The organism is Fortiea sp. LEGE XX443, from assembly GCF_015206815.1.
Taxonomy (GTDB): Bacteria; Cyanobacteriota; Cyanobacteriia; order Cyanobacteriales; family Nostocaceae; genus Nostoc_B.
In genome coordinates, this window is sequence record NZ_JADEXZ010000021.1 from 1 (window position 1) to 57,545 (window position 57,545).

The following is a 57,545-nucleotide window of genomic DNA, read 5'->3' on the forward strand; positions in this document are numbered from 1 at the left end:
GAACGGGGCAGGGGGAAAGGTAAAAACCTTGATGCCACTTCACTCAAGTCGGGAAACCCGCCCACGTGAGTGGCTCCCCCTTGTGGGCAAAAGCCCCCTTGCTCCTTTTCTCCCTTGGTTGTTCGCGTAGCGTCCCGTAGGGAAGCCCCACCCCTTGTGGGTGGTTTTTCTCCCCTGCTAAGAGCTCCCTGCTCCCCTGCTTTTTTCATTCAAGAATTAGTACCAGAAAACAAATATTTTGTTTTGCGGATAAAAAACAATTGGAAACTAGAATTTGATGACTCAAGTGGGTTAGTCAAAGTTGGTGCATCTCAGGATGCTCAATCTTATAGAGTGATTAATTTTTGTGATTTAGAAACGAAAACTGAGTTTCGCTTAGTGACTAATTTACCATCTACGGGAGAGGCTGCCGTTAGTGATCATGAAATTAGGGATACTTATCGCTTACGCTGGGGGGGTGAATTGTTGTGGAAGTTTTTAAAAATGCACTTAAAACTAGACAAACTAATTACTAAGAACGTGAATGGCATCACCATACAAATTTTTGTTAGTTTAATCGCCTATCTAATTTTACAGTTATTATCTATTCCACAACAATGGGGACATACACTATTAGATAAATTCCGCTATTTACCATCTTGCATGTGTCAGAAAATCAGTTACGTTCATTGGTTTGAGGAGATGATGTCATGCTGACTATTTTAGGCTTAATAGAGTTAGTGTAACTATATATGTAAATTTTTGTATCAGCATTCAACATTTCTGTGTTTACATATATAATTCCCTAGTCAGCAAACTAATTAACAACCTGACATAAAAACGCAAAGACACAGCTTTTTTCCTCTTGTCTTTGCGTAACCCTCTTTCATCAGTATTTTGATAAATATTCAACATTTCAGCCAACAAAAAAAGAAGAATTCACCCTAGAGTGAAGGAAGAGGGATAGTTTAAGTCAGATTCAGCTAGGTTAAACTTTCAGGTTCTACACCTAAAGCTTTTAACCTTTCTGCCAGGAGTTGCGCTTTTTGTTCCGTTTCTATACGTAACTGTCGCTCAAAATTGAGATGTTCTTCCATTTCCTGAATACGTTCTTCTGGTGTGAGCAACTTTTGTCCTTCTTCGTCATACCAGTACAACCATTCTCGTGCAATACCTTGATAAATTCCTCGTTCTCTTCCAATTCCTAAACCAATTTCTGGTAACCAAATAGGATTTCCTGAGATGAGGAAATATTCACCATCTACTAACCGATAAACCTCCAGAGGTGGCTTTTTCCGTCGCAGGGGTTTGTAAATAATGTAGTACAAAACTCCTAATTCTTTGGCATAAAATTCTTTTTTGGTACTGTACTCCCCATGACTGATTTGAGAAACCACCTCTAGTGCTAAAAATGGGGGCTTTTTTTCTTCCCACAGCACATAACTAAAGCGCAAGTCGCCATCAGTAAAGCGTTTAACTCCTACGCTGAGAAATCCATCAGGGACGATCGCTGGTTTTTTTGGGTCATAATAGACACCCATGTTAACGCCAAAAAACCAATCCCAACGATCTGACCATACCATAGCCAGTGTTGCTTTCAACAAACTGGGAATTAAATCTTGTAGTTCATTATCCACGGGTATATCCTCTGAGTCTAGTAGCTCTTCGGAAGATGGCAAACAGTGTAACGGATTGTAGTTTAACATGAGTCGTATTGGTAGATGCTAAGTCTAGATAGATTTTAGGAAATAAAGTAATTTTGATTCATGTAGATATCACAAAGTTTTAATATTTAAAGCAACACAGCGGTTGATATTGCTGTTTTTATTTATCTGCGTCTATTTGCGTTTGATTTTTCTAGCTATACTTCATCCATCTGAAAAATGTAATGCTATAGATAGGAATTCTTAGAAGCTTTATAGAGTTTAATAATTAGCTAAAATAAGCATGTTCGATGAAAAATCAACCACAAAGATATATACACTAATCTTTCCTGTATACTAACTACATAATTATAAATAAACAACTTTATATAAATCTAGGGTATTACTTTGATAGAATTTCATTACCCAATGTAATTTAAGCGATCGCTGCAAATTTATAAAAAAAAGGCGAGTATATAACCCGCCCTAAAAATCTGAATTTAACTTACCAATCCCCGACTAATTACCAATTGTTGGCGCATTCAAAGAAACTTTTGGTGCTTCTTCTTTTTTCTGTGCCAATGTTGGTACAGAATCGCGCAATCTTGCTGTCAATTGTACGGTTGTAGCGTCGTAAATTTGAGTCAACAACTTTGGATAGAAACCAATACCAATAATTGGCACTAACAAACAAGCAATGATAAAGACTTCACGGGGTTCGGCATCGATAAGATTCTGATGAGAAACTAATTCTTCGTTTTCTTTACCGTAGAAAATTTCCCGCAACATTGATAGCAAATAAATTGGCGTTAAAATCACACCAACTGCCATCAAAAACACTACGATGACTTTGAAGGTAGAGCTATAAGCATCGCTAGTGGCAAAGCCAACAAACACCATTAATTCTGCTACAAAACCACTCATTCCTGGCAATGCCAAAGAAGCCATTGAACAAGTAGTAAACATAGCAAAAATCTTCTGCATCCGCTTACCAACACCACCCATTTCATCCAACATCAGGGTATGTGTCCGGTCATAAGTTGCACCGACTAGGAAGAACAAACTCGCCCCGATTAAACCATGCGACACCATTTGTAACATTGCGCCACTCAATCCCAAATCGGTGAAGGAGGCGATACCGATGGTTACAAAACCCATGTGGGAAATTGAGGAGTAGGCAATTTTGCGCTTGAGGTTGCGCTGGGCAAAGGATGTCAGGGCAGCATAGATGATATTAACTACCCCCAAAACCACTAATACCGGTGCAAAATAAGCGTGGGCATCGGGGAGCATTTGGGCATTCATCCGAATTAAGGCATAGCCGCCCATTTTCAGCAAAATCCCTGCCAGCAACATATGTACAGGGGCTGTAGCTTCACCGTGGGCATCGGGGAGCCAGGTATGCAAAGGAATGATGGGTAACTTGACGGCGTAGGCAATCAGGAAGCCAGCATATAGCGCCAGTTGGAAATTTAGGGTGAAATCCTTGAGGGCGAGCGATCGCATATCAAATGTTACCGTATCGCCATAAAATCCCATTGTCAGAGCAGACAGCAAAATAAACAGCGATCCACCTGCTGTGTACAAAATGAATTTTGTCGCTGCATATTGCCGTTTTTTACCTCCCCAAATCGATAGTAGGAAATATATCGGTACTAGTTCCAGTTCCCACACCAAGAAAAATAACAGCATATCCTGGACAGCGAACACGGCAATCTGACCGCCATACATCGCCAAAATCAAGAAGTAAAATAGCTTTGGCTTGAATGTCACAGGCCAAGCCGCTAAAATCGCCAGCGTAGTGATGAATCCAGTCAAAATAATTAGGGGCATAGACAAGCCATCTGCCCCTACTGACCAATTCAAATCTAGCTGCGGTACCCAGGGGTAACTCTCTACCAGCTGCAAATCAGGATTGGAAAAATCATACCCAGTGTAGAAGGCATAAACAATCAGTGCAAAATCTATAAGCCCTACGATTAGGGAATACCAGCGCACTGTTTTACCGTCTTTATCGGGAATGAGCGGAATTAACAACGACGCTGCTATTGGTAACAGAATAATCGTCGTCAGCCACGGGAAATTAGCTGTATTCATCACAATTCGTCTGCAATCAAGATCATGTTTACCAAGGAAGCCCTAGCTATTAAGTAGCAGTTTTTTGAGGCTTTCGCATTCCTTGTTATGTTGATTTAATTAAATTGGCAATGCCCCACTTTTTCTTTTGGCAGTATCTTTTGACTGGAAGAGGTATTCAAGATTCAGTTAGGATACTCCCTGTCAAGTCAAAATTTTACCCTAAAAAAGCCGTTAAACTAGAATTTTAGGGATGCGATCGCCTCACTGACCTCACGGATCACAAAAAACACACAATACTGCTTGGTGGTTGTTGCAAAAAGCGTTAAAGGAGAAATAAGCCTATGATCATCGCGCAAATTGATAGTCAGATTCGTTATGTCACCAACGCAGATGGAGAAACAACAGATGTACTAGTCCCTGTAGAACTTTGGCAACAGCTTATCAGTTCCATAAATTCTGATAACCTCAGTGGTTTAGCTTGGATTGATGAACAGGAGCCAAAAGCACAAATATTAGCCGACCTGCAAGAATCTGTGCGACAAGCAGCTGTAGGACAAACTTTCCCAGTTTCAGAGCTTTGGGACGATATCGAAGCCTAAATCTATGGCAGAAGTTCGTTTTACTCCTCCCTTCAAACGCCGGCTCAAAACTCTGACTAAACGCTATCGTCAAATTCAAATTGATATTCAACCCATTATTGATCAGCTACAGGCTGGGAATTTTATTGGCGATCAAATTTCTGGGATAGACTTGACCGTTTTTAAAGTTAGAGCAAAAAACAGTGATATCCCTACGGGTAAAAGTGGTGGATATCGGGTTATCTATCAAGTTGTCTCACCTGAATGTATTTTACTTCTACTCATTTATGCAAAATCGGATCAGGCAGATGTGAGCTTAGAAGAGATTGAAGATGCAATTAACAAGACATAGCCAAAAGATGATATTAAATTTTGCAAGTGCAGAAACAGTGTATAAAATTGCATAATATCTGCCCAGTTTTTATAGATACATGGATTACCCATTTCACAATTTAGACCCAGAAAAGTTTCAGCAGTTCTGCCAAGCACTATTGATAAAAGAACATCCAAACGTCCAATGTTTTCCGGTTGCACAACCCGATGGGGGACGAGATGCTGTAGCCTATTTAGGAATAGATTCTGACCGCAGTTTTATCGTGTACCAAATCAAATTGGTAAAACGACCGTTTGCCTTACCTGATCCTCATAAATGGCTGGTAAGAATTTTAGAAGAGGAAGCACCAAAACTTAAGAAGCAAATTCCCAAGGGAGCAACTCAGTTTGTTTTGATTACTAATGTTCCTGGAACTGCACATCCTGACTCAGGCTCTATAGATAAAGCGAATCAACTACTTAGTCAGCTTGGTGTTCCATCCATGTGCTGGTGGCTTGATGATTTAAACCGCCGACTGGATAGCTCTTGGGATCTAAAGTGGGTATATCCTGAGTTGATGACAGGCCCAGATTTAATTCGATCAGTTATAGAGTCTAGGCTTTCAGAAAATAGCGAGCGCAGGTCTGATACAATTCGTTCTTTTGTTAAACATCAATTTTGTCAAGAGCAAGAAGTCAAATTCAGGCAGGTAGAACTCCAAAATAGGCTGTTAGATTTATTTATAGATGTTCCAATTTCTCCCCCACAAAGAGATACAACTGGCAAGAAAGAAATAAAGTTATACAGAATATATCATGATATTGCTTCAAATCTTGAAAGAGATAGAAATAATCAAATACATACTACTTTCAGCGATGTGAATTTGTACTCTAATATTAGGGGGGAAGAACGGGAAATAGTAGGTGCAGCAACATTTCTACTTCATATCTTGGTTCAAAAAGATATCCCTCTAATAGTTATCGAAGGTGCGCCTGGACAAGGTAAATCGACAATAACTCAATATGTATGCCAAGTACATCGGATGCGAGTATTGGGCAATGATGAAGTATTACGTTCTTTATCGACAGATCATAAAGATGAAACGTTAGAAAAATTGCCTCCAATACATAGATACTCTCCAGTTCGTCTACCATTCAAAATTGATTTGAGAGATTTGGCAACTTGGCTCGACAAAAAAAATCCTTTTTCTGTTGATGAAGAAGATGAACTTCCTTCTAATTGGCAAAAATCTTTAGAATCATTCCTTGCTGCTTTGGTACGGCATGATTCAGGCGGTGGTGAATTTGATGTCATTGATCTGCGTGCTGTCATGAAACTCAGTCCAGTACTGCTTGTTTTTGACGGGCTTGATGAAGTTGCTGATATCTTAAAAAGGCAAGAAGTTGTTAATGAAATTATTAATGGTGTAAATCGTCTTGAAACAATAGCTGAATCACTTCAAGTTGTTGTGACAAGTCGCCCAGCAGCATTTGCTAATTCCCCCGGTCTTCCACAGGATAAGTTTCCACACTATCAGCTTGATTCACTAACTCGTATTCTGATTGACGAATATACAACCAATTGGATTAAGGCACGAAAGCTTGATAATAAAGAAGCTGCGGAAATTAGAAAGGTTATAAAAGAAAAGCTAAATCAACCACATCTGCGCGATTTATCTAAAAATCCAATGCAGTTGACAATATTACTAAGCCTTATTCGTAGTCAAGGTTTATCGCTTCCAGAAAAAAGAACGGCTCTTTACGATGATTACATAAAGCATTTTCTAGATCGTGAAGCCGCAAAGACTCCTATAGTTCGTGACCATCGAGAGCTTTTAATAAATGTTCAAAGATATTTTGCTTGGATACTTCATACAGAAGCAGAACAGGGCGGTAATGGTAGCATCTCTAAAGATAAACTTTATGAACTTCTTTCAAAATATCTTGATGATGAAGGTCATTCTAAATCATTGTTAGACGAATTATTTAGAGGCATGGTAGAACGCATAATGGCGCTGGTACAACGTGTTGAAGGTATGTATGAATTTGAAGTTCAACCACTGCGAGAGTACTTCACAGCGCGATACCTTTATGATACTGCTCCTTATTCTCCAACTGGAAATGAAAAAACGGGGACATTGCCTGATCGTTTTGATGCCATAGCACGTAATTTTTACTGGTTCAATGTTACGAGATTTTATGCTGGCTGCTATACAAAAGGAGAACTTCCTTCACTCATTGACAGGTTGCAAGATTTAATTGAACAAGAAGGATATCGACTAATTAGTCATCCACGTATATTAGCAGCTACTCTACTGTCTGACTGGGTATTTAAGCAACATCCTAAGTCTGTCAAAGCTGTTGTTGAACTTATACTTGATGGGATTGGATTGCGATATGTATTACCTTCTAATAGCCGCCGCCTTGGTTTAGGAAACCCTCTCGTACTTCCAAAAGATTGTGGACAAGAAGAATTAATCAATCATTGCTTTAAGAGCCTAGAGAAAATACCTCCTAAAGACTATGCTTTAGAAATAATAGATTTAATTAGAATAAATGCTACACAAGATGAAATTTTAGCTTTATGGAAGAGTTTTTTTTGCACTCAAAGTATTATTCAACAAGGTCAATGGCTTGAGTACGGTTATTATTTAGGAATTTTAAATAAAATAAGTTTAGATGATTTAAAAAATACTTTATCAGGTGAGTTTAATCTTTCAAAATGCGTGTCTCTTATTTTTAAAATTCGGCGGTTTGATTATTGTGAAATGACTGAAGAAAATTTTATTTTAACTATACAAGAAATTTTAAAAAGAAATATTATAATTGATAATCGCCGTAATATTCAGATCACTAGTATTATAGAGTTGTTTTGTCACTCTATTGACGTAAGCAGGTATGCTTTAGCTTTTAAAGCAAGAAATCTTAATATTCAATTGTGCCAGTTTTGGGAACATGATATTCACATAGTTAATCGAGGAAGGGTTTTCTTTCATCCACTACTAGCTAAAAAGCATATTAAACCTATAGTAAGTTGTAGAGAGGTTGCTAAGTGTCTTGATATCTTAGAAACAGTTGAACAAGAATCACAGCGTAGTGTACAAGAATGGGCAACTGATATTAATCCTTGGAATAATATTGTTGAAAAGTGCCGCCTACTTTGGGGTGATAATTGGTCTTTTTTCCATCTTGCCAACTTAGGTAGTGGAATTAAATCTAAAAGTGAAACATGCAAAGACTATCCTGAACTTCTTGATCACTCAAAATCCTTGTGCCGACGAACACGTTATGCAAGGTTGCAAGCTGGAAGACCAAATTGGTGGGAGCAACAATTAGTTCAAGTTAGGGATGAAATGGATGCTATGTTCATTATATTAGTACTAGTAACATGGGCTAGTTCACTCACCTTAGTAACTCTGGCTAATTCTATTAATGATTACATTGGAACATTATCCTCTGATAATTGGCAGAGGTTATATGATTCTGTAGAAAACGCTGTTACTCTAACAGAAGACTTAGGTAATAGAATGATCCACTATAATGTGGATTTAATGTCAAAAAATTTAGATGCAAGAACAGTCACTTTACTGGCTCTACGAGCAAAAGAGCAAAGCAAAAAAAAGCTCTACAGTTCTTATCTTAGTACTTATGATAAATCTGATCCATTAGTATTAAAATTCTGCCAAGAGTTAGCACTTGATCTTCTTCAAGAAAATCAAACTAATTGGCATCCGGTTTTGGAAGTAATTGCTCAAAGTTATGCTAAAGGACAAATATCAGAAGGTTATGCTTCTTATGGGTTTGTTCGTCGCATAGCTAGAAGAACAGAAACAAATTCTTTGCCTACTGAGCTTGCTGAGGAGATTGCCGAACACCCTAATCGCTATCCTGGATTTTTAGTTGCAGCAGCAGAAGCTATATGTAAAGATATTGTGGCATCTAAAACAATTCCTGTAGGGGAAATAGCACGTAGGGATAAATGGTTTACAATATAACTACAATGCTTAAGTAACCCGTATTTATATGCTGAATAAAGAGTAGTATTTATACGATTATCGACTATCTTGATTATTTTTTAAAGCCATAAATTAAATATAGATTATTTCGTAATACTGGTATCTGGCAACCAAACTAGGAAATAAAAAATAATGTAGGGGCGGACATCTGCCCACCCCTATAAACATTAGGTGATACCAAAAACGATCACCAAGCCTAAAACTGCGCCAAAGACAATCAAGGCATAGAATTGAACGCGACCGTTTTCTAGATATTTCAGCCCTTCACCACTGACGAGGGTGAAAAAGCCTGTGAGGTTAACAGCACCATCAACCACGCGGAAGTCAACTTCCAAGACTTGTCTAGCTATACGACGCAAGCCCAGGACGAAGACGCGATGGTAAATGTCGTCAAAATACCACTTGTTGAGGGATAGTTCGTACAGGGGTTTGATTTTTGATGCGATCGCGGCTGGGTCAATCTTACCGCGTAAGTACATCAAGGAAGCCAAGGTGATCCCAATTAAGGAAATCCCCACTGAAGCCCCCGCCATAATATAAAATTCCGTCGGGTTGAACTCAGCGGCTTTTTCTAGAACTTCGGTAAGGGTTTCGTTGGGCGAGTAAATAAACTCCTCGAAATAGTTGACGAAGGGAGTTCCTACCAAACCAATCAAAATCGAAGGTACAGCCAAAACGACCAAGGGCAAAGTCATTGTCAACGGTGATTCATGGGGAGAATCGCTGTGATGTCCGTGGGAACCATGATGATCACCAGTTGCAGCTAGTTCACCGTGTTTCATTGCCCCAGGGCCAAAAGTCGGGGCTGGTTCTTCGGCTTGTAATTCCAGGATGATTGTAGCTGCTTTCTTGAGTTTGTCCTTGATTTTGTCGTCATTACCTCGGAATTTGCCTTCAAATGTCATGAAATACATTCTGAACATATAAAAAGCCGTAATTCCAGCAGTTAGCCAGCCAATTATCCACAGAAATGGATTTGCCTCGAATGCCTTGCCGAGAATTTCATCTTTTGACCAGAAGCCAGCAAAAGGAGGCATACCGGAAATTGCCAAGCAGCCAATCAAGAAGGTAGTGGCTGTGATTGGCATATATTTCCGTAGTTTCCCCATCAACCGCATATCCTGGGCTAAAGCGGGGTCATGACCGACGACTCCTTCCATGCCGTGAATCACGGAACCGGAACCCAAGAACAGCATCGCCTTGAAATAGGCGTGGGTCATCAGGTGAAACAAACCTGCACTGTAAGCCCCTACTCCCATTGCCATCACCATGTAACCCAATTGGGAGATGGTGGAGTAAGCCAAGCCCTTTTTGATGTCATTTTGCGTAATCGCAATGCTTGCCCCCAAAAATGCCGTAAATGCCCCAGTAAAGGCAATCACGTTCATAGCGGCTGGGACGTGTTCAAACACCGGGTACATGCGGGCAATTAGGAACACACCGGCAGCCACCATTGTTGCAGCGTGGATTAAGGCAGAAATTGGGGTGGGGCCTTCCATCGCGTCTGGTAGCCAGACGTGCAGAGGGAATTGGGCTGATTTGGCAACTGGGCCGAGGAAAACTAAAATTGCAAACAAGACGGCAAGGAAATTGCTCACTGTCCCTGATTGCACCAGTTGAGCGAGGCGATCGCCCATCACACCAAAATCAAAGCTGCCTGTTGCCCAGTACAGCCCCAAAATGCCCAGTAACAAGCCAAAGTCACCGACGCGGTTGGTCACAAATGCTTTTTGACAGGCATCTGCTGCCGACTTGCGATCGTACCAAAACCCGACCAGCAAGTAGGAACACATCCCGACCAATTCCCAGAATATATAAATCTGCACTAAGTTGGGGCTAATTACCAGACCCAACATTGAAGAGCCGAACAAGCTGAGATAAGCGTAAAATCTGACATATCCTGGATCATGAGCCATGTAGCCATCAGTGTAAACCATGACTAAAAAGGCTACAGTTGTCACAATTACCAGCATTAAGGCTGTCAGATGGTCAATAGTGTAGCCCATGCTCAGGTGGAAATTTCCTGCTGCTGCCCATTCCAACGTACGGAGATAGGTTGGGTGTCCTTGAATTTGACTCCACAGCAAAGCCAACGACAAGCCCATCGCTGCTCCCATCAAGGAGATAATCAGCACAGCGTTCAGCTGTCGCAGGCGGTTAGTCACCTGATTTATCGAGATTAATCCCAAACCGACCAGCATTGCCCCTAAAAGAGGGAAAACCGGGATCAGCCAGGCATATTCATAGATTGCTTCCATCACTGACGCGTAATTTTAGAATTCTTGACTAGCTTAGGACAGTTTTGCGGCGGCTGTCCTCCGCAAGCAACTGTCCAGGTCGGAACTGTTAATAATTGTGACACACACCCTTGATGATAAAATACCCCACCCAAAGATGATTAGGTAGGGTAATTAAGCATGGTTTTAGATTTGCCCTTAGTCAAGAGTCCATAATTCACAAAAATAATTCTCAACTATTGACAAATGACTTTTATCATGCTGATTGACATTCTAAATCTGCTGTTTGTACGTGATTGTATGTTTTAGAACAATTGGTGTAGGTGAGCTTGATTTCTTCTAACGCCAGACGTAAATCGTCTCTGCCACGAAAACCTTCTAGGCGATGTCGGATAATCCCGTTTTCTACTAAAAGTAAAGTGGGTAGAGACTTTAGACGATAAGTGTTAGATAGTTTGAAGTTCTCATCAGCATTAACTCCAACTAATTTAATTTGCTCTCCGCATTGAGATTTAAATTGCAATAATAAAGGGTGAATAATGCGGCACAAGCCACACCAAGGTGCTTCAAAATTAACTAAAACAGGTACTGGAGATTCTAAAACTTCTTGAGTAAATGTCCGCTCACTAACCAACAACACCATGATGCCTCAAAAATTATAGGGTTTTATTATCAAACTAGCTATCAGCAGGGAGAATTGGCAAACCAGTCAGTACAGATAGAAGTATTCACGATCAAGATGATTACACAACTACTTCCGCTTTGATTTTAACTCTGACAAAAAAGCCAGCGCGACCATCATGGTGGCTTTTTAATTTTTTAACTCCAGATTGCCGCTGCTATGGAGAGCGTTGAGAATGCTGTGCCATAAAATCCCCAACCAAGGCATTTGACCAGCCACTTACCACTATAAATATTAGACTGGCGGAGCTTACCCCCACTGACAACTACTTGAATTGATCCTACATTGATTCGGTAGCACTTGATAAGTAGAAATTTTCATTTATTCGGATTTTTTGTTGATAGTGGGGATCAGCAAAACTCACCATCCCATATTACTAGTTGCTGCCATTAACAAGGGATGTGACCACCACAGCAGCGCCACAAAAATTGCTACTCCTAAATAAGCAGGACGGAAAAATTCCTGCCATTTGATAGATTGACGACCATCAATAATTGCTTTAAAGGGAATGATAGAAGTTCTTTGTTTCACGAGTTCAAAGGCTTCTCCATAGCGTTGTGCCAAACGGCGATCGCCATGCCAAACTCCAAATAAGTGGTGTAAAACCAATCCCAGGGAAGTTACCAAGGTAAAGCTAGTACCTAACCAGAGACTATGGGCTATACACCAAATAATTTGACCTACCATTTGGGGATGACGGGTAATCCGCATAATCCCCGTTTCGTACAGATGGACTTGGGGCTTTTGAATAGCAGCAATTTCTAGTAGATTGAAGGTGGCAGGATACAAAAACACAAATGAAATTGCTGACAACACCCAAACTATAGCCTTGACCCCTGGCAAACTCTGTACCTGCCAAATTTGCCAGCCATCATAGCGGTGGTTAAAAAAGTAAATAATTAGGATGACAGCCAAAGGTAAACTAACTAATGCAAACAAAATGCGATAAAGCCTCGCGCCTATGTGCTTTTCAGCCAATGGACGTAGAGCAGCCCCGCCACTGTGGGCGATCGCAAAAGCAATTTGTAACCCCAACATGACAAAATGACTGGGAGTAAACCAAGGATTTGGCATTGTAGACATGGGTGAAGTTATTTAAACAAAAGTTAATCCAGTACAACCAATAACACAAAGTATTCAACAGGGGACTTGAGTAAAGATGCTGTAGTACTTTCTTTTTTGAGTCAAGTCTCCAAGTTTTAAGATGCAATAAATCATTTCTTACTTCCATCCAAGTAGTGAAATCTGATTTATTGCTAAAACTGCTCCTTTCAAAGTTTGTGGGTTGAGCCTTATGTCTGACCTTCCTTTCACTTTAGATCAGTTACGTATTCTGAAAGCGATCGCTGTAGAAGGGAGCTTCAAGCGCGCTGCTGATAGTCTCTACGTCTCCCAACCTGCCGTTAGTTTACAAGTCCAAAACCTCGAACGGCAGCTGGATGTCCCCCTATTCGACCGTGGTGGACGTCGCGCACAATTAACTGAAGCAGGGCATCTACTTTTAAGTTACGGTGAAAAAATTCTTAGTCTGTGTCAAGAAACCTGTCGAGCCATTGAGGATCTACAAAATCTCCAAGGCGGTACTTTGATCGTCGGTGCTTCTCAAACTACTGGTACTTATCTATTGCCGAGAATGATTGGCATATTCCGGCAAAAATATCCAGATGTCGCGGTTCAACTGCACGTTCACTCGACTCGCCGGACTGCTTGGAGTGTAGCTAACGGACAAGTCGATTTGGCAATCATCGGTGGTGAAATTCCCGGAGAATTAGCAGAATCTTTGGAAATTATTCCTTACGCTGAAGATGAACTGGCGCTGATTCTACCAGTGTTTCATCCCTTTGCTAAACTTGAAACAATTCAAAAAGAAGACCTATATAAATTACAATTCATTGCTTTAGATTCTCAATCAACTATTCGCAAAGTCATCGATCAAGTATTAGCACGCTGCGAGATTGATACTAGGCGTTTTAAGGTGGAAATGGAACTAAATTCGATAGAGGCTATCAAAAATGCTGTGCAATCAGGTTTAGGCGCTGCCTTTGTTTCAACCTCGGCGATCGCTAAAGAATTACAAATGGGTGTACTCCACTGTTCCCCCATTGAAGGCGTGATCGTCAAACGAACACTATGGCTGATTTTTAATCCCAATCGCTATAGATCCAAAGCAGCAGAAGCATTTAGCCAGGAAATTTTACCGCAGTTTGCTACTCCGGGATGGAACCAAGACCTGATAAAATTGTCCCAAAAAAAGCTAGTAGTAAATACATTAGATGTAGCAACACCCAGTTCCTCTGACGAAAGCTAATGCTTGTCAATAGTCATTAGTTAGGGGCTACTGGCTATTGACTATTAACGGTGGACTATTGAATCAAAATTAATATGGAAGCTTATTGCACTCGTCCACGCTGCCCCCGCCCAAAAAACTATTTTGCCGATTTGGATGATTTGGCCACACTCAAAACAGCGCAGCAAAAATATTGTGCTACATGCGGTATGCCACTAATCCTAGATGGTAGATATATGTCCACCAAATTACTGGGTCGAGGAGGATTTGCCTCGGCCTTTCTAGCACGCGATCGCCGCATTCCCGGAATCCGTGCATGTGTGGTCAAACAGTTCCAACCTGCGGAAAATATCAGTGCAAATCAATTGCGTACAGCACAACAACTGTTTGAAAGAGAAGCAGATGTCCTAGCAGAAATAGGCAGAGAACATGAACAAATCCCAGAACTATACGCTTTCTTTCAAATAACAGTCACCAGCTTCACACCGCCAAATCACGAAGAACAATTTTTTTACTTGGTACAAGAATATATTGATGGGCAAACTCTTGAGGAAGAATTAACTCAAAACGGTAAATTTTCGGAAACAGAAATTTTATACGTGTTGCAGGAAATTCTCAAAATACTCCAGTTTGTCCATGACAAAAACATTATTCATAGAGATATCAAGCCTTCTAATATTATGCGTCGCCAGGATGGTAAAGTTTTCCTTTTAGATTTTGGCGCAGTTAAGCAAATAACCAATGTAGCATCAGGTACAGTTGCTGCATCCACGGGAATTTATTCAGCAGGATTTGCACCGCCAGAACAGATGACTGGAAATCAAATATTTCCCTGCACAGATTTATATGCTTTAGCTGTCACTGCTCTTACTTTGCTCACAGGTGAACCAGCCACCCAGCTATTCGATCCTCTAATTAACCAGTGGACATGGCGATCGCACGTAACTATCAACCAACACCTAGCTGACGTTTTAGATAAAATGCTTCTACCTGCTGTCAGTCAACGCTTTCAATCAGCCAATGAGGTACTGGCAGAGCTTTGTGGTCAGCGAATACCCCCAACTTTACTGCCAAAAACGCCACCTCAACCGCAGGCAATACAGTCACGTTCCACTTTTTCCACCTGGGAGTTATTAGCAGGATCAGCTTTTAGCGGATTTGAAGGTGCATTGATTGCGATCGCTCTGTTTAGTTTACTGTCATCACTCATCATCACTTTGAGTATCACAGCCGTAATTTTGGGTTTAATGATTTTTGCTCAAACTAAGCGCTGGATTGAAAAGACAGATTTATTAATTATTTCGGCAATTACCTTTGCTATTGTCTTCTTTATCCCTTTCTTACAAGCAGGGCTAGAACTTTCACAATTGGTGATCATAGCAGTTGCAGCCAGCTTAGTAGCGATCGCATTTACAACAATATTTCGTCTTATATATAAGTTATTATCTCTGATGTTCTAAATACAGCTAACTATTTATAGAACTCTTATTTGATTGTTGAAAAAAAGTCAGTAAACCTCTACCTCCCTTCTTTTCCATTCTCTATTCCTTCCCTAAACAAGTAATTTCAGGAATCAAATCAGATGGGCGTGTATCATAACTTCAGATGACTTTTATCTACCAACAGAATCGGAACTAATGAATTGGAGCTTAACCAAAATTTAACCTAGAGTTGCCCACAAAATGAGAAATTACTTTCAGGGTAAAAAAATCGCAAAGCCAACTATGTCACAGCAAAATAGAACTAATGAAACTAAAGTTTTGGTTCTAACACTAGCAATCACCTTAGGGCTAGTAGGTGGTTTGTTGTGGTGGTTTTCTAACAGTTATGGCATAAAAGATAGTACTTTTACTAAGATACGGGTAGAAACGCCAAATACAGACACTTTTTCCCAAGTACCTAATGTTCCCACGGGATTATTTAGCTATGGAGGTAGTACTACCTGGGCTCCCATCCGCCAGCAAGTAGATTCAGCGGTGACAATTGTCTGGCCCAGATTTCAACTACGTTACACCAATCCGATTGAAGCTGCGCCCGGTTCTAGTACTGGAATTAATATGCTGCTGGGTAATCAGTTAGCTTTTGCTCAATCGTCACGCGCCCTGAAACCAGAAGAGAATGAAAAGGCAAAACAACTGGGATTTACACTCAAAGCAATTCCAGTAGCAATTGATGGACTGGCGATCGCTGTTAACCCTAATCTCAACCTTTCTGGGTTAACCCTCGCTCAGGTTAAAGATATCTATACAGGCAAAGTAACTAATTGGGAACAGCTAGGTGGCCCAAATTTACCCATAACACCCTATTCTCGTCGCCAAGAAGCAGGCGGAACTGTCGATTTTTTTAATGAGAACGTGTTAGGAGGAGAAAAATTTGGTAGTAATGTACAATTTGTCCACAGTACAACTCCAGGTTTAGAAGAAGTAGCGAAAAATCCCGGCGGAATTTATTATGCCTCTGCACCAGAAGTAATTGGACAGTGTAAGGTCAAACCCTTGCCACTAGGGCGGAAATCTGAAACACTTATTGCACCTTACAAAACACCTTATATTCCGCCAGAAAAATGCCCAGAACAGCGTAATCAACTTAATACAGAGGCATTTCAAACAGGTGAATATCCTATTACCCGACGTTTATTTGTGATTGTTAAACAAAATGGACAAAGTGATCAGCAAGCCGGAGAAGCTTACGCCAGTTTATTACTCACCGCTCAAGGTCAAGAATTAATTGCTAAAGCTGGATACGTCAGGCTTCGCTAATTAAATTCAGTATCTACTTGCCATTGACCAAAACTAGGGTGTGGGGTGTGAAGGCAATACATTTCGGTTAAGGACAAAAACAGGTAAATTGAGTCTTGTACTAAAAAACATGTGCATCTAAATGCAACTCAAGGAAGTTGCACCGCATTGGCTCTTAAATTTCTTGGGTTGTCTAGCTTTTATACTCAAAATTAAGAAATAGCATTATCTGAGTTGGTTAAAAGGCGATCGCCCACCAATCAATAACTAGAAATTCTTCTGTACGTCTCTGCATAAGGAAAAAATTATTTCCCTAAATCGCTGAAAAATTGGTTATTCATGCGCTCATAATGCTGACAAAGATTTTCTAATTGCAGTACATAATCAACGATTGGGTGTCCCAAGGGAGGCTTAATTAAGTTACCTATGTAAGCATAAGCAGTTGCATCTAAAGTTGTGGGTTGATCTCCCATAAAAAACGGTTTGTCAGCTATAAAATCTGAAAGTGCTTGGAAATCAGCCGTAGTGATTTGATAGATTTCTTGATCATTATGACGACCTATGCCGTGATTGAATAGTTGATTGCAAGCGATTTTGTAAACTTCTTCAACAATCGGTTCGCATTCTTCTGCTGGAGCAGCAGCACTCAGGGTATTCAATAAAACTTCTCGATAAACTTGCCAATTTTCTGGTATTTGATAGCGGATGTAAACTTCGCCCCAGTAGATGTTTTCTTTAATCATCCGCCGAAAAGCTAAGGAAATGGCTCGTTCAACAGTTGTCAAACCTGCATCCAAGTCTATTCCGGCCTCAGACTTAAACATTTCGATAATTATTGTGGAATCACCTATGAGCTTTCCTTGGTAGTCAATAAACGGAATTTTACCTTTGGGGGCTATTGCTAAGTTGAGTGATGTATCGGTTTTATAAGTTAGCTTGGCCATGCGAAGCCAAGTTTCTAGTTTCATACAGGCTGGACTAAAACTGGGTAGACCCCATAAAGGCGATGCTGTGTATAAGGTAATCATTTCTTGGTACTCAAGATAGTTGTGAACATCATCAACATCCCGCCAAGGAAAATAAACAGCGCCAATCCGCCAGCTACCCAATCCAGCACATTAGTGTTATCCATTTTAAAAATCAACTCCTCGTTTTAGTTCGACACCTTGATTAGCATAGTGTTTGTGGCAGTATACCTCAGAGTGGATACTAGCTAAATCAAAGTAAGCCGGTTGCTGTTGACAACGGCCTGTGATAATGATTTCTGTGTCGCGGGGTTTGCGGAGTAAGGCTTGAACGATGGGTTCTACAGGGAGGAGTTCTAAATCTACGGTGGGGTTGAGTTCATCTAAAATGATGGTTTTATACAACCCAGAAGCGATCGCAGTTTTGGCAATTTCCCAACCTCGTTCAGCTTCCACATAATCTAATTCTTGCCGGGAATTGCGCCAAACGATCGCATCTCGACCACAGCGTTGATGATCGACCACTTCGGGATAAGATTGTTGTAAAGCGGCGATCGCTGCATCTTCTGTATAACCGCTACCACCTTTCAACCATTGCATAATCAACACGCGGGTAGAACCGGGATGGTTAATCCCTCTCCCAATTGCTTGTAATGCTTTACCCAAAGCACTAGTAGATTTACCTTTACCTGCTCCAGTATAAATTTCAATCCCCTCAATTAACAGTTGTTGGGCGGTGGGGTGATGTTGGGGTTTCATTTCCGAGTGTAAATCCGCAATCTCCAATAACTTTTCTGGTGCGGCGCGTCCGGTGGCGATGATTTCTAATTCCTGGGGTTTGGCTTTTAAAGTTTGCACCACCTCATCCACTGGTAGCAAACCTAAATCTAAGACGGGGTTGAGTTCATCTAATACTACTACCGAATATAAACCAGAAGCGATCGCACCTTTAGCCACATCCCAACCCCGTGCTGCTTCTTTGCGGTCATAGGGGATAATTTCTTCTTGTCCAAAAAATTCGGCTCTCCCAGTCCGCACCTGATCGATTAAATGGGGAAACCCACGCTGTAAAGCTGCGATCGCCCCATCTTCATCATAATCACGTTCCGGCCCTTTTAAAAACCGCAGCAGTAAGACGCGATTGGAATTACTCGGTGTATTTATTCCCAAGCCAATAGAGCGCAAAACCACCCCCAAAGCTGCTTGAGATTTACCTTTACCCACGCCGTCGTAGACGTGAATTTGACCTGTGAGCCGTTCAGAACGCGCTTGCGCCGTGCGAATCCCAATCCCGTTCCTTGTCATCTATCGAAAACCTGTAACGTGGCAGTCTCTAATCTTACCTAAGGTCTTGCACTCTCAGATCAAAAAAATCTCCTTTGGGTGCTTCCATACAAGAGTTAGCAGGATATATTAACAGGATAAATAAGGGTATACTGGCACACCAAGATGGTAAAGCGCGATCGCCATCATATAATTGCCCCCATCGGCCTGATTCTCCCCTCTCACCCTAAACCTTACCATTGACCTTCTATGCTAGAAAATTTTACTCTTCCTCGACTTCTGCCCATTGGTGTAATGTTGTTTAACATTTTATTTTTCCTAGTTGCTATTCCCGTTGAAGCTTATGTTTTCAATCGCCGGCTCAAGTTTGATAAAAAAACTAGTATTTTTTATGCCACAGCCATCAATCTGTTTTCTGGAACCCTTGGTTGGATCATATTTTTTTTCTTAGAACCAATTTTATCCCCAGAAATTAAATCAGAATTAATTAATTATGTATTTTTCAATAATTTTAGATCCACCAGCACTCAAGCAAGTTTGATTTTAACTACTTTCATTATTTTCTTCACTACTTTTTTAATGAAGTTTTTATTCTTACAGCTTTTTGTATTTACCTTAAGTGAAGATGGTTGGAAAAGACCAGAAATCACAGAAACATCTCAGCGTAGATTGTTGCGCCGCTCTATACCTGGCATCAAATTACAAACAACTAATTTAGTTACCACTACATTAATAGCTAATTCTCTGAGCTATAGTGCTATTACAATTATTTTGTTAATCCGTAATAGATAATTTAAATCACTTTTATCAACACCCAAAATGTTAGGAGGTAAAAAATGAATGTGTTATTTAAGGATTTATTGGGCATATTTAAATTTACTGAAGATATTTATGCTCGAATCAAAAAAATATTAGTTCCATCTCAAGCTTATGCTTGGCAGACCTTTATTTATTTAAGTGTATTTTCTTTGGGCATATCATATTTTGCCATAGGTTACATTAGAGATATAATTGCGCTTTGTGGTTGGTTGTTTTTAATTGCTGGCACAGCTTGGTATACCACTGATGATCCGCTAAGAGTTCCTGGTACTTTTATGCCAGTAGGCGCAGTGATCACAGGGTTATTAGTAAGTGTTTTTGCCTTTGGAAATCAACAGGAAATAATTACACCCCGAACCATCGTACTTTGGCCAACAATATCGGCGTTTATTACAGCAATTCCTGAATTTATTGAAGGCACAGATACCGACTCAAAAACCCAAATTCCGAAACCAGAAGCTAGAGAAAAAATCATCATTTTGGTTGCAAGTTGTATGATGCTTAGTTGCTGGCTTCAGTTTTACTTTGTCATGGATAAATGGTTAAAAGAATATCCCAGCGTCCTCGCAGATGATTTTCAGCGCAGTACCTTTGTGAGAAGAACAGACATTATCGAAAAAGTCCCAAAAAATGGCATTGTGATTTTAGATAAATTGCAACCGTTAGTAGAACAACAGATAGATGAAAGACCTTGGTCGCAAGTAGAGAGATGGCTATTAGATGCGAAGTTACAAGTAGGGAATTTGGGTAATAGAGTTATAGAGAAAAACTTAGAAGAATATGAAGAAAAAGCTCTATGGCGCGTTGAACCGCGGGTAGTTAATACTAAATCAGGTGGATATAGATTAGATTTACTCAGCATTTGGGGAGGCCCAAGTTCTAATCGAAAAGGGTATTACCTCAAAAAATCTTGTCGGATTGAACCAGTAGCAGTTTCTACAAAAAAAGCCATCACAACCGCCAACCCTGAGGATAAAATCGCAGTCGGGGAAATAGAATGCGATCGCGTGAATAAATTTGTTCCCGATTCACCTCCACCACTACAGTAATAACTATTGACTAATAACCAATGAGAACTTTTGTAATTGCCAAAAATGTATTTCAGGAAGTAGTACGCGATCGCATTTTATATGTGATCGGATTTTATACCCTGATCCTAGTGATCGCCTGGCGAGTGCTACCGGAATTTGCTGCTACTACTGAAAACAAAATGTTTTTAGACTTTGGCATGGTAGCAATGAGTACTATTACCTTAATTGTTGCCGTATTTATTGGTGCAGGATTGGTTAAAAAAGAAATTGATCAGCGTACAATTTTGGTGTTAATTGCTAAACCAGTTAGCCGCAGTGAAATTATTACTGGCAAATTCTTGGGTTTGTCAGCAGTGTTAGCTATCTTAATAGCCTCAATGTCGGCGATTTATCTAGTATTTTTACAACTAGAAAATATTCCTCATCCGACATTCAGCATTGTCATAGCCGCAGTTTTTCTGTTCTTACAGTTATCTCTCATTAATGCTGTGGCTATTACTTTGGGTGTGTTTACTAATTCCTTGCTGGCGATAACGTTAACCTTTGCCGTGTATTTAATGGGTAACATTACTCAAGATTTAGTTAAACTGGGCCGTTTGAGTCAAAATCCAGTGATGGAACGCATTTCTCAAGGCTTATATCTGATTTTGCCAGATTTATCACGCTTAGATTTAAAAAATGATGCCGTTTATGGACTGCAAGCACTACCTAATGCCACTATATTAATTACAAATGCAGGCTATGGCGTACTTTACAGCATTATGTTACTAGCGATCGCCAGTTTTATTTTCTCCAAGCGTGAATTTTAATTGTCAACAGGGTATTTATAAAGTAAATCTAAAGAGACAGAATAGGACTAAAAACGAACGGTAGGATGCAGATAACCAGTCGGTAAAAAAAGACTGAAACCAAAATCTTCGCAGGTATAGACCAACATAACTAAAAGTCTTAGATAGGAAACAACAATGCTGGAAAGTCTGGGAAGAATTAATAATCCATTAGCTAGAAGTGTTGCAACAGCAGCTACAGTTTGCTCAGTAGTAACTTTATCTACTGCTATGGTAATTGGGTTCACCAATACTAAAGATAAATCTGCTTATCAATTTGGTGTCTATTCCTCGTTATTTGGTGCTGCTGCTGGCGCAATTTTTGGATTAGTTTATACAAGTAAAAGCAGTGAAAACCGATCCACACCAGACATCAAAACATCAGATAGTCATGTTTGGCAAGATTGGCGAAATTTTGTCGTTGTTCGTAAGGTGAAAGAGAGCGAAGAAATTACATCTTTCTATTTGCAACCTGAAGATAAAGGTGAAATTCCCAACTTTCAGCCAGGTCAATTTTTAACTATCAAACTTGATATTCCTGGACAAAATAAGCCTGTAATTCGTACTTACTCCCTTTCAGATTATTCTAAAACTTGTGAATACTATCGCCTCTCAATTAAGCGAGAACCTGCACCGAATGGATTAGATGTTATGCCTGGTATAGCATCTAATTTCATGCACGATCACATTCAAGAAGGTGCAGTAATTCCAGCCAAACCACCAAACGGTAAATTTGTTTTGGATGTGCAGAAATCCATCCCCGCAGTGTTGATTAGCAATGGTGTGGGAATTACACCAATGATTAGCATGGCCAAAGCTTGTACTCGTCTTAATCCTCATCGTTCTGTTTGGTTTGTACACGGTGCTAGAGATGGTCAATTCCATGCTTTTCAAGATGAAGTGATGGAAATTGCTCAACAAAATCCTAACCTAAATGTACATATTCGCTACAGCCGTCCCAAACCTGAAGATACAGGTAAATACCAGAGTGTTGGGTATGTTGATGCTACTTTAGTTAAAGAATTATGTAGACAAGAGGCTGAATATTTTTTGTGTGGTTCTCCAGCATTTACACAATCTATCACAGAGGGACTCAAAGAATTGGGAGTACCTAATAACAGAGTCTTCTTTGAATCTTTTGGTAAACCAATGAAAAGCGAGTCGGCGAAACAAACTCAAACTGCAACTACAGGTGAAGGATTTGCAGAAATTGTCTTTGCAAAATCTGGCAAAACTTTGACATGGAAACCTAGTGATGGCACTATCTTAGAATTTGCTGAAGCCAATGATATTAATCCACCTTTTAGTTGTCGTGTGGGTGTTTGTGGTACTTGTGTGTGTAAAATCCAAGAAGGTGAAGTTGCTTATCAAGAAGAACCAACCGCCACAACTGATGAGGGTTCAGTCTTGATTTGTATTTCTCAACCGGGAACTTCCAGATTGGTATTGGATATTTAATACATTTGTTTTGATATATTAGGCTTTAGATAGCCGACTTCTTTAAGAAGTCGGCTATCTAGATACTTTAATAACCAATAATAATTTCTGGGTTATAAATTGTACCTTCAGGCATAATAGTATGCTTTAGCTTACTATAAATTATTTTGGTCTCCCAAAGATTTGCATTTAACAAGTTTGCCTTAGTTAAATTAGTCCATGTTAGGTCTGCTCCATTTAAGTTTGCTTCAGTTAAATTAGCCTCCAGCAGTATTGCTCCACATAGCCTTGCTTCTCTAAGATTAGCTCTAACTAATTTGGCTTCTATCAAAGAGGCTTCAATGAAATTAGCTGTACTCAAGTCTGCTTCTGTAAAATCTGCACCACACAAAGAAGCTCCCCAAAAGTTACTCTTACTACATTGCGATCGCCATAAACAAGATCCACATAAATTTGCGTAGCTTAAATCAGCATTGCTGAAATTTACTTGCGTTAAATTTGCCTCACTTAAGTCTGCACAATTCAAAATAGAACCAGATAAATTAGCACAACTTAAATCTGCTCCTCTCAAATTAATCCCACTTAAATTAACTGCTCTTAAGTCAATTCCACTCAAATTACATCCACTGAAATCCTGCTGCTGCCAATTTTTTTCTTGAATTTGGTTAGAAATAAGTTCTTGTAGATCAGCACAACTTCTCATGGTACTCACCTCGGAGTGTCAATAATTGCAAAGCTCAATTGTGAGAGTCACTGTATATCGAGATTACACCAATACAGATAATTCGCTGAATGAGAAATGAATAATATTTAGATAATTAACGAAGAATAGGCTTAAAAAGTCTTTTTTACAACAAAAAATGCTGACATAGGTCAGGAAAAATTAACAACAAATAATCTAGGAGTCAGCAGCTTTTCTTATCGGTTGTTGAGGAATAGAAATTACAAATTCTGTCCCTTCACCAAAAGTAGAGTAGCATTCTAATTTGCCTTGATGCCTTTCGACGACAATTTGATAACTGATAGACAACCCTAAACCTGTACCTTTGCCAACAGTTTTAGTAGTGAAGAAAGGATCAAATAAACGGTTTTTAATTTCTTCACTAATACCAAGTCCATTATCTGCAATACGAATTATGATTAAGGGAATTGAAGAATCTTTTTCGCTATTATCTATTTCGGTGCAAATTGTAATTGTACTAGGATTATTCTCACACTCTTGGTAAGAACGCTTCTGGTCACGCTCTTCTAACGCATCGATAGCATTGGCAAGAATATTCATAAATACTTGGTTAAGTTGTCCAGCAAGACACTCCACTAAAGGAAGATTAGCGTATTGTTTGACTACCTTAATATCTGGATGAACAGATGTAGCTTTGAGGCGATTTTGTAAAATCATTAAGGTGCTATCAATCCCTTCATGAATATTAACTTCTTTGACTTCAGCTTCATCCAAACGAGAAAAATTCCGCAAAGACAAGACTATTTCTCGAATTCGATTAGTACCAACTTCCATTGAAGTTAAAAGTTTTGGTAAATCTTCTAGGATGAAATCAAAATCAGCATTTTCGATTTCTGCTTGTAGTTTTAAAGAAGGTTTATAATATTCTCGTTGATATGATTGCAGTAGATTTAATAATAAATAACTGTACTCAACAATATGCCCCAAATTACCATGAATAAAGTTTACAGGGTTATTGATTTCATGAGCAATGCCAGCTACAAGTTGTCCAAGACTAGACATTTTTTCGTTTTGAATTAGTTGAGTTTGAGTTTTTTGTAACTGCTGCAAAGTTTGTTCTAGTTTTTCTTTCTCTTGACTCAACGCCAGAGTACGTTGCTCTACTCGTGTTTCTAGTTTGTGATTAGCTTTTGCTAATCTGTTCAGAGCTTTTTTTAATGAGAGTTCTGCTTGTTTGCGCTCGCTAATATCTATCAAAAAGCCAATGAATTGGACAACTTTACCCTGTTCTCGCACAACAGTGACAATATCTTTTACCCAAATCCAATTTCCATTAACTGCTAATAACCGATACTCAATTATAAAATTATCTTGCCCTAATAAAACAGTTTGGAGATGGTTAAGAACATGTGGTAAATCTTCTGGGTGAATGTGTTGATGCCAAAAATGTGGTTCATACCATTGTTCAATGTCATATCCAAATAAATCTTCTACCTGTGGCCCCAAATATGTAAATTGGTGAGTTACAGCATCAGCTTCCCAAGGTACTAACTTTACACTTTCTACAAGTCGCTTTAACCTTTGTCGAGTTTGCTCTAAATTTTGTTCTGTATGCTTACGTAAAGTAATATCTGTTGCTATAACAGCATATTGAATGGCTATTCCTTCTGCATTAGAAATTGGCTGTCCATCTATCAATAACCAATTCTCTATTGAATTATCATAGGTATAAGAAAGTTCAAATTTAAAACTTTCACCTTTTAATAGCTGTTCTCGGATATAAGTTTGTTGAATATGAAGTTTGTAATCAGAACCAAATACAGTAAAAAATCTTTGTCCAATTAGTTGTTCGATTGTCAATACTGTATGCCGAATAAATGCTGAATTAGCCCACTGAATACGCCCATTTCTATCAGTTAAGATCATTAGTAAATCTGTACGCTCTGCTAGGGCATTCAACATAGTTAAAGGCAGATCAATTGAGTCAGCTAACATAGTTTAAATCCTGTAATTAGCTTCTAATTAGCATCGCGTCTACCAGCTATATATGCTAAAAATAGCTTGCCTATATTATCACGAGATTGGCGAAATACTTGCAATTTTTCTAATTCTGTACCTGTCGCTTCTGCTGGATCAGGGAAACTGAAATGATGACGTTTAACTGCTTTAGGTAAAGTTGGACAACTGTGATCAGCATTATTACAAACTGTGATCACTGTATCGATTTTTTTATCTAGAAATAAATGAAGGTGCTTACAAGAGTTTTGAGAAATGTCTATACCTATTTCTTGCATTACCTTGACTGCTAAAGGATGCACTTCTTTCGCAGGGTTCATACCTGCGCTTTCTACTGCTAGAAAATCATCAGCTAATTCCTGCAAAAATCCTTCTGCCATTTGGCTACGACAAGAATTACCTGTACAGAGAATTAATATGAGTGGTCTTTCCATAAAAAGTAATAGCTAATATATATCACCCAAAATCATAATTATACTTTGTATCAATTGTCTTCAGAAAAAATACTAGTCTGAGGTTAAATATTTAGAGTTTAATGATAGTTTCTTATCTATACCTAAGATTCTTCGCCCCAGGTACGTAACTGCAAATAAACTAAAACTAACGTGAAGAATAACAGTATAGTTGCAGCCGCAGCGGCATAACCAAAATCAAACTGACCAAACGCTTCTTGGTAAATATAATAAACCAACAAATTAGTAGTATTCAAAGGGCCGCCACCTGTTATCACGTAAACTTGCTCAAAACTCCGCAATGTAAAAATTGCTGTGGTGACTGTGGCAAAAATTAATGTAGGACGTAATCCCGGCAAGGTAACATGCCAAAATTGTTGCCAAGCATTCGCACCATCTAATTCGGCTGCTTCATAGCGAGTGGAAGGAATTGCTTGTAACCCCGCTAAAAAGACAACCATATTAAAACCTAATTGTTTCCAAATACTCAAAATAATCAGTACAGGCATTGCCCAAAATGTATCTCCTAGCCAAGAAATTGGTGCAATACCAAATAAATTGAGAAATGTGTTTACAGGGCCAGAATTTTGAAATAGCCAGCGGAATCCTAAACCAGCAGCTACTAAAGAAATTATTGAAGGTAAAAAATAGGCACTTCTTAACATCCCCCGAAAAGCTAAAGAACGATTTAATAAAACTGCTAATCCTATAGGAATAATTAAACTGGGGATGATAGTAGCAAGGGTAAAATAGATGGTGTTGCCAAGAACTTGCCAGAAATCGGGGTTAAGTAGCAAGCGCCAGTAGTTTTTCAAACCTATCCAATAAGTACCTGTGGATGTAAAACTGCCAGCTGTGAAACTAAGGTAAAACAAATAGGCGATCGGCCAAATAACAAATAGACTTAATAAAATTAATGCAGGTGCAAGAAAAGTCCAGGCAGCAAATGTATCATTATCTAACCAAGATTTATTAGTATATATTTTTGGCATCTATCAATTTTTCCTTGTTGCTGTTATGACTTTTCGCCCTGATTCTAACTTGAGCTTGGTTTCTCCCAACATTAGCGATCGCCTATCATCTAGTGATACTCAGATAAAGCTAGGAATTATGGCTTCTGGGAATGGCAGCAATTTTGAAGCAATTGCCCAAGCTATTGAAAATGGGCAACTTAATGCCCAAATTCCAGTTCTAATTTACAATAATCCAGGTGCGAAAGCAGCAACACGCGCCGCAAGTCGTGGTGTTGAAACTGTTTTATTAAATCACCGCGAATACAAAAATCGGGAAGCTTTAGATAGGCAAATAGTCCAGACTCTGCGCCAGTATGATGTAGATTTGGTAATTTTGGCTGGTTGGATGCGTCTGGTAACATCGGTCTTTATTGATGCTTTTCCTAACAGAATTATTAATATTCACCCTAGTTTGTTACCGAGTTTTAAGGGTCTTCATGCTGTTGAACAAGCATTGCAAGCTAGGGTAACAATCACTGGCTGTACAGTGCATTTAGTTTGCTTAGAGGTTGACAGCGGCCCGATTTTAGTTCAAGCCGCCGTGCCAGTATTACCAGACGATACGCCAGAAACACTCCACGCCAGGATTCAAATTCAGGAACACCGGATTTTACCACAGGCAGTTGCGATCGCCTACGGCGGGGTGCAGCCCATCGCGGCTAGTCCACTCCAAGCTAGACTCACACTGCCTTGAGTTAACGTTGCTGCATTTTCCAGAAATAGCTAGAAACCCAATTTGTCATAATATGAGCAACAATCGGCACTAACAAATTTCCACTCAAAAGGGCGCTATATCCCAAAATTACCCCAATAATGGTAGCCCAAATTACGTAAGGCCATTGTTGAGAACCACTGAGGTGTAAAACTCCAAAGCAAAGGCTAGATACAATCACAGCTACATGATCTAAGCCTAAAGCTGGCAGCATTACACCTCGAAATAATAATTCTTCACTTAACCCCGGTAGTAAACCCAGCCAAATTAAATCAGGTAAAGCTAAAGGTCTTAAAACTAGTTCTAGATAATAGTCTGCACTTTGACGATAGAGAGGCCACAATCGATAAGCTAAACCACTTAATCCGGTGATCATAGCTCCTACACCAAGACCCCACAAAACATCTATTTCGTTCCATTCCCACTTGAATAAGAAAACACCGCCAAAGCGCAACCAAACTTTAGCGACTGTCCATAATAAAATCGCAGTCACCCCCATCGCTACCAGCACTTGGGTACGCGTCAGGTATGGAATTTCTGGTTCTTGTTTTTGTTGTTCTACCACGGGTGTTTAGGGAGTAGGGAATGGGGGAGAAGAGGCAGGGGGAAGGGTGCAGGGTGCAGGGGAGAACTATTGATTATTAACCAAAGCATCTGGATTGATGCCTGCTTTGAGGGCTACTAATACACCTACTGCTTCTAAATATGAGTTTACCTTTATGGATTTGATTCCCAACGATTGGGCAGGAACTTGGATTTGAGTTTTATTTTCTTCTACGGTAATTATTTGGCATTGTTTTTCGCTTAAACTCAGCAAAGCGCTACTGCCACAAGCATTTGCAGGTACGATCGCAGCATCTACTTGATTTGCCCAAATATCTTGTTGTTGAGATGTAAATAATTGTTTCTCGACAATAAATTGTGGGGCGCGACTCAAGCCGACAAGGACACTTGGTAAAAAAGTATAGCCTAATTCTTCCGCGGCGGAACGAGGAGATAAATCGGGATAGGCTGGTGCGCTGACGAGTGCTGGTGAATGGGCGCAAGGAATTTGCAAGTTTCTGACTAGTAAATGGCTAATTACGGCTTCTGCACCTGCTAGAGGGTCTACGCCTTTACCTTGGCGGTAGTTTTGGACGGCATCTTCATCCATATCATCGGGGAAACGGGCGACAACTGCGATCGCTTCTGCCCCACTTTTCTTGATGAGTATCTCCGCCGCCCTGAGTAAACTATCTGGGTTGCCGATAGTTCCCCAGCTTACACCTGATTGTGCTGTGCGTAATTCTACATTTAACGGAGCATCAGTAATTACATAATCTGTGATAGTTAATCCGAGAGTTGCTTTCGCTGCATCAGCAGCTTGCAAGTGTCTTAGCCGCAAATCTGGTTCAATGTCTTGGTCTAAAAGTAAACCTATTTTATTATTACGGACTGGACGTAAACCCCAGCATCCAGCGGCAAATTTGTCAAGTCCGTAACCTTCCACATAGAAAGCGTTGGGAATGTTCCAATATAAACTTGCGCCGTTGAGGACATTGGGGTGAGTGATCAGGCGATCGCAAACCTGTGCTAATGTTCTAGCAACTGGTATCGCATCTCCGGCATAACCCCCAATCGCCGCCCCAACGCCAGTAGGTACAATCAAAATAGCAGTGTAAGGACGCATGTTAAGTGCTGAGTGCTAAGTGCTGTTAGCGGTAGCGGGGCGTTCAGCCCGTGCTGAGTGCTAGAAAAAACTAGCACTGCTATACACTTAAAACTCAACATTTCCTGTAGTAACGATTGCTTCAACAGTAGCTTTTTGTTGGTCTTCATCCACAGAAGTAATAGCCCAACGCAGTGGTTCACCTTGTTTTTTCAACTTGGCTTCAATGGCTTTTTGTAACTCCGTAGGAGTTTCTTGGATATCGATTTCTGCGGTAATAAAATGAGTAGTCATCGCCATTTCTCCTGTTAATTGATTTGTTCTACAATAACCGAATGAAGTCTGAAATATTAAATCTTATTTTTCAGACTTCAGACTTCAAACTTCATACTTTACTAGTCTTTCCCAAATTGCAACTGATAAACTATTTCTTCTTTTTCAGTCTCAATTTTCAAATCAGAACGAGGATAAGAGACACAAAGTAATGCGTAACCTTGTTTTTGCAGTTCTGGACTAACGCCCATACCATCAGTTTGGTTTACAGTTCCTGCGGTAATTTGCGCGGCGCAAGTTGTACAAACACCAGCATGACAAGAACTCGGTAGTTCCAAACCAGCAGCATCGGCAACTGATAAAATAGTTTCATCTTCAGGAACTTGCAGAGTTAGAGTTTTACCTTGGTGATGCAGTTCTACGGTGTAGGTTTTGGACATATACTAAAAAATGGGATGCAATAGACAAACTGATTATTATATCGGAACTAAACCTCGTCTACTTTGAGAATCGTAGTTTTTTATCGAGATGATGAGATTGCTTCCTTACGTCGCAATGACACAACAGAATAATCAAAAACTCCAGATACCAACATAGATGAGGTTTATTTAAATTATTGCAGATATATACCCAACACCGAAACCACATAACTTGGTAAGGAAATCAATTTTTATAAAAAATCGGGGTCAATATTTAACTCCCGCAACTTAGCAGCTAGACGTTCTGCGCGTTGCTTTTCTTGTTCTGCACGTTGCTTTTCTTGTTCAGCACGCTGTGTTTCTTGTGCTGCTAATTCTTCCGGTGTCGGCAATAACTCCCCTTGTACCGTGAAATAACGTAATTGATTGTTCTGCACACCTAAGTATAAGTCTAACTGCTGACTCCATAACCAACCTTGGGGATTTGGTTCTATGGGTTGGTAATTTCCATCTACTAGATGAAACCCAGCAAATTCTAGATTATTTGGATCAAACCAAAAATATTCTAGTGTGCGAAAGGTATCTTGGTAGATTTGTTTTTTTAAGCCTTTATCTGTGGCTTTTGTAGAAGAGGAAAGTAACTCCACAATAATATTGGGGTACTTACCGTCTTCTTGCCAGATTACCCAACTTTTGCGGGGTTTTCTTTCACAGCCTTGCACGACAAAAAAATCTGGGCCGCGAAACTTTTCTGATTTGAGTTGACGTTCACTGTAGTAAATTGTCAGATTTCCAGCAGCATAAAAGTCATTGCGATTTTGCCACCACAATTCTAAACACTGTAATAACAGAATAATTTGGCGTAGATGTAAATCGCTTTCCAATGGTGGTTCTTTACTTTCGATATCTCCTGGTGGGAATATTATATCTTCTATTGGTAGGTCACTTTCAATATCTCCTGGTGGAAATATTATACCTTCTGCTGGTTCTAATTCTTGGGCGACTGTCATGATTTTGATTGGGGCTAGAAGTAGTATTATCTTTTGTTGGATGCACAGATGTTATTACTATCATAATCTGGCTGATTGATTATGATTTGCGTAGGCGAAGCATCGGCGTAGGTGAAGCATTTTCAACGAAACATCTTGAGATTGCTTTGATTTTGCTTGTGTTAGGGACTTTACCAGAGTTCTATAATAATCACAGAGAAATTAGTTAAATTTGCTTAGTTATATTTATGAATTGCCTTTCCTTAAAAACTGTATCTGTAAGTTTACCTTTAGGCATTGGTTCGATGTCTTGTAGGATGTTGAACCCACAGAACGCAAGGCGGCTTGGTCGCTGTATGTGGAATTAGTGCGCGCATTGCTGTGCAACCTTTAGATTGGATTGGAGATTTTATATATGGGGTTGGAGATTTTATATATAGGATTATATATGGGGTTGGAAATTTTATAACTCCGGTAGGGAGGGGGGAATAATAATTAACTCGTTTTGTATATTTGTATGGGGAATTTTAAGTAGGAATATGATTATTTTTCTTCCTATTCCGGTGGCGCTGCTTAGTGTATGGGTTGGGTTTGTATTCTTTCCTCGCAATACTTGGTACGGTGAAGGCGGTTTATTTGGTTTGTTGTATGTGCCTGTGGACTTGTTATTAATTTTTATATTATTGTCATTTGGTTTTGGGGGTGAAATATTGTTTAATGGAACAGTGTTGGGTGGGTTATTTTGGGTGTGTTTTTTTGTTTTTTGTGGTTTTTTGTACGCACGATTTAAAGGCTAACATCTAAGGCTTTTCAACATTTATAAAGATTTATTACAAGCCCCAAATGCACAGAAGAATCAACATCTCATAATTCCGATACCTAGCACTGCGGGGTTATAGCAATTCGTCTGAATAAATTTTTCTGCTACCTGCTGCACCTCTGTACTTTCAGTAGATGTAGGTTGGGTTAAGCGTAGCGCAACCCAACATTAAACGAGAGTTGGTTTTAACTGTCACACTGATGAAAATCTTGGCAGTATTTTTGTGAATTTACCACAGACTAAATTGAATGTAATCACATTTTAATCGGCAACGCCAGAAAGCAATCTCTGTCAATCAATAATATAAACACTTGAATCATGGCTTTACTGTGACTGCCAAATGTAAGCCTAAAGCATCTAACAAAGAATTTAGACTGTAAAACTCAATTTCTCCTTTCTCTGATAGCATTTGGTCAAGTTTATTGTAGAGTTTCTTGACTTGTCTAGAAAGCTGCTCCACTCCACCATGCGATTCTATGACATTTTGGAGTGCTTTACTCAACATTTTCGGGTCGCCTTCTTCTAAAACAACTTCAATATAAGCTGCTGCTTCTAGTGGTTTTTTTAAGTCTTGTATCAGTTTTTCGTGATAGCTTGTACTTCTAGGCATCATCTCTACTCCTGTAGTCTTGCCAATATTCTTTAGCTTTAGCAATATCTTTATCTTGAGTACTTTTATCCCCACCACACAAAAGAATAATAATTGTTGAACCTTCTTGACCAAAGTATATGCGGTAGCCAGAACTATAGTTTATTCTAAGTTCAAAAACACCATCACTAACTGATTTACAATCACCTAAATTACCCTCTTCTACTCGGTCTAGTCTTGCTCTAATTTTAGCTTTTGCTTTTCTATCCCACAGAGAATCAAACCACTCAGAAAAAATATCTATACCATCAGGTCTTAAATAATTCCTAATTTCTGTTGGTTGAATTTCCATGATAAACTTGAGCAAAAATCGTTATTATTGATTTAATCTAGCTTTAATAGCTGAATGAACTAATTCATCGGGGACATGATTACGCTCAATGTATTCATTAATTTCTGCTTGATTATCTAAGTAAAAACTCAAAGCATCAAAGACTTGGGCTAAAGTTAAATGAGGTAAATGTAGCGGTATTTCTTCTGGTCTAATACCTAAACGCCAATTTTCAACAATTGCTCTCACAGGCGTTCTAGTTCCCGTAATAATTGGTTCACCCGATAAAATATCAGGCTGTCGGGTAACATAACGAGAGTTTGTTGTAGCTGTCATACTAAGGAAACTTTTGGCAGTATCTCTGTTAATGTATCACAGTCTTAATTAGAGGCGATGCCTACGCATTTCATCGGCACATCCTGAAAATCTTGTTAAACTCTGCGATCGCCATTTGTGAGAAGTTAGAGTAATTACACTTTTGTCAAGAAGGTGCGAAAAAAAGCGAAAGCCAGTCTTAAAGCTGGATTTCGCATGGTTTTGACTATTCCTAAATCTTGATTTTATTTAGCTGCAAAGTACTGAATGGGGTTACTCTGAACCTGTACCAGTCTCACCGGTGTTAGAAGAACCGCTATTTGATGTGTCGTTTGATTGGTTTGACCTTTGAGGTACAGTGGTTTCAGAAGTATTAGTTTTACTACCAGCCGCGGGGGTATCAGCAGAACTATCCCTTGGAGGAGTTGTCTGCGTTCCTGAAGTTGTAGGCTGTTGTGGGGGAACGGTAATGTTAATATCTGGAGGCGAAGGTATAGTGACAGTTGGAACTTGCGGTTGTGGAACCACTACAGGTACTTCTGTGGTTCTTTCAATGATTGTGGTTTGTTGTGGTGAAGGAGTCACTATTGGTTGAGTTTCTTGAATTACTGTTTCTCTGGGTTGGTTAAAATACCAAAATGCACCAACAATTAAACCAGCTACAGAGGTGAGAAAAATCCCTAATAACAAACCAACAGACGCATTTTCATGATCACGCGCAGCTAAATTAGCTTGTTGGTAGTGACGTTCTGTTTCTCGACCATTTGCATAACCATTTTTATACGTGTTGACATGGTTGGGATTGTTGTTAACTGTTTCACTGGTGCGTGTTAAGTTAGTGTGGGTGTTACCCTGAATGTCAGTGTAAGATTCTTGTCTAGTTTCGCTGTTATGAGTTTCGCGATCGCCTGAATTTGTCATACTATTAATTACACTCCTAAAATCTGTGTTGGCAAAACTAAACCCTTGCTCCAAAAGAAATTGCAATACTAATCGGCAAAGGTTTCAATAAATTTGAGTTGCTTTTTTTACTTGGCTTTTAATGATATTCAGCATAGCCTCTGTAATTGCACAGATGGTTCTATCTAAAGATGGGAGTTTATCATCTGCCAAAAGAATGAGTATGGTGTAGATATATGCAGTTATTAGCTGACTGTCAGGCAGAAATTTTAGCGATCGCCTAAATATGGTCAAACTTGTTCATAGGCGATCGCGCATACTGAAACATAGACAACTAGCAAGCAGTTAAATTCATGTTTCCTATCCCCGTAAATTCTCAAACACCCCATAGCGGCTACCATTGGGATAGTAGTAGTCGGCGTTTTTTTGAAGGCTGGTATTACCGTGTAACTTTACCGGAATGCGGACAAACCTTTGCCTTCATGTACTCTATTGAAGACCCCATTGGTGGTAAACCTTATAGTGGTGGTGCAGCTCAAGTTCTAGGCGCTAATGATGAGTATTTATGTCGGACTTTTCCAGATGTGCAGAAATTTTGGGCTAGTCGAGATACTTTAGCCTTGGGTCATTGGGGTAAAACCAACCTCAATAATCAACCCCTCTACCTCCTACCAGCAGAGTTTGAACAACACATTCAAGAAGGTTATCAAGCTACAGCTACCCTGAATCAGGGAATAATCCGCGACCCCGCTACAGGTTTTTATTGCCGTTGGTTGTATGAAATTCAGCCAGTATATGCTTGGGGTAATCAAAATAGCCTTCAGCAATCAACAGCTGGCTGGCTGTCATTTTTACAGATTTTTGAACCCGGATGGCAAATTTTGATGGCGCACGGCTTGGCCAGTGGTTGGATTGATTGGAATGGCAAAGTTTACGAATTCACCAACGCGCCAGCTTACGGCGAAAAAAATTGGGGTGGTGCTTTTCCTCAAAAATGGTTTTGGCTAAACTGTAATCACTTTGACGGCGAACCTGACTTAGCGTTGACTGCTGGTGGTGGTAGGCGTGGTGTGTTGTGGTGGATGGAATCTGTCGCCATGATTGGTCTACATTATCAAGGCAAATTTTATGAATTTGTCCCCTGGAATTCGGAAGTAAATTGGCAAATTCAGCCTTGGGGTAGATGGCAAATACAAGCAAGAAATCTAAACTACGAGGTTGAATTGACAGGAACTACGCATCTACCTGGTACACTCCTACGAGCGCCGACAAACAATGGTTTAATGTTCTGTTGTCGGGATACGATGCAAGGAAAACTGAATTTGGAGTTGCGAAATTTAAGTGGCAAACAATCTAAAATCATCCTAAAATCACAGAGTCACCTTTGTGGGTTAGAAATAGGCGGCGGTTCTTGGGACAATTTGTGGCAGTCTAGTTAAAACTACTGCTATTATATTTATGCCTCGTAACTGGGGCTGTAGCTCAGATGGATAGAGCGAGCGCCTCCTAAGCGCTAGGTCGTGCGTTCGAGCCGCACCAGTCCCGTCGTTATCTAAAAATTTAGTAAAAATATAGTCGGCTGGATTGAGGAAATCTGCTAATATTCCGTAAATTTCGGCAAATGGCGTGTATATGTAATTGAAGCTGTATTAACGGAAATTTAGCTGAATTAAAATTGGTGGATTTAACTAAAGTCTGCTACTTTACGTATTTTTTTAATTTATTCAGAAAATATTACATCGCAGTACACAAAATCATAGAGCCTTGAAGAATAATCTATTGTTTACAGGTAAATCTTTTCGGTTTATGGTTCTTGCTCTACCCCTATTAATGTGGTTGGGTTACAAAGAAGCAAAAAAACAATACACGCAACCCCAAGCGGTATTAGTCTTAGGTGGTTCAACGAAAAGTTTAGAGAGAGAAAAATTTACAGCGCAGTTTGCTCGGAAGTATCCAAATTTACCAATTTGGATTACTGGTGGTAGTCCACCTAGACACACTCGCAAGGTATTTGTCAAAGCTGGTGTTGATCCCAAGCGTTTACACTTGGATTACGAAGCGGTAGATACAGTTACAAATTTTACCAGCTTAGTAGATGATTTGCAAGCTCGTGGTATTAAAAGAGTTTATTTGATTACTTCCGATTTTCACATGCGACGTGCTTGTGTCATTGGTGAGATAGTTTTAGGTAGCCGGGGAATTGACTTTAAAGCTGTATCAGTACCCTCTGAAAAACCACCTGAACCAATTGAAAAATCCATCCGCGATGGAGCTAGAGCCTTGGTGTGGGTAGCAACTGGTTATACGGGTGCGAGTGATGGTAACAAAAGGCGTAATCTATTGGGAGCAGGCAGTAATTAATAATTAGTAAAAAGGTAAAAATCAAAAGAAAACAATCTTTGATTTTTTAACTTTTTACTTTACTTATGCAGCGATTTCTTGTACTAAAACAAAGGGCTGTATGATGAGGGTATGGAATCGCTTTTGGTGATCGCTATTCCATACTCCCACTTGATCGACAGAAGGTTTGCTAATTAATTGCTCATTAATCAACTGCTGTACAAATTGAGTGTTATCACCGGCGATCGCTTCTCCCACATCTAACAAGTTTAGCTCCTGTGCTACCAAAATTACTGCATCACGCTGTACATGGGGAATTAACCACTCCCATTCCGCCTCATCCACAATTTCTGTTAATTCTGCCCTTAAATCTGACATAACTCCCTTTTTGATGATGATTAATCTAATTTTATAGCAGGTGACAGGTTACAGGGTTAAAAGTCTTTTATTGCATGAGTTTTATCATTGGCCGATGTCCTAACTGCCTTGGCTACTGCTATACATTAGAAACTAGGGACTAAGTAAGCATTACAAATGACCATTGACTATTGCTCATTGACTAAATCTCTGACTTCATCTCATCAATTTCAAATAAAGATACAACGATTCCGGTAATAGGAATAGAGATAAAAACACCTAACAATCCTGCCACTCTAGCACCTACTAACAAAGCAAAAAATACTACAACTGGATTTAGATTCAACGCACCTTGCATAATGCGAGGCGCAATTAAATTGTCTTGAATCTGCTGAAGGATAATGCAAGCAACTAATACTTTTAATGCCAGCCAAACATTTTGAGATAATACAATTAGAGTAATTGTGCTAACTCCTAAAGTTGCCCCTATGCCAGGAATTATGTCTAGTATGCCAATTATTGTAGATAACAATAAAGCAAAAGGTACTTGCAGTAATAAAAATACAATAAAAGTTGTTGTTGTCAAAAATAAACTTAATAATAATTGACCACGAAAGAAGCCTAAAAAGCTACGCCGGATGATGTTTGTAAATCTAACACGGCGCTGTTTAGGAACTATTTTTAAAATAAAATTCCACAATTTTTCTCCATCCAATAGCATAAAAAATGCCACAACAGCAATCAAGATAAAAGTTACAAAATTAGTCAATAATTGTTGCAAAAAAGTCAAACTAGTGACTAATGTTGATACAGCCTGATTACGCAGTTGCTCTTCAATTACACTTAAGTCTATTTGCAGATTCCGGTTACGAAGCAAGCCCTCAATTTTTTCTATAAAGGGTGCTAAAGAAGTTAAAAAACCAGAAATACTATCAATTAATTGTTGTCCTTGAGATAAAACGGCTAAACCAACAGTGATAATCAATCCACCCAAAATCACAATACTAAACAAGAATACGACAATCACAGCTAAACCATGAGGCAAAAAACGCCGCAACCACTGTACTGGATAACTGAGTAAGAAAGCTAAAATTGCCGCAAATGTAAAAATAACTATGACTGCTTCAAAATAGGCTAAAAGTTGCACGAACGCCCAGCCAGCAGCCACTAAAAGTAAAAAACGGACTAAAGCCGAATTATTAAATCGGTTCCAAAAATTCTTGGCATCAAAGCCACTCATATAATTTCTAAAAATAAGCTAGTTTAGAGATCGCTAATAGATACTAGAAACATATAAAAATAAAGTGGCGATCGCTACCACCTAAAAGCATATTTCTTTTTAACGCCCTAAATCGTGCATCTCGTTGATTACCGTTGCACACTTTTGTGTTACGGCCGCTAATTCATCTTTATTAGTGGAACTAGGGGGGTCAATTACATGGCCAATTCTGATAGTGAGTGGAACAGCACGCGGTATCGATGAGCCTTTTTCTAAAATACCTTCAGTTCCCCATAAACTTACAGGTAATATAGGTACTTTTGCCTTTGCAGCCAGCAATGCTGCGCCTTTTTTGGGTTCGGTGATTCTACCATCTGGGGTGCGAGTACCTTGTAAAAATACTCCCACAGCCCAACCATTTTCTAGACATTCTAGGGCTGCACGGATAGCATTGCGATCGGCATTCCCTCGACTGACTGGGTAAGCACCATACAATTTAATTGCTTGCGCTAAAACAGGAATTTCAAACAACTCTTGTTTAGCCATGTATGCTACCGGACGACGCACACAATTGGAAACAATCGGCGGGTCGAAGTAACTAGCGTGATTGCTGACAACCACCAATGGGTCTGATTGTGGGACATTTTCAACCCCATAAATTTTACCCCCAAAGTAAGCATGTAACATGGGACTGACAATCGACCATTTAAATGCGTGGTAAAGTGCCAGACTGATCAACGGTTCACGACTGCGAGACATAGGAAGGATGAAGTATGAAGTGTGAAGTATGAAGTATGAAGTATGAAATTAAGTATTTCACCATCATTTTTTACACTTTTGTATTCTCTAGTCCGGTAATTCAGCAGCATTACGGACGTTATTTAAGATTAAATCAGGAGTGGTGCGTTTAATTAAACCTGTTAAAACATTGCCAGGGCCGATTTCTATGACTTGCTCAATACTGTTAGCCGGTAATTGCAGAGAAATTTCTCGCCAACGTACCGAACCAGTCATTTGTTGAGTTAGACGCTGTTTTAAAATCTGTGCATCAGCTGAGGGTACAGGTTCAACATTCGACATTACAGGTACAGTTGCAGATTCAAATTCCACAGATTCTAAAATATCTTGAAACTCCGCAGCAGCAGCAGCCATTAAATGTGAGTGAAACGCCCCAGAAACTTTAAGAGGAATAGCCCGCTTGGCCTTAACTTGAGACATCACCGTTTGTACTGCGTCTGGAGTACCAGAGATAACGACCTGCGCCGGGCTGTTATCATTCGCCAAAACTACATCTGGTGTTTGTGCAATGACTGTTTCTAACTGTTCCCGGTCAAAGTTCATCAAAGCCGCCATCATCCCGCCTGCGGCGCTATCCATCAGTTCAGCACGACGCTTGACTAATTGCAAACCCGCAGACCATTCAAAGACACCAGCAATGTAAAGGGCAATATACTCACCCAAACTATGGCCAGCAACTAAATCTGGTTGATGTCCTCGTTCGCGCATCAAGTCAGCAAGAATACTCTCAACTACGTAAAGACAGGGCTGAGTGTAAAGTGTCTGTGCTAACTTTTCTTCTTGGTTTTGGCATATCTCAGTCACAGACCAGCCCAAAATTGCCTCCGCTTGGGCAAATTTATCTTTGGCGGAGGGTATATCTAGTAAATCCATTCCCATTCCCAGAGTTTGGGAACCTTGTCCGGGAAACACCCATGCGGTTTTAGTCATTTGTCAAGAGTCAATTAAGAAGTCAAAAGGAAAAAAGCAAAAGTAAAAATTTTTACCTTTTTACTTTTTACTTAATACCTATTTTCCCCATTGAAAAATGGCTGCACCCCAGGTGAGGCCTGCGCCAAAGCCGGATGCAGCAATGATGTCATTGGGTTTTATTTTGCCTTGTCGCACTGCTTCATCTAAAGCTAGAGGGATTGACGCGGCGGAAGTATTGCCGTAATTGGCAAGATTACTGATAACTTTATGTTCAGGAATATTTAGGCGTTCGGCAACAGCATCTAAAATCCGCTGATTGGCTTGGTGTAAGAGTAGCCAATCAATTTGCTCAACAGTGAGGTTTGCTGCAAATAAAGCTTTATCAATAATTTCTGGTACTTTCTGCACAGCAAAGCGGTAAACTTCTTTACCGTTCATCGTGATGGGTTGGTAAGTGCCTTGAGAGACATTAATACCTGGGAGTAGTTCTTGAGAAGAGACTGCGTAACCAAGATTCAGGTGATGATTTTGAGTGCCATCGCTTTTGAGGGCAAATCCGAGTAAGCGATCGCTTTCATTAGCTTGCAATACTACTGCTCCTGCACCATCACCAAACAACACACAAGTTTTTCTATCTTGCCAATCTACCCAACGAGAGAGGATATCTGCTCCGATCAACAGTACATTTTTATATACTCCGGTTCTGATGTATTGGGCAGCTGTGACTAGCCCGAAGACAAAGCCAGAACAAGCAGCTGTTAAGTCAAATGCTACGGCTTTATTCGCTCCCAATTCAGCTTGTACTTGACAAGCACTGCCAAATAAATCATCAGGGGTAGATGTTGCCAGCAAAATCAGATCCAAATCAGTTGCTTGAATTCCGGCAGAGGCGATCGCCTGACGACTAGCAGCCGCCGCCAAGGAACTCACCGAATCTGACGGTAGTGATATTCGTCGTTGACGAATTCCCGTTCTTGTGGTGATCCACTCATCTGAAGTTTCAACCAGTGCTGTCAATGCGTGGTTGTCGAGGGAAGTTTCTGGTACTGCCGAGCCACTTCCGGTAATTGATACACCTAACTTTTCCACTCCTAATCTCCCAAGCTCTCAGCGTTTTAGTCATTTGCCCTTCTATCTTTGAGATGACAAATGAACGCCAGTTACTACAAGTCGGCAGAGCCGCCCAACGGACTGCTCACCGCAACGCACTGGCTCCAAATCAAAAATGACTCATTACTAACCGCTTTCGCGCTGTAGGATTTCATACTGGGACTGAAGTCTTTGCAGTACCTGATTATCCACCGCTTCTTTTGCCATACGTATTGCACTAAAAATTGAAGGTGCTTGCGAACTGCCGTGGCCGATGAAACAAACTCCAGCCACACCTAACAGTAAAGCACCTCCATGCTCCGCATGATCCATGCGCTGCTTAATTCGCTTGAGATTTGGTTTTAACAGTGCAGTACCAATTTGACCGCGTAATCCTTGGGGCAGTTCTTCTCGTAAGATTTGCAGAATTACTCCTCCCAGAGATTCGGCAAATTTTAATAACACATTGCCCGCAAAGCCATCACACACAATTACGTCAAATTGACCAGAAAGTACATCACGGCCTTCGGCATTACCAACAAAATTAATTAGAGTATTTTCTCGCAGTAGTTGATGGGCGCGGAGAGCTTGCTCGTTACCCTTGGTGTCTTCTTCGCCAATATTTAATAAACCAATTTTGGGTTTTTCATTACCCAACACATACTGGCTGTAAATCGAACCCATGACAGCAAACTGCTCTAAAAATTTAGGACGGCAGTCTACATTTGCGCCAACATCAAGTATTAATACTGGTTTGCCAGCCATAATCGTGGGGAAAACCGTACCAATTGCTGGGCGATCAATTCCTGGCAATCTTCCTAGGCGGAGCAATGCTGCTGCCATTGCTGCCCCAGAATGACCAGCAGAAAATACAGCATCTGCTTGCTGATTTTTGACTAAATCCATTGCCACATTAATAGAAGCCTTGCGTTTGCGTCTAACCGCATTTAAAGGCTCCTCATCCATTGCGATCGCTTCCTCAGCCGGAACTATCTCCACCCGCTCCAAAGTAGTCTTTGGTGGCATGACAGCTTGAATCTGTTGGGGATCACCCACCAACAAGACTTTCACACCCAATTCTTCACTGGCACGCAATGCGCCAGCAACGATTTCACTGGGTGCGTTATCCCCCCCCATTGCGTCAATTGCTATCCGTGCGCAAGTCGATCCCATTGCTCAGAGCTTCTAGAAACCTTACAAATTTTACCAGATGGCTTTGTCGAAAAACCTTAACTTTCTGGCTGCCAAATTACTATTGTTACTATTGCAACAGCTTTTGGCAGCCAGCCCAAGATAACACGAATAAAGTATGAATTCTGAAGTATGAAGTCTGAAATATGAGTTTTCAGACTTCATACTTCATACTTTAGACTTCGGTTCCTAGTACCCAGTTGACCAACATCCGCACACCGTAGCCAGTGGCTCCAGAGCCGTTGTAGCCATTTTCTTTGTCTGTCCATACTGGGCCTGCAATATCTAAGTGCGCCCAAGCGGTATCTTTGACGAACTGTTTGAGAAATAGAGCAGCAGTAATAGATCCACCAGGACGTGGCCCGGTGTTTTTCATGTCCGCAATGCCGGATTTCAAGCCTTCAAAATATTTTTCTTCCATTGGCATTCGCCAAATTTTTTCGCCTGATGTGGCAGAAGCTTGTTCTAGTTGGGAAGCTAAAGCATCATCGGGAGTATACAAGCCTGCAATATCTTCACCCAAGGCAATGACGTTAGCACCGGTAAGGGTGGCTAAATCAACGATCGCATCTAATCCTAATTTGTCGGTGTAAACCAAAGCATCAGCTAAGGTTAAACGTCCTTCTGCGTCGGTGTTGTTGACTTCGATGGTTTTGCCGTTAGAGGCGGTGAGGATGTCCCCTGGGTGCATGGCGCGACCGCTAATCATGTTTTCAGTGACGGCTGAGATGAAGTGAACTTCGGCATCTGGTTTGAGTTGAGCGATCGCTTTGGCTGCACCTAAAGTAGCAGCTGCACCACCCATATCAATTTTCATGGTTTCGATGCCGCTACCTGCACCTTTGATATTCAGTCCACCAGAATCAAAGGTTAAACCTTTACCAATTATGGCTAGTTTTTTTGTGGGTGTGCCTTGGGGTTTGTAGGTGAGGTGAATGAATTTTGGCGGCAAATCGGAGGCTTGAGCAACTCCTAAAAAAGCACCCATACCTAGCTTTTCACAATCTTCTCGTTCCAGAATTTCAATTTGTAAACCGTGGTCTTTAGCGATCGCTTGGGCTGTCTCTGCCATTGTAATGGGCGTGACTGCGTTGGCTGGAGCTGCTACCAACTCTCTAGCTAAAATTACCCCGGAGACAATCTGATTAGCACGAGCAATCGCTGCTTCTTGCCCATCAAATCCCAGTAATTCTACTGTTTCAACTTTGGAAGCTTTATCATCTGGTTCTGATTTAAAGCGTACATCTTGATACAGTGCCAACTGTACACCTTCAGCGATCGCTTGGGCTGTTGCGCCTGGGTCGTTATTCCATAATGGAAAGCTAAATCCTAAAGTTTTGCTTTTTTGCTTTTTGGCTACTTTTGCCACAGCCGCAGCCGCACGACGCACGGTATCTATTTTCAGCGCCTCTGGTTTTCCTAAGCCGACTAAAATTACTTTCTTAACTGCATTACCACCAGTGACACGAGTGAAAACGGTGCTATTGGCTTTGCCTGTAAATTCTTCTTCGGCAATTACTTCTTTTAAGATGCCGGCAAACTTGTCATTTAAAGTCGCCAGTTCACCAGTTAACTCTACTGCATCTTCAAATAATCCGATTGCCAAACTATCGCCTGCCCACTCCAGCAAAGGCGTATTACTGAGTTGAATTGCCATGTTGGGATTTTGTTTAAAGATTCCTTCTTGTACCAGTATTGCTCAAAATTATTTTTTCCGACTCAGGGGAGTAAGAGAGAAGAGGCAGAGAGGCAAATGACTATTGACTATTGACTTTTATAATTGAAACATCCAAACCTTCTGCATGGCATGACTATGACCCCAGCCTTATCTTCAACCCAACGGGCAGAAGTGTTCTATCCTAGTTCTGATGGTGAACCTGTGGCAGAAAGCTATGCCCATCTATGCGTTTTACTGGCGACGTTGGAAGTTCTACGCCAGTATTTAGCAGGACAACAGGCAACAGTCCTCGCTAATCAGTTTCTTTACTATGCCCAAGGGTTTCCTAAGTTGCGCGTTGCACCAGATGTAATGGTTATTTTTAATGTCGCCCCTGGTGGTCGAGATAATTACAAGGTGTGGGAAGAAGGGGAAGTTCCATCTGTAATTTTTGAAATGACTTCCGCAGGGACAAAAAATCACGATCAAGAATTTAAGAAGATTTTGTATGAGCAACTTGGTGTCAAAGAATACTGGCTATTTGATCCCAAGGGCGAATGGGTGCAAGGACAGTTGCAGGGTTATCGGTTGCGGCAAGATGTATATGAATTAATCACAGACAATCGCAGCGAACCATTAGGTTTGCGGTTGCAAGTGGAAGGAGAATTAATCGGTTTTTACCGAGAAGATACAGGAGAGAAACTGCTGAATCCCACAGAACAGGCGCAAGCGTTACGAGAAGCACAACAACGAGCAGATGCAGAAGCCCTAGCTCGACAACAAGCAGAACAAGCTCAACAGCAAGCCGAACAACAAATAGAGCAATTAAAACAACGCCTACGAGATATCGGTATTGATCCTGAGCAAATTGAACAGGAATAGAGGCTAGGGGCTGGTTGTTGACTCAGAACTATTAACTATTGACTGAACTTCGGTGATCTCAATATCAAATTTATTAGAGATCGCCGTAATAATTTCTTGCTCTACTGCTGTAGTCTGATTGTCAAGTTGAGCAATTCTTTGGCACTGCGCCAATAAGGGGACAGCAAAATCACGGTTGAGTTGATTGAGTAGTGTATCTAAAGGTTGCGGTGATTTGATATTGTTGGCAATCGCTGTTATTGATGCCGGGCTGAAATTCAGTGATTGTAATTGTGGTAAGATTTCTCCCCAGGTTTTTTCTGGGTGGCTGGCAAGGAGCATGTGAACTAGAATTTTATCCATGATCACTTGTTGAGCGATCGCAGTTTCTAAATAATTTTCACTTTCTGCTTTTAAAGTTGCCAAGGTTTCTTTTGATGTCAACGAAGTGGATTCATCCAGTTTGGCTTCATAAAATCGACAAGCTGCATACCCTAGAGAGTAACTCATGGCAGCGTTGGAACTAGTGGCGATCGCTGCACCCGCAAACGGTACATTTCTCAGCAGCGCTAATCCTGCTGCTTTCAAAAGTCGATTACCTCCCAAACCCAAACCAAAAATTGTCAAAACTTCGCCTTTACGTGCTGGCTCTTGTAAGTCTAGCCCATAGGCAGCGGCAATTTGATACAGCATTTCTGACTGCAATTTCAGTGTTGCGGCTAAATCAATAGCCAACAATGCTGCCGCTACCCCTGGTAAAATACTGCTGGCAAAACCAATCCCCCCAGCTTTAGTTGCTGTTTCCATCATGATGCGGTGGGAAATTTGACTGGGAGATTCTTGCGGATATTTTTGCTGGAGTTTTTTAACAGTGGCTGCTGCTTTTTCTAGATCAACATTTTCGGTAGCACCTATCAGCCAATTGAGATTCAAAAACCCAGATAGTTTGCGGATTAGCCAATTTTGATTAAGAAGATTGACTAGCTCACCAGTGGTTTGAGTAGCTTGCCCAAATAACTTATGTGTTTGCTTTGCTGCTACTACTCCCACTCCCAAAGCTGTATCTAAAAACGCTTTACCACTTTGGGACAAGGAATCTAACAGTGATGACTTCTCGGCTGTGGATGTCTGTCGGGTGATTTTTGCTTCTGGTAAATTAACTGATTGGTTTACTTTGGGTTCTGATTGGGGTGTGTCTGCCATTTTTTTGAGATCATCGTGAACATCTCTCTAGTTAGTTTGTAGCTAAACTTGAAATGACTTGAACTCTCCCAACAAGCACAAATTATCAATCTTCATGTCTGAGAAGTTCGGCGTATTCTTCTAACCTTTCTTCAGCTAGGTTGAGTTCCTGAGTAGGCAATTCATAATTTGTCAAAAAATTGTTATCCTCTAAAATCTCATAGAGATTAACATCTTTCTCTAGCAAACAGGCGTGTCCGCTATTTGGCAGTACTAAAACCTGAGAATTGGGTAAGATACCAGCTATGCGCTTGACTTCGCTTACCGAAGGTAAAAGGCGATCGCTACCTCCAGCAATTAACAAAACAGGTTGAGTCAAGCGACGTAGCTGGTTTTCATCAATCTCAAATTGTCTCAATAAAGACAACCGCCAGTTAACTGTTTTTGATGGTACGGAACGCATGGTTTTGAGCAAATCATGGCGATCGCTTCTCGTCATCCGTTCTAAAGATGCCAAAAACGGCAATAACCCCAATGCACCGATATCATAAAAACATTCGGGTACTAAATACGTCAGTTGGGATGTCCAAGGCAACCAAGAACGCAAATTAAAGGCTGAGGCTGGGTTGATTAAAATAATCCGTTTAAATAAATGGGGTGCTTTGATGGCTACTTTCATTGCCAAGCAGCCCCCAAATGATTCCCCACAAAGATAAATTGACCTCTGGGAGCTTTTTTCTAATTCTGCATGGATTAAGTCCAAGACATTATTCGTTAGTATTTCCCACGTAGTCAAGTCTTTCCTGGGGATCGCTAAACAGCGCACATCAAAGCCAACTTCTAATCCATCTGTTTGCGATCGCAACATTTGACCAGTGCCATCCATTCCTGGTAAATACACAAACAACGGGTACTCTGCTTGGACTCTTTTAGGAGTTAGAAAACACGGCTTTAGCTCAATTTCTGGCATTGTAAAATTTTTAATTCAACTTTTTGGTTCTTATAGTTTTACCTGCATACAATAACCATACTTTGAAGTTTGTCATCTCTTGCTGAATTCAGCGCAGTATTGCAGGAAAAAGTCTGTTAAAATCATAACTCAGCTAATAAAAACTTCATAAAATATAAGTTTAAGCTGTTTATACACATAACTCAATCCCATCAATAGATAAAAGCCAGACAAGAATCAGCAAACTATCTCAAAAAAAAGCAAAATATTACAACTCTGCCTGAATAATTGTTCAGGGATAAATAAATCAAAAACTTAGGTTTTAAGCTTGCTTGTGTTTTACTTCAATAGCACCCTTGTCTCAGTAAATTGGCGATTTCATTTTGGCAGTGTTCGGTTAGCTCTGATACGACATTTTTTGCCTGTTTTCCATGATATTTCTGTTGATGCTGAGTTGTAATCCAATAAGGACGACCAATTAACACAGCTACCCGATGATATATGACTAAAGGATGCCAACCAGATTGATTAAATAAAGGTTCTGAAGGGTCGAACAAACTCAACAGTTTTAAGGGAAATGCTGTGGTGTTGACTTCTTCCAAGGAGGCGATCGCAACTGGTAAAATTGCCAAGTCAGGTACAGCAGATCGTAACGCTAAATGGGCGAATCCTCTCTGAAATTCACCCACCATAGATGCCGGAGTCGATTGCACCATTGGTTCAGCCCCTTCAGGAAAAACCCCTACCATCTGTTTTGATTGTAATAGCATCTGTGACTGGGCAAAAAAGCTCTGCTGGCGGTTGGGAATTGTTTCTAAAGGAAAGCAACCTAATTGCCCTGTGACAATCTCTCGTAAAATCGGCACTTGTCCCATATAGTGATGGCAAGCAAAACGAATTGGACTCGATAGTGCTGCCATTAAAATCATGGCATCCATAAAGCTGCGATGATTGCTCACTACTAACAAACTTGCATCTTGAGGAATGCGATCCTCGTAATAACGAAACATTTGTGTCGAAAACGCCGCTAGGAATAAGCGAGAAATGTCCAGAGGACTATTTAGACTCATATCTAAATATACTTTTGGGAAAATATCGCAGTTTATCTTAATTTAATTTTTACATTTCTTTACTAGTAGCACTACAGTCTTAAGATAGAAATGTCTTATCAACATAAGCAGATGATTTTTCTAGGTTTAGAGCGTTGTACTTTTAGCCACAATGTATGTAACAAAAAGCATTACAAAGGAATATGAACTCATAATTTCTGTTGGTTATGTAAAAATAAGCCAGTTTTGCCTAATTACAAAAAATTTCTTGCATCTGGAAATTTGCTAACATTAAAGTGAGGTTTGAAAAAGTGATAGTAATGTTATATAATTGCGTGGTTTTGCCGACATAATTAATTGAAAAGCGTTTTAATAATTTATTTTTAATTTTGCATGAATCTAGTGGATAAAAAAGACCAGACATTTGCACTGACAACACCCCTCTACTATGTAAACGATGTTCCTCATATCGGCAGTGCTTATACAACGATCGCCGCAGATGTAGTGGCTCGGTTTCAGAGGTTAATGGGGCATCGGGTACTATTGATTACGGGTACAGATGAACATGGACAAAAAATTCAACGTTCAGCTGAAACTTTAGGAAAAGCACCCCAAGAGTTTTGCGATGCCATTGTCCCCAGTTTCATGCACTTATGGGAGGTATTAAATATTCAATATGATCGCTTTAGCCGGACTACAGACGTACGTCACGAAGCGATCGTCAAAGAATTTTTTGGGCGAGTTTGGGAAAAAGGTGATATATACCAAGGACAACAAAAAGGTTGGTACTGCGTAGCCTGCGAGGAATTTAAAGAAGAAAGAGAATTGTTAGATGGCAACCGTTGTCCTATTCATACTAATAAACAAGTAGAGTGGCGAGACGAACAAAATTATTTCTTTCGCTTATCTAAATACCAAAAACAGCTAGAAGAATTTTATCAATCCCACCCAGAGTACATCCAGCCAGAAAGTCGTCGGAATGAAGTCTTAAGCTTTGTTAGTCGAGGTTTGCAAGACTTTTCGATTTCCCGGATCAATCTCGACTGGGGCTTCCCCGTACCAACTGATCCCAAGCAAACCCTTTACGTCTGGTTTGATGCCCTGTTGGGTTACGTAACGGCGTTATTAGAACCCGATGCTGAACCGACATTAGCAAATGCTTTAGCGACATGGTGGCCGATTAACTTGCATTTAATCGGGAAAGATATCCTGCGCTTTCATGCAGTTTACTGGCCAGCAATGTTAATGTCAGCAGACCTACCATTGCCCAAACGAGTCTTTGGCCACGGTTTTTTGACCAAAGATGGGCAGAAAATGGGTAAAGCACTGGGTAATACCCTCGATCCCATAGCTCTAGTCCAGAGTTATGGTAGTGATGCGGTTCGTTATTACTTCCTTAAGGAAATCGAATTTGGCAAAGATGGCGACTTTAATGAAAGTAGATTCATTAATGTTCTAAATGCAGATTTGGCAAATGATTTAGGTAATTTGCTCAATCGCTCCCTGAACATGGTGAAGAAATACTGTGCTGGCAATGAAGTTTCAATTTCAGATGAAAGTGTTTCTGCTGAAAATCCTTTAAAAAGAATTGGTTTAAGTCTAGGAGAACAGGTACAACAAGCCTATGAAGCTCTAGCTTTCAATCAAGCCTGTGAAGCGATTTTGTCACTGGTGCAAGCCAGTAATAAGTTTATTGATGATCAAGCCCCTTGGTCACTATATAAACAAGGACAGCAGCAGGAAGTGGAAAAAGTGCTTTATGTAGTTTTGGAATCTGTCAGACTGTCGGCTTATCTTCTTTCACCAGTTATCCCCAATATCAGTAGTGATATTTATCAACAACTGGGTTTTGGAATTAACTTTAACGAGCAAATTAAAACAGCGATCGCTGCCCCATTTTCTATCCATTCCAAATGGGGGGTACTATCTAAAAAACAGCAGTTGGGGAATCCTCAACCAATCTTTAAACGCATAGAACCTCCTAAAAACGATTAGTTTTTTAAATCGCTTTCAGACAAATCTCTTATCTCTCAAATCTCACAAAAAATTCATTGGGGCTGGACTTAAATATTAGCCCTAGAAAATTATCATAAACCGCACTAACTAAATGTAAAAGTCGGAAATTCGTATCAAAAATAACAAAATAAAATCCGAGGTATGACAACAATGTTAAATAATTTAGAAAATGACTCGATATTTACCCCAGAACAAGTTTTAGAGAATCGAGGTCGAGTCGCCATATTTATCGATGGCTCAAATCTATTTTACGCTGCACTGCAATTAGGAATTGAAATCGATTACACCAAGCTACTATGTCGCTTAACAGGTGGATCTCGATTGTTACGGGCTTTTTTCTACACAGGTGTAGATAGAACCAACGAGAAGCAACAGGGTTTTTTACTGTGGATGCGTCGGAACGGCTATCGAGTCATAGCTAAAGATTTAGTCCAGCTACCAGACGGCTCAAAAAAAGCCAACTTAGATGTCGAAATAGCTGTAGACATGATGGCTTTGGTAGATTCCTATGACACCGCTGTTTTAGTTAGTGGTGATGGAGATTTAGCCTACGCCGTCAATTCTGTAAGTTATCGTGGTGTACGGGTAGAGGTTGTGAGTTTGCGCTCAATGACCAGTGATAGCTTAATTAATGTTAGCGATCGCTACATTGATTTAGAAGCTATCAAAGAAGATATTCAAAAAACCCCACGCCAGAGTTACCCATATCGACCTCTATCGGGAATGGGCTTTTTGGATGATCCCACAGATCATGATGGACATCTAGAAATTCAAGATTAATGAAGGATCAGCAAGGCAGACAGACAGCAAAAAGAAATTTAAGATTTATGGGGGGAATTAAAATAAAATTCCCCCACTTTCATTCATTTTCTTGGTTGAGTTTTATCCACATCAAAACAAATTGGTATTACCTGCCTTTAACTTTACTTTTAATGATTAATTTAGTGGCTTGTGGGAGTAAATCCCCCACAGGCTCTAATCAAAATAATCAAGATTCATCCACAGCAGATTCAGACAGTAACTTAACTTTTTTTGATGTTTCCTTAGAACAAGCTGACGAAGTAGGGCGACCGCTTTGGAAAGTTAAAGCTAAACAGGCAAGATATACCAAAGAAAAACAAATCGGTCAGGCGGAAAGCCCCTATGGAGAGTTATATCAAGATGGTAAAATAGTTTACCAAATCAAAGCAGACCAAGCAGACATTGAACAAGATGGTAAACGACTGTTTCTTAAAGGAAAAGTATTTGCCACAGACCCTAACAATGGTGTGGTTTTACAAGGTAACGAATTAGAATGGCGGCCTCAAGAAGATTTATTAATTGTCCGTAATCAAATCAACGGACAGCATAAACAATTACAGGCAGTAGCGCAAGAAGCGAGAGTTAAAACCCGTGAACAAGTAGCAGACTTTTTTGGCAAAGTTGTGGCAAACTCTACCGATCCCCAGTTACAAATACGGACAGAGCATTTACTTTGGCAGATTAAACAAGAAAAATTAATTGGCGATCGCCCTCTGCAAATTGACCGCTATAAAAATAAACAAATCACAGATCGTGGTAGAGGAAATTCTGCTGAAGTCAACTTAAAAACTAAAATTGCTACCATCAAAAAAAAAGCCCAAGTAGAGTTACTAGAACCACCAGTGCAGATACTCAGTGACTCGATGATCTGGAATATGAACACAGAAAATGTGCAAACAAATTCTCCAGTCCGAGTGTTCAACCGTGCCGAAAATTTAACCGTGACAGGCAATCGAGCCGAAATGAAAATACCGCAAAAAACGGTTTATTTAGTCGGTAATGTGAACGCCATTGGTCAGCGTCGTCAGTCTTTGAAATCTCAAACACTCACTTGGTTTCTGGATAAAAAATTATTAGAAGCACAGGGAAATGTAGTTTATCGACAAGTTGATCCACCTTTAACTTTTAATGGTGACACCGCCGTTGGTAATCTCCAAACAGAAAATATCGTTGTCAGCGGCGGTAAATCAGGTGGTCGAGTAGTCACAGAAATTATTCCTGAATCACCAAAACTTGGGAGGTAAATTATATTGCTCGCACTTGGCGACTACGTATGCGTTCTGGGCTACCTGTAGGAATTGAAGCAATTAACTTTTGCGTGTACTCTTCTTTCGGTTCGCGGTAGATGCTTTCGGCTGTGCCTTGTTCGACAATTTGACCGCGATTCATGACTAAAATGCGATCGCTCATAAATTTCACTACACTTAAATCGTGGGAAATAAATATATAAGTGAGTTGAAAATCTGTTTGCAATTCTTTCAACAAATTCAATACTTGCGCCTGTACCGATACATCAAGCGCCGAAACCGATTCATCACAAATGATAAATTTCGGGTTTAATGCCAAAGAACGGGCTATACAAATCCGTTGACGCTGACCACCAGAAAACTGATGGGGATAGCGACTCATCGCGTCTGCACTCAACCCCACTCGTTCTAGAAGTTCAATTACTCGTTCTCGCCGTTGTTTGACTGTCTTACCCACAGAGTGAATTAACAACGGTTCCATGATTGCATCGCCAACTTTGATCCGGGGATCAAGGGCGCTAAAGGGGTTTTGGAAGACAATTTGCATTTCTCGTCGGAGTTTCTGCAAGGCTTCACCCTTGAGATTGGTGATATTTTGCCCATCGAAAATAATCTCACCACTCATTGGTTCAATTAACCGCAGCAAAGTCCTACCGAGGGTCGTTTTACCGCAACCAGATTCGCCCACCAACCCCAACGTTTCCCCTGGTTTGACATCAAAGGAAACATCATTAACCGCCATAGTGTAACGCTTTGTGCCACCAAAAACCCCGCGCACAGGGAAACCCACTTTTAGATTACGGATTTGCAATAAAGCTGACTTTTCTTGCAGATTTGTCAATCGGGTAGTAATTTCTTCTGGAGAGATTTCTATTGGCTGCGGAGGTTCTTTTGCCTGAATTAACAACTCTCCGTTTGCTGTTTCTTCCACACTCATATAATCAGAAACCGTTAGCAGTTTGTGGGGACGATGGTTAAGTGTGGGGCGACAAGCTACCAATCCCTTAGTATATGGATGTTCAGGATGACTGAAGATATCTTCAGATGCACCATATTCGACAATTTTACCTTTGTACATCACCGCTACTTGGTCGGCAATTTCTGAAATTAGTCCTAAGTCATGGGTAATGAAAATCAACGCCATCTCGCGGGTTTGTTGCAATTCTCGTAGCAAATCAATAATTGTGGCTTGCACCGTCACATCTAAGGCTGTGGTTGGTTCATCCGCAATTAACAGCAACGGATTGCAAGAAATTGCCATTGCAATCATCACCCGTTGTAACTGTCCGCCTGAAAGTTGGTGCGGATAACGTTCTAAGATGGCTTCTTTATGCTGTTTTACCAACTGTGCCAGTTTGTAATCATCTGGTTTGGGTGAATTGGGGTTAGTTTGAGGCCAAGTTTCGAGATACTGCTGTTTGATTTGTTCATCACTAGAAAGAAGTTTAACTTCTTGCAAACCTGCGATCGCAATTTGTCTAGCTTCAACCGTTGAGACATTCTGATGGCGCATAATCGCTTCAGTTAGCTGAAACCCAATGTTATAAACTGGATTCAGCGAACTCATTGGTTCTTGGAAAATCATAGCGAGGTCGCCGCCGCGGTGTAGCTGCATTTGTTCTGGCGGTAACTCCAGCAAATTAATTGGCTTGGCTTCTGGCTGTTGACGAAACCAAATTTCTCCACCACTAACTCTACCGGGAGTTTGTAACAAACCCATCAATGCTAGTGAAGTTACAGATTTTCCGCTTCCCGATTCTCCTACAATTCCTAGAGTTTCACCCCGATGTAGTTCAAAAGAAATTCCATCTACAGCTTTGAGACTGTTGTCATCACCGGAAAATTCAACTTGGAGATTGCGAACCTCTAGGACAGTTTCTCTCATAGGAGTTGCGTATGGATATTCACAGAAAATTATTTGGATTTTAGCAGTTGTTTCGATGCTATGCTGGCAATCTTAGTTTTTGCTAATTGTAGCTTGAGGTAACAAATAACCGTTCAGGCTTAATATAAATACGCTTTTCTAGAGTAAGGGAAGTAAGTAGTTGGGGATAAGTGACACTTTGGCATGGTTCAACTGCGCTCACCAGCCGCTGAGTGACCGCAGGCGACAGTTAAAAATTTGTATAATTTATTTTGCCTAATTACTTAATTATCCGCAATTGTGTGCGATCGCAGATAAGCTGTTACACGCCTAATTTGTAGATTCAGACGGCAGCGAAGAGAGATTTAGATTTTTCTCCTAAATCTAAAATATACAATTTAAATGTAGAGTAGCTTACCAGATATTTAAGCCCCTCTCCGCGTCGGAGAGGGGTTGAGGAGAAGTCATCAAACTCACGTTAATTAGAACGGAATATCATCTGGATCGGGTTCTTCTGTGACTGGCGTATAGGTACGCTCAAAATTGCTGGGTTGGTATGCTGGTTCAGGGTTTGTAACTAGCGGCGTAACCCCAACATTACTAGTAGCAGGTGCAGCTGTTGGACGTGGCTGCCCATAACTAGAATCATCAGGTTGAGGATATGCGGTGGGAACAGTTGCAGCTGAAGATGCAGGTTGCGAGTAGGTTTCCGGTGCTGATGAAGTATAAAAACCTTTGCCCACTGGGTGAATGCGTTGGATTGTTAGTTCGGCACGTTTTTCTTTAAAACCTTCGGCGCGGCGCTCAAATGTTACCATGCCTAAACGCCCTTCAATGATGACGCGATCGCCTTGATGATAGTTTTGCTGCACATCTGTGGCTAAATTACCCCAACTCACCACTTTCAAGGTTGCGGGTGGATCTTCTGGCTTTTGGGAATTAGGAAATTGTACTAGCATTTCTGTAACTGCTAGATTATCGGCTGTATACCGTAGTTGTGGCTCTTGAATAATGTCTGCCATTAAAACACAGCTGTTCATTGAATGCTCCTAAGCGAATAATTCGTAATTTTTAATAACGCTCTCTACGAGACGCTAAAAGCGGACGCGGACTCGCTAACGTAATTATGAATTAATTTATAAACTGTCTATTGTGCATTATTCCTAGCATAAAAGCCAAGCGATCGCATTGCACAGTAGTTGTAACACTAGTGGCCGCCTTCGCCTGACTGGAACGAGCATTGAATTCTGCATGAATAGTATAATTGTACCACTAATGAACAAAAAAATCCGCCTGCGCGGACTAATGAAAAATCAAGGGTTTTGAACCCACGCAGGTGGGTTTTGTCTGTGTAGCCGCGATTTTCAATCGCCAAGGCAAGTAATAAATTAGACTTTTAACACAACCTCTAAAGCCGTTCGCTTATCCGCTTCAATCCCTAATAGGGATCAGTGAAAGTTTCAACAATATTGTTGATATTTGGTCGGGGCTGTTCAAATTGTTTCAATCCCTAATAGGGATTAGTGAAAGTTTCAACTCTCCATCTTGAAGGATTTCCCAGATTTGAAGAATGTTTCAATCCCTAATAGGGATTAGTGAAAGTTTCAACCTCTACTGGATATCCCCATTCTTGCAGCCAATAGGCAAGCGCCGTTTCAATCCCTAATAGGGATTAGTGAAAGTTTCAACATTCGGCATCAGCAATCAAGGCGGATGCGATACCAGTTTCAATCCCTAATAGGGATTAGTGAAAGTTTCAACTGCGGAAGGCGGAAAGCCCGTTATTATGCGGTTTTCAAGGTTCGATTTTGCGGATGGACTGATTATAACACTAGAGAATGTAAATTGATTTACAGAAAATACCTGAAACCCAGACTTGTTAAGGTGCGCGGATGATTTTAATTTAATTTTTCCCCAAAACCTTACACTGAAAAGAATACAGCAGTTTTTGATGAAAGCTAATTTTCTACACCTACCCATCCGCGCATTTGATAAAAATAAACAACAAATTAGCTAATCAAATTCTCTAATGCTACCTGCAAATCTTTTGTCAATGTACTCGCTGCTTGTCTGGCTGCATGACGGTTATTTTGCGACTTTTCCCAGCGTTCGGTGACTGAAATTGGTTCACCTACGGTAATTTGCACTTGTCGCAGTCCTAAACGAGGTCTTCCTGGTAATGTTGATTCTTGAATTCGAGTTAACATGTCATACATCAGTAAGGCTGTCTCGGCGAACCGTTCAACTGTGGGTTGTTCTTTGAGATAAGTTTCGGTGATGGCGACAAAACTTTCTACTATCCGCATGTGCTGCATTCGTAAGTCTGCTTCTTCTGCAATCCAATCTGCGAGTCCGCGTTTCAAGGGTGGTAGTGTATTGATATCTAGAATATCTTCGCGGTAAATGTAATTCCAGCCTGCTTCTTCTAAACGGCGACAACGGTCGATAAAGTTTCCCTGTGCTTGGATGTCAAAATATTGTTCTGCAACTTTTAAGCCTGTATCTAATAAGCGATGTAGTCGGGGAATTAGTGGTTGATTGGGTATCTGTGGTAAGTCTTGATGATAAAAGCGGCGATAAAATTCTTCCATCTCGGTAATGAGATATTCACCTAGCTGACAAATGCGTTGGTAATAAATTTCGGCTGGGTTGTCAGTTGCAGACTGAGAAACTGGCTGTGCTGCTAAACCGCTATCAGCTTCTAATTTACTTAATAACCAATTTAGTTTTAACCAAGGTGGCTGAATGTAACGATATTGAATTGCAACTGGCACTATCAATACTGTTTCAGTGCGATCGCTTTTTTGCAAGTCTTCTACACACCAAAAACCTAGTTGAGCAACGCCGGGTTCTAAGGGGCTAACTATGCCACTATGTCCATTAGTACCGCCTTCAGGTGCAACTGCGATCGGCATTTTGCCATTGGCGAATAAATCTCGCGCTGTTTGAATAGCTAACCTATCTAACCGTCTACCACGCCGGACTGGAACGCCGCCAATCCGAGAAAATAACCAACCTAGCCAATTTCCTGCCCACAGTGTCATGCCTCTATCATAGAGAAAGTAGCTATGTAGTGGTTCTTGTAATTTGATCCCTTGCTGACGTGCTGCTTTAGGAACTATGCGCGAAAGCAAATACAACATACAAAGGGGATCTTCGACTTCTGGGTGACGAAATGCTATCAAAAAGCGGATTTTGCTTGCTTGGAATTGTTGATAGAGTTGGGCTAATATCTCTGCGTTCTCGGCTTCAATTTTAACAACACCAGCAGTTAACCAAGGTCGAGTCCGAAAACGTAGGACAATTGGCAACAACCACCGCATTATCTGGAGCGCCAGCGGGTTAAACTTTTGGGGAATAAATTTTAATGGTGGTTGAGTTGATTGTATCGATTTAGGCAAGCTGTTCTCCAGATGGTGTTTCTTGCGATTGTACAATGTAAACTAACCGCACCCACAAGGGGATGAGGTTTCCCGGAGGTCTTTATGAATTTTAGGTTGTGCTTTAAGCGATCGCTCCCATCTTTTAGTTGACAAAGCCAACTGCGATCGCTCAAAGTCTATCATCCACTTTCAATAGCAGTAAAGCAGCTCATGTCTAAAAAGCAATTTCCCAATTATCCGTTTAATTCCAACAATCCTTCCTCAGATAAATGGCACGAAAGAACATCACAAGTAGCTTATCGCTTCAATCGCCAGTATCAAAATCACACTTTTGAATTGCCAACAGAAGTACAGTCTATGCCAATATATCAGGAATGGAAGGCTGGTATTTTGGCTGGCAGGGCTGTTTCTCCTTTCTGGGAAATTGCTCAACCTCAAAAAAATCAGCACTGTTTGGATATTGGTTGCGGTGTCAGCTTTTTGATTTATCCTTGGCGAGATTGGCAAGCATTTTTTTATGGGCAAGAAATTAGTAATATAGCGCGAGATACCCTCAA

General features: G+C 40.4%; 53 protein-coding genes, 1 tRNA gene, 1 pseudogene and 1 CRISPR repeat array (1 of these 56 running past the window's edge). Of the genes and pseudogenes, 21 read left to right on the plus strand and 34 right to left on the minus strand.

The features are described from left to right. Positions 1–204: 204 nt before the first annotated feature. Positions 205–696: pseudogene (locus IQ259_RS10420) on the plus strand (transposase); the annotation flags it as partial. Between the two features lie 266 nt (positions 697–962). Here the strand turns inward: IQ259_RS10420 and IQ259_RS10425 are convergent. Then, the gene (locus IQ259_RS10425) at positions 963–1,685 is read right to left on the minus strand and encodes a Uma2 family endonuclease (RefSeq protein WP_193884384.1); all 723 of its coding nucleotides are present in this window, start codon (positions 1,683–1,685) and stop codon (positions 963–965) included. 456 nt (positions 1,686–2,141) lie between these two features. Beyond that, the gene (locus IQ259_RS10430; protein ID WP_193884386.1) at positions 2,142–3,719 is read right to left on the minus strand and encodes an NAD(P)H-quinone oxidoreductase subunit 4; all 1,578 of its coding nucleotides are present in this window, start codon (positions 3,717–3,719) and stop codon (positions 2,142–2,144) included. 323 nt (positions 3,720–4,042) lie between these two features. Here IQ259_RS10430 and IQ259_RS10435 point away from each other — a divergent pair, with 323 nt between their 5' ends. From IQ259_RS10435 to IQ259_RS10445, 3 genes are all read left to right on the plus strand, one after another. Beyond that, positions 4,043–4,300: a hypothetical protein gene (locus IQ259_RS10435; RefSeq protein ID WP_193884388.1), complete on the plus strand. Its 258-nt coding sequence runs from the start codon at positions 4,043–4,045 to the stop codon at positions 4,298–4,300. Positions 4,301–4,304: 4 nt separating this feature from the next. Further along, on the plus strand, positions 4,305–4,631 hold the full coding sequence (locus tag IQ259_RS10440; RefSeq protein ID WP_193884390.1) for a type II toxin-antitoxin system RelE/ParE family toxin: 327 nt from the start codon (positions 4,305–4,307) through the stop codon (positions 4,629–4,631). A gap of 79 nt (positions 4,632–4,710) precedes the next feature. After that, positions 4,711–8,586: an NACHT domain-containing NTPase gene (locus IQ259_RS10445; protein ID WP_193884392.1), complete on the plus strand. Its 3,876-nt coding sequence runs from the start codon at positions 4,711–4,713 to the stop codon at positions 8,584–8,586. Positions 8,587–8,774: 188 nt separating this feature from the next. Here the strand turns inward: IQ259_RS10445 and IQ259_RS10450 are convergent, their stop codons facing one another. From IQ259_RS10450 to IQ259_RS10460, 3 genes are all read right to left on the minus strand, one after another. Beyond that, on the minus strand, positions 8,775–10,865 hold the full coding sequence (locus IQ259_RS10450) for an NAD(P)H-quinone oxidoreductase subunit 5 (protein WP_193884394.1): 2,091 nt from the start codon (positions 10,863–10,865) through the stop codon (positions 8,775–8,777). 235 nt (positions 10,866–11,100) lie between these two features. Further along, a complete protein-coding gene (locus IQ259_RS10455) occupies positions 11,101–11,487 on the minus strand; it encodes a co-chaperone YbbN (RefSeq protein ID WP_193884396.1) in 387 nt (128 codons plus the stop codon). A 399-nt stretch (positions 11,488–11,886) separates the two neighbouring features. Beyond that, complete coding sequence (locus IQ259_RS10460) at positions 11,887–12,600, minus strand: NnrU family protein (RefSeq protein WP_193884499.1); 714 nt, start codon at positions 12,598–12,600, stop codon at positions 11,887–11,889. A 220-nt stretch (positions 12,601–12,820) separates the two neighbouring features. On the opposite strand from IQ259_RS10460, the gene IQ259_RS10465 reads away from it, so the two are divergent. The 3 genes from IQ259_RS10465 to IQ259_RS10475 all read left to right on the plus strand — a co-directional run bounded on the left by IQ259_RS10465 (position 12,821) and on the right by IQ259_RS10475 (position 16,572). Beyond that, a complete protein-coding gene (locus IQ259_RS10465; protein ID WP_193884398.1) occupies positions 12,821–13,834 on the plus strand; it encodes a LysR family transcriptional regulator in 1,014 nt (337 codons plus the stop codon). Positions 13,835–13,908: 74 nt separating this feature from the next. Next, positions 13,909–15,273, plus strand: a complete 1,365-nt coding sequence (locus IQ259_RS10470; RefSeq protein ID WP_193884400.1) for a serine/threonine-protein kinase — start codon at positions 13,909–13,911, stop codon at positions 15,271–15,273. Between the two features lie 264 nt (positions 15,274–15,537). Continuing rightward, positions 15,538–16,572, plus strand: coding sequence for a phosphate ABC transporter substrate-binding protein (locus tag IQ259_RS10475; RefSeq protein WP_193884402.1), 1,035 nt, complete (start codon positions 15,538–15,540; stop codon positions 16,570–16,572). Between the two features lie 284 nt (positions 16,573–16,856). On the opposite strand, the gene IQ259_RS10480 is transcribed toward IQ259_RS10475, so the two are convergent. Both IQ259_RS10480 and IQ259_RS10485 read right to left on the minus strand, forming a co-directional pair. Next, positions 16,857–17,660 (minus strand): glutathione S-transferase family protein, encoded by an 804-nt coding sequence (locus IQ259_RS10480; RefSeq protein WP_193884404.1) that lies wholly within the window; start codon positions 17,658–17,660, stop codon positions 16,857–16,859. Between the two features lie 24 nt (positions 17,661–17,684). After that, positions 17,685–18,821 (minus strand): cob(I)yrinic acid a,c-diamide adenosyltransferase, encoded by a 1,137-nt coding sequence (locus IQ259_RS10485; RefSeq protein ID WP_193884406.1) that lies wholly within the window; start codon positions 18,819–18,821, stop codon positions 17,685–17,687. 228 nt (positions 18,822–19,049) lie between these two features. Between IQ259_RS10485 and fraC the strand changes: the two genes are divergently transcribed. The 4 genes from fraC to IQ259_RS10505 all read left to right on the plus strand — a co-directional run bounded on the left by fraC (position 19,050) and on the right by IQ259_RS10505 (position 22,935). After that, positions 19,050–19,592: a filament integrity protein FraC gene (fraC, locus tag IQ259_RS10490; RefSeq protein ID WP_193884408.1), complete on the plus strand. Its 543-nt coding sequence runs from the start codon at positions 19,050–19,052 to the stop codon at positions 19,590–19,592. A gap of 44 nt (positions 19,593–19,636) precedes the next feature. Then, on the plus strand, positions 19,637–20,668 hold the full coding sequence (fraD, locus tag IQ259_RS10495; protein WP_193884410.1) for a septal junction protein FraD: 1,032 nt from the start codon (positions 19,637–19,639) through the stop codon (positions 20,666–20,668). Between the two features lie 20 nt (positions 20,669–20,688). Further along, the gene (locus IQ259_RS10500; RefSeq protein ID WP_193884412.1) at positions 20,689–21,459 is read left to right on the plus strand and encodes an ABC transporter permease; all 771 of its coding nucleotides are present in this window, start codon (positions 20,689–20,691) and stop codon (positions 21,457–21,459) included. A gap of 156 nt (positions 21,460–21,615) precedes the next feature. Further along, positions 21,616–22,935: a 2Fe-2S iron-sulfur cluster-binding protein gene (locus IQ259_RS10505; protein ID WP_193884414.1), complete on the plus strand. Its 1,320-nt coding sequence runs from the start codon at positions 21,616–21,618 to the stop codon at positions 22,933–22,935. A 67-nt stretch (positions 22,936–23,002) separates the two neighbouring features. Here IQ259_RS10505 and IQ259_RS10510 read toward each other — a convergent pair whose 3' ends face one another. From IQ259_RS10510 to IQ259_RS10525, 4 genes are all read right to left on the minus strand, one after another. Continuing rightward, on the minus strand, positions 23,003–23,617 hold the full coding sequence (locus IQ259_RS10510) for a pentapeptide repeat-containing protein (RefSeq protein WP_193884416.1): 615 nt from the start codon (positions 23,615–23,617) through the stop codon (positions 23,003–23,005). 195 nt (positions 23,618–23,812) lie between these two features. Continuing rightward, positions 23,813–25,591, minus strand: a complete 1,779-nt coding sequence (locus IQ259_RS10515) for a PAS domain S-box protein (RefSeq protein ID WP_193884418.1) — start codon at positions 25,589–25,591, stop codon at positions 23,813–23,815. A 23-nt stretch (positions 25,592–25,614) separates the two neighbouring features. Continuing rightward, positions 25,615–26,046 (minus strand): arsenate reductase ArsC, encoded by a 432-nt coding sequence (locus IQ259_RS10520; RefSeq protein ID WP_193884420.1) that lies wholly within the window; start codon positions 26,044–26,046, stop codon positions 25,615–25,617. 122 nt (positions 26,047–26,168) lie between these two features. After that, positions 26,169–27,056 carry a carbohydrate ABC transporter permease gene (locus IQ259_RS10525; protein WP_193884422.1) on the minus strand — a complete coding sequence of 296 codons (888 nt, stop codon included), beginning with the start codon at positions 27,054–27,056 and terminating at the stop codon, positions 26,169–26,171. Between the two features lie 25 nt (positions 27,057–27,081). On the opposite strand from IQ259_RS10525, the gene purN reads away from it, so the two are divergent. Continuing rightward, positions 27,082–27,771, plus strand: a complete 690-nt coding sequence (gene purN, locus IQ259_RS10530) for a phosphoribosylglycinamide formyltransferase (RefSeq protein ID WP_193884424.1) — start codon at positions 27,082–27,084, stop codon at positions 27,769–27,771. Position 27,772: 1 nt separating this feature from the next. Here purN and IQ259_RS10535 read toward each other — a convergent pair whose 3' ends face one another. The 5 genes from IQ259_RS10535 to IQ259_RS10555 all read right to left on the minus strand — a co-directional run bounded on the left by IQ259_RS10535 (position 27,773) and on the right by IQ259_RS10555 (position 31,139). Then, entirely contained in the window at positions 27,773–28,354 is a 582-nt protein-coding gene (locus IQ259_RS10535) for a CPBP family intramembrane glutamic endopeptidase (RefSeq protein ID WP_193884426.1), read from the minus strand. 66 nt (positions 28,355–28,420) lie between these two features. Then, complete coding sequence (locus tag IQ259_RS10540) at positions 28,421–29,458, minus strand: DUF3326 domain-containing protein (RefSeq protein ID WP_193884428.1); 1,038 nt, start codon at positions 29,456–29,458, stop codon at positions 28,421–28,423. Between the two features lie 87 nt (positions 29,459–29,545). After that, positions 29,546–29,731: a hypothetical protein gene (locus tag IQ259_RS10545; protein WP_193884430.1), complete on the minus strand. Its 186-nt coding sequence runs from the start codon at positions 29,729–29,731 to the stop codon at positions 29,546–29,548. Between the two features lie 101 nt (positions 29,732–29,832). Next, the gene (locus IQ259_RS10550) at positions 29,833–30,150 is read right to left on the minus strand and encodes a 2Fe-2S iron-sulfur cluster-binding protein (protein ID WP_193884432.1); all 318 of its coding nucleotides are present in this window, start codon (positions 30,148–30,150) and stop codon (positions 29,833–29,835) included. Positions 30,151–30,380: 230 nt separating this feature from the next. Further along, positions 30,381–31,139 (minus strand): Uma2 family endonuclease, encoded by a 759-nt coding sequence (locus IQ259_RS10555; protein WP_228014474.1) that lies wholly within the window; start codon positions 31,137–31,139, stop codon positions 30,381–30,383. Between the two features lie 518 nt (positions 31,140–31,657). Between IQ259_RS10555 and IQ259_RS10560 the strand changes: the two genes are divergently transcribed. Then, positions 31,658–31,915: a hypothetical protein gene (locus IQ259_RS10560; RefSeq protein ID WP_193884434.1), complete on the plus strand. Its 258-nt coding sequence runs from the start codon at positions 31,658–31,660 to the stop codon at positions 31,913–31,915. Between the two features lie 339 nt (positions 31,916–32,254). Here the strand turns inward: IQ259_RS10560 and IQ259_RS10565 are convergent, their stop codons facing one another. The 4 genes from IQ259_RS10565 to IQ259_RS10580 all read right to left on the minus strand — a co-directional run bounded on the left by IQ259_RS10565 (position 32,255) and on the right by IQ259_RS10580 (position 34,094). Next, entirely contained in the window at positions 32,255–32,548 is a 294-nt protein-coding gene (locus IQ259_RS10565) for a DNA-binding protein (protein WP_193884503.1), read from the minus strand. Continuing rightward, entirely contained in the window at positions 32,541–32,879 is a 339-nt protein-coding gene (locus tag IQ259_RS10570) for a type II toxin-antitoxin system RelE/ParE family toxin (RefSeq protein WP_193884435.1), read from the minus strand. Before IQ259_RS10570 ends, IQ259_RS10565 begins: the two co-directional genes overlap by 8 nt. Before the next feature lie 24 nt (positions 32,880–32,903). Further along, positions 32,904–33,194, minus strand: a complete 291-nt coding sequence (locus IQ259_RS10575) for a DUF433 domain-containing protein (RefSeq protein WP_193884437.1) — start codon at positions 33,192–33,194, stop codon at positions 32,904–32,906. Between the two features lie 252 nt (positions 33,195–33,446). Continuing rightward, complete coding sequence (locus tag IQ259_RS10580) at positions 33,447–34,094, minus strand: hypothetical protein (protein WP_193884439.1); 648 nt, start codon at positions 34,092–34,094, stop codon at positions 33,447–33,449. Between the two features lie 332 nt (positions 34,095–34,426). On the opposite strand from IQ259_RS10580, the gene IQ259_RS10585 reads away from it, so the two are divergent. The 3 genes from IQ259_RS10585 (at position 34,427) to IQ259_RS10595 (ending at position 36,434) form a co-directional block, all read left to right on the plus strand. Continuing rightward, positions 34,427–35,512: a tocopherol cyclase family protein gene (locus IQ259_RS10585; protein WP_193884441.1), complete on the plus strand. Its 1,086-nt coding sequence runs from the start codon at positions 34,427–34,429 to the stop codon at positions 35,510–35,512. 32 nt (positions 35,513–35,544) lie between these two features. Next, a tRNA-Arg gene (locus tag IQ259_RS10590) sits at positions 35,545–35,618 on the plus strand. A 261-nt stretch (positions 35,619–35,879) separates the two neighbouring features. Then, a complete protein-coding gene (locus IQ259_RS10595) occupies positions 35,880–36,434 on the plus strand; it encodes a YdcF family protein (protein ID WP_193884443.1) in 555 nt (184 codons plus the stop codon). Between the two features lie 63 nt (positions 36,435–36,497). On the opposite strand, the gene IQ259_RS10600 is transcribed toward IQ259_RS10595, so the two are convergent. The 7 genes from IQ259_RS10600 to IQ259_RS10630 form a co-directional block, all read right to left on the minus strand. Next, on the minus strand, positions 36,498–36,791 hold the full coding sequence (locus tag IQ259_RS10600; RefSeq protein ID WP_193884445.1) for a DUF2288 domain-containing protein: 294 nt from the start codon (positions 36,789–36,791) through the stop codon (positions 36,498–36,500). A 181-nt stretch (positions 36,792–36,972) separates the two neighbouring features. Next, on the minus strand, positions 36,973–38,010 hold the full coding sequence (locus tag IQ259_RS10605) for an AI-2E family transporter (RefSeq protein WP_193884447.1): 1,038 nt from the start codon (positions 38,008–38,010) through the stop codon (positions 36,973–36,975). Between the two features lie 99 nt (positions 38,011–38,109). Next, a complete protein-coding gene (locus IQ259_RS10610) occupies positions 38,110–38,748 on the minus strand; it encodes a 1-acyl-sn-glycerol-3-phosphate acyltransferase (RefSeq protein WP_193884449.1) in 639 nt (212 codons plus the stop codon). 87 nt (positions 38,749–38,835) lie between these two features. Continuing rightward, entirely contained in the window at positions 38,836–39,717 is an 882-nt protein-coding gene (gene fabD / locus IQ259_RS10615; RefSeq protein WP_193884451.1) for an ACP S-malonyltransferase, read from the minus strand. Between the two features lie 78 nt (positions 39,718–39,795). Beyond that, positions 39,796–40,788 carry a beta-ketoacyl-ACP synthase 3 gene (locus tag IQ259_RS10620; protein WP_193884453.1) on the minus strand — a complete coding sequence of 331 codons (993 nt, stop codon included), beginning with the start codon at positions 40,786–40,788 and terminating at the stop codon, positions 39,796–39,798. Between the two features lie 147 nt (positions 40,789–40,935). Beyond that, complete coding sequence (gene plsX, locus IQ259_RS10625) at positions 40,936–41,961, minus strand: phosphate acyltransferase PlsX (protein WP_193884455.1); 1,026 nt, start codon at positions 41,959–41,961, stop codon at positions 40,936–40,938. Between the two features lie 193 nt (positions 41,962–42,154). Further along, on the minus strand, positions 42,155–43,636 hold the full coding sequence (locus IQ259_RS10630) for a leucyl aminopeptidase (protein WP_193884457.1): 1,482 nt from the start codon (positions 43,634–43,636) through the stop codon (positions 42,155–42,157). Positions 43,637–43,792: 156 nt separating this feature from the next. Here IQ259_RS10630 and IQ259_RS10635 point away from each other — a divergent pair, with 156 nt between their 5' ends. Next, the gene (locus tag IQ259_RS10635; RefSeq protein WP_193884459.1) at positions 43,793–44,518 is read left to right on the plus strand and encodes a Uma2 family endonuclease; all 726 of its coding nucleotides are present in this window, start codon (positions 43,793–43,795) and stop codon (positions 44,516–44,518) included. 3 nt (positions 44,519–44,521) lie between these two features. On the opposite strand, the gene IQ259_RS10640 is transcribed toward IQ259_RS10635, so the two are convergent. The 3 genes from IQ259_RS10640 to IQ259_RS10650 all read right to left on the minus strand — a co-directional run bounded on the left by IQ259_RS10640 (position 44,522) and on the right by IQ259_RS10650 (position 47,698). Continuing rightward, positions 44,522–45,700, minus strand: a complete 1,179-nt coding sequence (locus tag IQ259_RS10640; RefSeq protein ID WP_193884461.1) for a hypothetical protein — start codon at positions 45,698–45,700, stop codon at positions 44,522–44,524. Between the two features lie 85 nt (positions 45,701–45,785). Further along, positions 45,786–46,649 (minus strand): alpha/beta fold hydrolase, encoded by an 864-nt coding sequence (locus IQ259_RS10645; protein ID WP_193884463.1) that lies wholly within the window; start codon positions 46,647–46,649, stop codon positions 45,786–45,788. Between the two features lie 323 nt (positions 46,650–46,972). Next, complete coding sequence (locus IQ259_RS10650) at positions 46,973–47,698, minus strand: 1-acyl-sn-glycerol-3-phosphate acyltransferase (RefSeq protein ID WP_193884465.1); 726 nt, start codon at positions 47,696–47,698, stop codon at positions 46,973–46,975. A 372-nt stretch (positions 47,699–48,070) separates the two neighbouring features. Between IQ259_RS10650 and metG the strand changes: the two genes are divergently transcribed. The 3 genes from metG to lptC all read left to right on the plus strand — a co-directional run bounded on the left by metG (position 48,071) and on the right by lptC (position 51,738). Then, on the plus strand, positions 48,071–49,672 hold the full coding sequence (metG, locus tag IQ259_RS10655; protein WP_193884467.1) for a methionine--tRNA ligase: 1,602 nt from the start codon (positions 48,071–48,073) through the stop codon (positions 49,670–49,672). Between the two features lie 171 nt (positions 49,673–49,843). Then, positions 49,844–50,473, plus strand: a complete 630-nt coding sequence (locus IQ259_RS10660; RefSeq protein ID WP_193884469.1) for an NYN domain-containing protein — start codon at positions 49,844–49,846, stop codon at positions 50,471–50,473. After that, a complete protein-coding gene (lptC, locus tag IQ259_RS10665; protein ID WP_193884471.1) occupies positions 50,473–51,738 on the plus strand; it encodes an LPS export ABC transporter periplasmic protein LptC in 1,266 nt (421 codons plus the stop codon). Before IQ259_RS10660 ends, lptC begins: the two co-directional genes overlap by 1 nt. A 1-nt stretch (position 51,739) precedes the next feature. On the opposite strand, the gene IQ259_RS10670 is transcribed toward lptC, so the two are convergent. The 4 genes from IQ259_RS10670 to IQ259_RS27555 form a co-directional block, all read right to left on the minus strand. Beyond that, entirely contained in the window at positions 51,740–53,626 is a 1,887-nt protein-coding gene (locus IQ259_RS10670) for an ABC transporter ATP-binding protein (RefSeq protein ID WP_193884473.1), read from the minus strand. Positions 53,627–54,087: 461 nt separating this feature from the next. Next, on the minus strand, positions 54,088–54,645 hold the full coding sequence (locus IQ259_RS10675) for a single-stranded DNA-binding protein (RefSeq protein WP_193884475.1): 558 nt from the start codon (positions 54,643–54,645) through the stop codon (positions 54,088–54,090). A 388-nt stretch (positions 54,646–55,033) separates the two neighbouring features. Continuing rightward, positions 55,034–55,366: a CRISPR direct-repeat array (repeat unit 37 nt; unit sequence GTTTCAATCCCTAATAGGGATTAGTGAAAGTTTCAAC). Between the two features lie 248 nt (positions 55,367–55,614). Beyond that, the gene (locus IQ259_RS10680; protein ID WP_193884477.1) at positions 55,615–57,006 is read right to left on the minus strand and encodes a 1-acyl-sn-glycerol-3-phosphate acyltransferase; all 1,392 of its coding nucleotides are present in this window, start codon (positions 57,004–57,006) and stop codon (positions 55,615–55,617) included. 42 nt (positions 57,007–57,048) lie between these two features. After that, the gene (locus IQ259_RS27555; protein ID WP_255525319.1) at positions 57,049–57,171 is read right to left on the minus strand and encodes a hypothetical protein; all 123 of its coding nucleotides are present in this window, start codon (positions 57,169–57,171) and stop codon (positions 57,049–57,051) included. Positions 57,172–57,198: 27 nt separating this feature from the next. On the opposite strand from IQ259_RS27555, the gene IQ259_RS10685 reads away from it, so the two are divergent. Then, positions 57,199–57,545, plus strand: the 5' end (the start) of a protein-coding gene (locus tag IQ259_RS10685; RefSeq protein ID WP_193884479.1) for a class I SAM-dependent methyltransferase. The gene runs 376 nt beyond the window's last position; 347 of the gene's 723 nt are visible here — the first part of the coding sequence; its start codon is at positions 57,199–57,201; its stop codon lies beyond the right edge, outside the window.

What these genes read in the sequence shown, in the direction of transcription:
- IQ259_RS10485 (WP_193884406.1), bottom strand. Translation starts at nt 18,821, where the DNA reads ATGACAAGGAACGGGATTGGGATTCGCACGGCGCAAGCGCGTTCTGAA.
- fabD (WP_193884451.1), bottom strand. Translation starts at nt 39,717, where the DNA reads ATGACTAAAACCGCATGGGTGTTTCCCGGACAAGGTTCCCAAACTCTG.
- IQ259_RS10440 (WP_193884390.1), top strand. Translation starts at nt 4,305, where the DNA reads ATGGCAGAAGTTCGTTTTACTCCTCCCTTCAAACGCCGGCTCAAAACT.
- IQ259_RS10430 (WP_193884386.1), bottom strand. Translation starts at nt 3,719, where the DNA reads ATGAATACAGCTAATTTCCCGTGGCTGACGACGATTATTCTGTTACCA.
- IQ259_RS10630 (WP_193884457.1), bottom strand. Translation starts at nt 43,636, where the DNA reads ATGGCAATTCAACTCAGTAATACGCCTTTGCTGGAGTGGGCAGGCGAT.
- IQ259_RS10605 (WP_193884447.1), bottom strand. Translation starts at nt 38,010, where the DNA reads ATGAGTGGCTTTGATGCCAAGAATTTTTGGAACCGATTTAATAATTCG.
- IQ259_RS10675 (WP_193884475.1), bottom strand. Translation starts at nt 54,645, where the DNA reads ATGAACAGCTGTGTTTTAATGGCAGACATTATTCAAGAGCCACAACTA.
- IQ259_RS10520 (WP_193884420.1), bottom strand. Translation starts at nt 26,046, where the DNA reads ATGGAAAGACCACTCATATTAATTCTCTGTACAGGTAATTCTTGTCGT.
- metG (WP_193884467.1), top strand. Translation starts at nt 48,071, where the DNA reads ATGAATCTAGTGGATAAAAAAGACCAGACATTTGCACTGACAACACCC.
- IQ259_RS10570 (WP_193884435.1), bottom strand. Translation starts at nt 32,879, where the DNA reads ATGGAAATTCAACCAACAGAAATTAGGAATTATTTAAGACCTGATGGT.
- IQ259_RS10635 (WP_193884459.1), top strand. Translation starts at nt 43,793, where the DNA reads ATGACCCCAGCCTTATCTTCAACCCAACGGGCAGAAGTGTTCTATCCT.
- plsX (WP_193884455.1), bottom strand. Translation starts at nt 41,961, where the DNA reads ATGGGATCGACTTGCGCACGGATAGCAATTGACGCAATGGGGGGGGAT.
- IQ259_RS10645 (WP_193884463.1), bottom strand. Translation starts at nt 46,649, where the DNA reads ATGCCAGAAATTGAGCTAAAGCCGTGTTTTCTAACTCCTAAAAGAGTC.
- IQ259_RS10525 (WP_193884422.1), bottom strand. Translation starts at nt 27,056, where the DNA reads ATGCCAAAAATATATACTAATAAATCTTGGTTAGATAATGATACATTT.
- fraC (WP_193884408.1), top strand. Translation starts at nt 19,050, where the DNA reads ATGCTAGAAAATTTTACTCTTCCTCGACTTCTGCCCATTGGTGTAATG.
- IQ259_RS10465 (WP_193884398.1), top strand. Translation starts at nt 12,821, where the DNA reads ATGTCTGACCTTCCTTTCACTTTAGATCAGTTACGTATTCTGAAAGCG.
- IQ259_RS10540 (WP_193884428.1), bottom strand. Translation starts at nt 29,458, where the DNA reads ATGCGTCCTTACACTGCTATTTTGATTGTACCTACTGGCGTTGGGGCG.
- fraD (WP_193884410.1), top strand. Translation starts at nt 19,637, where the DNA reads ATGAATGTGTTATTTAAGGATTTATTGGGCATATTTAAATTTACTGAA.
- IQ259_RS10510 (WP_193884416.1), bottom strand. Translation starts at nt 23,617, where the DNA reads ATGAGAAGTTGTGCTGATCTACAAGAACTTATTTCTAACCAAATTCAA.
- IQ259_RS10585 (WP_193884441.1), top strand. Translation starts at nt 34,427, where the DNA reads ATGTTTCCTATCCCCGTAAATTCTCAAACACCCCATAGCGGCTACCAT.
- IQ259_RS10545 (WP_193884430.1), bottom strand. Translation starts at nt 29,731, where the DNA reads ATGACTACTCATTTTATTACCGCAGAAATCGATATCCAAGAAACTCCT.
- IQ259_RS10435 (WP_193884388.1), top strand. Translation starts at nt 4,043, where the DNA reads ATGATCATCGCGCAAATTGATAGTCAGATTCGTTATGTCACCAACGCA.
- IQ259_RS10455 (WP_193884396.1), bottom strand. Translation starts at nt 11,487, where the DNA reads ATGGTGTTGTTGGTTAGTGAGCGGACATTTACTCAAGAAGTTTTAGAA.
- IQ259_RS10460 (WP_193884499.1), bottom strand. Translation starts at nt 12,600, where the DNA reads ATGCCAAATCCTTGGTTTACTCCCAGTCATTTTGTCATGTTGGGGTTA.
- IQ259_RS10575 (WP_193884437.1), bottom strand. Translation starts at nt 33,194, where the DNA reads ATGACAGCTACAACAAACTCTCGTTATGTTACCCGACAGCCTGATATT.
- IQ259_RS10470 (WP_193884400.1), top strand. Translation starts at nt 13,909, where the DNA reads ATGGAAGCTTATTGCACTCGTCCACGCTGCCCCCGCCCAAAAAACTAT.
- purN (WP_193884424.1), top strand. Translation starts at nt 27,082, where the DNA reads ATGACTTTTCGCCCTGATTCTAACTTGAGCTTGGTTTCTCCCAACATT.
- IQ259_RS10565 (WP_193884503.1), bottom strand. Translation starts at nt 32,548, where the DNA reads ATGCCTAGAAGTACAAGCTATCACGAAAAACTGATACAAGACTTAAAA.
- IQ259_RS10425 (WP_193884384.1), bottom strand. Translation starts at nt 1,685, where the DNA reads ATGTTAAACTACAATCCGTTACACTGTTTGCCATCTTCCGAAGAGCTA.
- IQ259_RS10500 (WP_193884412.1), top strand. Translation starts at nt 20,689, where the DNA reads ATGAGAACTTTTGTAATTGCCAAAAATGTATTTCAGGAAGTAGTACGC.
- IQ259_RS10600 (WP_193884445.1), bottom strand. Translation starts at nt 36,791, where the DNA reads ATGTCAGATTTAAGGGCAGAATTAACAGAAATTGTGGATGAGGCGGAA.
- IQ259_RS10640 (WP_193884461.1), bottom strand. Translation starts at nt 45,700, where the DNA reads ATGGCAGACACACCCCAATCAGAACCCAAAGTAAACCAATCAGTTAAT.
- IQ259_RS10515 (WP_193884418.1), bottom strand. Translation starts at nt 25,591, where the DNA reads ATGTTAGCTGACTCAATTGATCTGCCTTTAACTATGTTGAATGCCCTA.
- IQ259_RS10505 (WP_193884414.1), top strand. Translation starts at nt 21,616, where the DNA reads ATGCTGGAAAGTCTGGGAAGAATTAATAATCCATTAGCTAGAAGTGTT.
- IQ259_RS10555 (WP_228014474.1), bottom strand. Translation starts at nt 31,139, where the DNA reads ATGACAGTCGCCCAAGAATTAGAACCAGCAGAAGGTATAATATTTCCA.
- IQ259_RS10450 (WP_193884394.1), bottom strand. Translation starts at nt 10,865, where the DNA reads ATGGAAGCAATCTATGAATATGCCTGGCTGATCCCGGTTTTCCCTCTT.
- IQ259_RS10610 (WP_193884449.1), bottom strand. Translation starts at nt 38,748, where the DNA reads ATGTCTCGCAGTCGTGAACCGTTGATCAGTCTGGCACTTTACCACGCA.
- IQ259_RS10660 (WP_193884469.1), top strand. Translation starts at nt 49,844, where the DNA reads ATGTTAAATAATTTAGAAAATGACTCGATATTTACCCCAGAACAAGTT.
- IQ259_RS10650 (WP_193884465.1), bottom strand. Translation starts at nt 47,698, where the DNA reads ATGAGTCTAAATAGTCCTCTGGACATTTCTCGCTTATTCCTAGCGGCG.
- IQ259_RS10550 (WP_193884432.1), bottom strand. Translation starts at nt 30,150, where the DNA reads ATGTCCAAAACCTACACCGTAGAACTGCATCACCAAGGTAAAACTCTA.
- IQ259_RS10475 (WP_193884402.1), top strand. Translation starts at nt 15,538, where the DNA reads ATGTCACAGCAAAATAGAACTAATGAAACTAAAGTTTTGGTTCTAACA.
- IQ259_RS10445 (WP_193884392.1), top strand. Translation starts at nt 4,711, where the DNA reads ATGGATTACCCATTTCACAATTTAGACCCAGAAAAGTTTCAGCAGTTC.
- IQ259_RS10580 (WP_193884439.1), bottom strand. Translation starts at nt 34,094, where the DNA reads ATGACAAATTCAGGCGATCGCGAAACTCATAACAGCGAAACTAGACAA.
- IQ259_RS27555 (WP_255525319.1), bottom strand. Translation starts at nt 57,171, where the DNA reads ATGATAGACTTTGAGCGATCGCAGTTGGCTTTGTCAACTAAAAGATGG.
- IQ259_RS10595 (WP_193884443.1), top strand. Translation starts at nt 35,880, where the DNA reads ATGGTTCTTGCTCTACCCCTATTAATGTGGTTGGGTTACAAAGAAGCA.
- IQ259_RS10560 (WP_193884434.1), top strand. Translation starts at nt 31,658, where the DNA reads ATGATTATTTTTCTTCCTATTCCGGTGGCGCTGCTTAGTGTATGGGTT.
- lptC (WP_193884471.1), top strand. Translation starts at nt 50,473, where the DNA reads ATGAAGGATCAGCAAGGCAGACAGACAGCAAAAAGAAATTTAAGATTT.
- IQ259_RS10670 (WP_193884473.1), bottom strand. Translation starts at nt 53,626, where the DNA reads ATGAGAGAAACTGTCCTAGAGGTTCGCAATCTCCAAGTTGAATTTTCC.